We start from the raw sequence: 56,051 nt of genomic DNA on the forward strand, positions 1-56,051 counted from the left end.
AGGCGAACACCAATCCCGCCGAGGTGACCACCGAACCGGTTCCGCCCATGGATCGGATGATGCCGGTGTTCAGCCCGGCGTGGATCTCCTCCTTGAACCGCGCCACCAATAGCAGGTTGTAGTCGGCGCCCACGGCAAGCAGGATGATGACCGACATCGCGAGCACCATCCAGTGCAGCTCAATCCCGATCAGGTGCTGCCAGATCAGCACCGACAGCCCGAACGACGCGCCCAGTGAAAGCAGGACGGTGCCCACGATGACCGCCGACGCCACCACGCCTCGCGTGATGATGAGCATGATGATGAAAATCAGGCACAGCGAGGCGATTCCGGCGATCAACAGGTCGTAGGTGTTGCCGTCACTGAGGTCCTTGTACATCGAAGCCGTGCCGGCGAGGTAGATCTTCGAGCCCTCCAACGGGGTGCCCTTGAGCGCCTCGTAGGCGGCCTTCTTGATGGCACCGATGTGCGAAATGCCTTCCTGCGACATCGGATCGCCGTCATGGCTGATGATGAAACGCACGGCATGGCCGTCGGGGGAGAGGAAGTTCTTCATGCCCTTCTTGAACTCGGCGTTGTTGAACGTCTCCGGCGGCAGATAGAACGAGTCGTCATTCTTGGACGCGTCGAAAGCCTTGCCCATGGCGTTGGAGTTCTTCTGCGCCTCGTTCTGCTGGTCCTGCAGACCCTTCTGGGTCGAATACATGGTCAGCATCGTGGTTTTCATGGCCTTCATGTTGTCGATCATCGAGGGCATCAACGCCACCATCTGCGGCATCAGCGTGTCGAGGTGATCCATGACGGGCAGCAGGCTCTGGATGTCGTCGGTCATCGTGTCGATCCCGTCGAGGGCGTCGAAGACCGAACGCAGCGACCAGCACACCGGGATGTCGTAGCAATGCTTTTCCCAGTAGAAGTAGCTACGGATGGGCCGGAAGAAGTCCTCGAAATCGGCCATCTTGTTCCGTAGGTCTTCGATGTCGATGGTCATGTCGTGCATCTTTTGCACCATCACATGCATATCGTTGGACATCTGCACGGTGATGCTCTGCATCTTGACCATGCTGTCGATGGTCGACTGCATCATGTCGGCCTGGCGCAGCATGTCGGCCATCTGGTCCGCCTGATACTTCTGGTTCATCTGCTGGGTGACGGCCTGCATGCTGATCTGAAAGGGGATCGAGGTGTGCTCGATCGGCGTGCCCTGCGGCCGTGTAATGGCTTGCACGCGGCCGATTCCCGGCACCCGGAAGACCGACTTGGCAATCTTGTCGATGACCAGGAAGTCCGCCGAGTTACGCAGATCGTGATCGCTTTCGATCATCAGCACCTCGGGATTCATCCGCGCCTGCGAGAAGTGGCGATCCGCCGCCGCGTATCCCTCGTTGGCGGGTAGATCGGTGGGCAGGTAGGTGCGGTCGTTGTAGTTGGTGCGGTATCCCGGCAGGGTCAGCAGGCCGACGAGCGCCACTCCGATCGTCATCACCAGGATTGGTCCGGGCCAGCGGACGACGAGCGCGCCGACCTTGCGCCACCCGCGAATCCGTTGCGTTCTGCGGGGTTCCAGCGTCTTGCCGAACCGGGTTGCCACCGAGATGACCGCTGGGCCCAGCGTCAACGCCGCCGCCACCACGACCACCATGCCGATGGCCAACGGGATGCCCAGCGTCTGGAAATACGGCAGGTTCGTGAAGTGCAGGCAGAACGTCGCGCCGGCGATGGTCAATCCCGAGCCCAGCACGACATGTGCGGTACCGCCGAACATGTTGTAGTAGGCGTCTTCTCGCGACTCGCCGAGGGATCGGGCCTCCTGATATCGACCTATAAGAAAGATCGCGTAGTCGGTGGCCGCAGCGATGGCCAACGTGACCAACAGGTTGGTGGCGAACGTGGAGAGCCCGATGATCTTGAAGTAACCCAGGAAAGCGACCATTCCGCGCGCGGCCGAGAGCTCGAGCACCACCATCACCAGCGTGAGCAGCACCGTGACGATCGACCGATAGACCAACAGCAGCATCGCGATGATCACCGTGAACGTGGCAGCGGTGATGACTTGCAGGCTGCGGTCGCCGGCCACGTGCTGATCCGCCGACAGCGCCGCAGGCCCGGTGACGTAGGCCTTTACCCCGTGGGGCGGGGGGACGCTCTTGACGATGTCTTGCACGGCCTCGACCGATTCGTTGGCCAAGGCTTCGCCCTGGTTACCGGCGAGGTAGACCTGAACGTAGGCGGCCTTGCCGTCGTTGCTCTGGGCACCGGCGCCGGTCAGCGGATCGCTCCACATATCTTGAACGTGCTCAACGTGTTTCGTGTCGGCGTCGAGCTTTTTGACGATCTGGTCGTAATAAGTGTGGGCGTCGGCACCCAGTGGCTGTTGGCCCTCCAAGACGATCATCACCGAGCTGTTGGATTTGTACTCGTTGAACACCGCGCCCATACGCTTGGTCGCGACGACGGACTGGGCGTCGTCGGGAGCCATCGACACCGAGCGCATTTTGCCGACCTCGTCCAACTGGGGCACGGCTACGTTGAGCACACCGATGAGAGCGATCCAACCCAGGATGATGGGTATGCCGAACTTTCGGATGATCCGCGGGATCGACGGTCGCGCTTTGTGTTTCGCGACGGGGATGACATCGGTGCGGGCGTCGGCCGTGTCTTCAGTGGTTGTGCTCATGCGGATTTCACCAAGCAGAAGGTCAGGGCGTGAACGCCGTTAACTGTTTTCTCGTCCTTGACTTCGTCGTCGATGGTGATGCGGCACCCGAGGTAGTCGCCGTCGCTTTGGGCTGAGAGGTTCGGGAAGACCGAAGGGGCGGTAGTGCTCAGGACCAGCGTCCAGGGGAGCGGCGCGGCGTCGACCCGCGTCGGGTCGGCGTTGAGATCCAGGTAGTTCACGTTCGCGTGGCTTGCCGAACCGAAGACCTCGTACTTGACGACCTTGGGCTTGAACGGCTTGGAATCATCGAGCCGCGGGCTTGTCATCACGCCGGTGTCGTGGGCGCCGAAAAACGACTTGACCCGGACCACCGCAAAGCCGCCGACAACCACGACGGCCACAATCAACAGCGGCAACCACGCATTTCGCAGAGCCTTTGACGTCTGCACTTGGGTGATTCCCTTCCTTACCGCGCGACGGTGATGTGGTCGGCGAGAACGTTCCCCCCGGGCGGAATCGTGGCCGGGTGGGCGCGCGATTTACACCGCCCAGCAATGAAATTCGGCGATTGGCGTGATTCGTGCGCATCGACCCCCACCTCGCATTGCGGAGGCCTTCTCGAGTACCGCAACCAGAGCATAGTACATGATGTGCATATCTTGCACATCATGCAATATTCAGGTGCGGTGTTTCAGATCACTTCGTGAAGATGCTGTTGACCAGCGCCGCGGCCCGCTCCACATAGGGCATCGGCGTGTCGTCGGGGTCTTTCGGCTTCCCGCTTGCCCACTTCTCGATGCCCGAACGCACGGCCGTCAACGCCAGCGCGGAGATCAGGGCGGCCATCTCGTCGTCGGGACGCATCGCCTGGCGGCGGACGATGATGTCGGTCAATTGGTTCTGGAATCGCTCCAGCTCGGCCAGGAATGCCGCCAGCACCGCGGGGGAGGTCTTGGCGAGTTCGAGCATGCCGGTGGCCTGCTCGCGCCGTGGCGGCGTGTCACGGAGATGATGCGCGGCCAGGGCGATCAGCTCCGCCAACACCACCGAGTAGGGGGCGGGTCCGGCGGCGACGAAGTCCGCGGCCAGCTCGGGCGGGAGGTCCGAGGGCCCATAGGCGATCGCGGACTCCTTGTTCGGGAAGTAGTTGAAGAACGTGCGCGTCGACAGTCCGGCTTCGACGCAGATTTCCTCGATGGTCACCTTGTCGAAGCCGCGTTCTTGTGCCAGGCGCACCGCGGCGTCGCGGATGTCCGCGCTGGTCTGGCGGCGACGGCGCTCGCGCAGACCCACCTGATTGGTCATAACCCTATAGTTGCACGTTCTGCACACTTTGCAGTCAACTGGCGCCCAGTGAATTCGGCTGGACCGCTGACGGCCCTGCCGGCACCGCACGGGCTCCCGGCCGCCGGCATCACCGAAAACCATTCAACGGCAATGCGATTCGATGTCAGGGGGACAGGTTTCCGGTGGGCGCGGCGAGGGCGGCCCATAGGTGATCGCGTTGGCTGGCGAAGAAGTTCACCGATATCGGAGCCTTGTCCGCGATCTGGTCGAACGCATGAAATGCGCCCGGGACGATCTCCTCGTGGACGCTGACACCCGCCTCGCGTAAGCGTCGCGCGTACTCGAGACACTCCTGATAGAACAGGTCCAGCGTCCCGACACCGATCCACGCCGGCGGCAGGCCGGTCAAATCTTCCCGGCGCGCCGGCACCGCCTCCTTCGGGTCCGCGCCGTCGAGGTACCAGCGCCAGGCCAACTGGTTGTCGGATTCGGTCCACATGATCCGCTTCAGACCGTCGCGTGTGGTGCCCGTGCGATCGTCGAGCATCGGATAGACGAGCATCTGGTACGCGAGTTTGACGTCGCCGCGATCGTGCGCACGCTGTGCCACCGCGGCCGCGAAATGTCCACCGGCACTTGCCCCGCCGACGGCGACGCGATCGGGGTCCACCCATGGCTGGCGCGCCAGCCACCGCAGCGCCGCATAGCAGTCTTCCACCGGTGTGGGATACGGATGTTCGGGAGCGAGTCGATATTCGACCGCCGCCACCGCGACACCGGTGAGGCGGGACAGCTTGCGGCAGTACTTGTCGTCCTGCACGGCGGTCCCCATGATCGTGCCGCCGCCGTGGATCCACAGCAGCGCCGGCGCCCGATCGGGAAGGCCCGTCGGTCGATGGAGGCGGACCTTGACGTGTTCGTCGACCGCGACCACCGGTATGTTGCGGAGTCGGCCCGCGTTGCCCATCAGCAGCATCAGCGCCCGCTGGACTCTGTAGCCGCGGTGCAGGGCATACCCCCGGGGCAAGAAGGGGGCCACCTTGCGCAAGCCGGGATCCAACGCTCGCCGTGACGTGAAGGGTTTGTCGGACGATCTTCTTGCCATGGATGCCCTCTGCTCCGGTGCCAGGCCACGTTGACCATACACAGCGGAAACAGCCTCGATGCAGGAATTCGCCAGGGACGGCGCAGCCGTCAGGGCCGCTCGAGGTCGAGCAGAACGCGCTTGGCGTCGGGCCCACCGCGGTACGCACCGACGGCTCCGTCGGATCGGATCACCCGGTGGCACGGCACGACGATCGGGATCGGGTTCGTCGCGCACGCGGTGCCGACGGCGCGCACCGCCTTGGGAGAGCCGGACAGCCGGGCCAGCGTGGCATAGCTGGTGGTGGTGCCGTAGCCGATGTCGGCGTTGAGGCGTTCCAGCACCGTGCGCCGAAATCCCTGCGACAGCGACCAGTCCAGCGCGACGTCGAAGCTTCGGCGCCGGCCGGCGAAGAATTCCTCGAGTTGCCGCGCAACCGGATCCAGCCGCGCGGGCGCCTCGAGCACTCGCGGGCTGATGCGCGCGGAGAGGTTCTGCAGCACGGCGTCGGGACTTTCGTTGGCGAATGCGACCCGCAGCAAGCCGAGTGGGGTCGCCGCCAACAGCAGCGGGCCGAGCGCGGAATCCACTGTGCGATAGGCGATGTCGAGTAGATCGCCGTTCTGGGCGTCCCTTTCCAGGCGCGCGTGCAGCCGCTTGAGATGAGCCGGGTCAACGGGGAAGTGCCGGGACAGGCTTGGTGTGGTCATCGATTTTTCCTTGCTGTGTCGAGAAGCGGATAGGTGCGTCGCAGTGTGGCGATCCCGTCGGCGGCGGCGCGCCGAGCGGCGGCCTCGCTGGTGTCGAGGATCAGCGCGATCTCCGCATAAGGAAGGCCGGCCAGGTAGTGGTAGGCCACCGCCTGGCGTTGTTTGGGTGGTAGCGCGCCGACCGCGGCGTCCAGGTCGAGGTCGTGGCTATCTGCCCGCTCGGGGGCGGGGACATCGGGCGGGTCGGCGACCGGGACGGCCCGGCGTGATGCTGTGCGGGTGATGTCGATGGCCTTGCGATGCGCGATCGTCACCAGCCACGCCTCGATGTTGGCCTCGGGCGGCAGCCGCGGGTAGGCCTTCAAGGCGGCCAGGAAGGTGTCCGACCATGCGTCATCGGCGTCGCTGTGGCCGACCACCGCGCGAACCACGCGCAGCACCGTGGCGCCGTGCCGTGCCACAACGGCCTCGAACGGCGGCTTCGGATGCCGGCGGGACATCACCCCGACATCACCGGCGGGCTCGGGTATGCATTCGCGCTCCTCCGTACGGATTAAACAACTCAACTATGAAGACGTCGGCGTGCCACGGAATGTGAGAAACGATTGGATCCGCCGCGCCTGGGCACCCTGGTGTCCGTGCAGACGGTCGAGTACGCCCCGGAACGATTGGCCGATGTTTACGGCGACGCGACGCAACCCGCGGTCTTGCTGTGGCACGGCATGCAGTCCGATGCGCGCACTGTTGTACGGCCCCTTGCCGGTTTGCTCGCCGGCCACGGCGTTGCGGTGGTCGTCCCGGATTGGAACTCCCATGCGCACGACGGCGGCCGCGCGGACTTGTTGCGATCGGTGGACTTCGTCCGGCAGCGAGCCAGCGACACGGGCGGCATCGTGCTTGTCGGGTGGTCTTTAGGAGGCGCGGCCGCGGCGGCCCTGACGCTCGACGCCGAACGGTTCGAAATCGTTGTCGCCCATACGGTTTGCCTCGCAGGCGCTTTCATGGTCCCCGATCCCATTTCGGGCAAGACCCTCACCGATGCATTTCCTTCTGCTCCTTCTGCGCGTGTCGGCGCGCCGTTTACGTTGTTGCACGGCCTCGCCGACGACGCGGTGCCGGTGGCAGCGAGCAAGGCCTTCGCCGACGGCCTCGAACGGATCGGCTGGCTGGTGGATTTGGTGGAGCTGGAAGCCGATCATGGGTCGATCGCCGGCGCGGTGTACGACCCGCTCGCCGATCGCTACGAGCCGGCGGAGGGCGGAGTGGCTCACGATGTGGCCGGCGAGGTCGCCGCCCGGATCGCAGCGATACACGGTCGTTGATCGATCTCACGCTTTCGGCTCGGTCGTCGTTTACCCAGAAGGAGGGAAAATGATGACAACACGACACACGGTGATCGACAGTCCGCTGGGCGAGCTGACACTCGTCGCCGACCGCGACGCCCTGACCGGTGTGTATTTCCGGCAGCACTGGCACCCGCCCACGACAGACACGCTGGGCAGCTACGTCGAGGCAACCGCCGACGAGTTGTTCGACCGCACCAAAAACCAGCTCGACGAATACCTCGCCGGGAAGCGGATCGAGTTCGATCTTCCCGTCGTAGCGACAGGCGCCCCGAACGACCGGCGAATCTGGGACCTGCTGCCCGGCATCGCCTATGGCCAGACCGCCACCTACGGTGAGTTGGCTGCCAAATTGGCCGACGGCACCACCGCATACGACGTCGGCCAAGCCGTCGGGCGCAACCCGCTCAGCATCGTGGTGCCCTGCCACCGCGTCGTCGGAAAGAACGGCGCCCTAACCGGTTACGCTGGCGGCCTGAAGCGCAAGCGATTCCTGCTGGATCTCGAGGAGCCGACGCCCGCGGCGGCCGGCAGGTTGTTTTGATGCCGTCGACGTGGTGCCGGCGCGTCGACGGCGCCGACTGGGACGCGGTCGCCGCGGAGATGGACGATGTCGGCGGCGCACTGCTCCCACGGCTGCTGACCCCACGCGAGTGTGGCAAGGTCCGTGAGCTCTACCCCGACGACAGCCTCTTTCGCGCGACGATCGACATGGGTCGTCACCGCTATGGGCAAGGCGAATATCGCTACTTTCAACAGCCCTACCCACACCCGATCGAAGCGCTGAAGCAAGCTCTCTACCCCCGGCTGCTGCCCATCGCCCGCGACTGGTGGACCAAACTGCGTCGCGAAGCCCCGTGGCCCGACACCCTCGACGAATGGTTGGACATGTGCCATCGCGCCGGCCAAACCAAGCCCACTGCTCTGATGCTCAAGTACGGGCCCGGGGACTGGAATGCCCTGCACCGAGACCTCTACGGAGACCTGGTCTTTCCGCTGCAGGTCGTCATCAACCTCAGCGAGCCGGGCGCGACGCACACGGGTGGCGAATTCCTGCTCGTCGAGCAGCGGCCTCGGGCGCAGTCACGCGGCACGGCCACTACGCTGCCGCACGGCCACGGCTACATCTTCACCACTAGAGAACGACCGGTCCGCTCGACGCGCGGATGGTCGGCCGCCCCGGTCCGCCACGGAGTGTCGGCGGTCCGCTCCGGCGAGCGCTACACCCTCGGGTTGATCTTTCACGACGCCGCCTGAAAGGCGCTTCGTTTCGGGCACCATGATGCTCATGGAGCTTTACGACGTCATGCGCACGACGCCCGCGGTGCGCGAATTCACCGACGACCCGCTGCCCGACGACATTCTCGAACGGATACTCGACAGTGCCCGCTTCGCGCCGACGGGCGGCAATCGCCAGGGCGTACGCGTCATCGTGCTTCGCGATCGGTACACCCGGTCGGCATTGGCGGACCGGGGCTTACCGCCGCCCGCCGCTATACCGCCCAGCTCGCCAAGGGCGAATCACCGTGGAATCCGTTGCAGCCCAGCGCCATAGACCGATCAACGATCGAGGCGACCGAGCCGCCGCCGCAGATGTCGGCCCCGCTGCGCAAAGCGCCCGTGACGCTGGTGATCTGCCTGGATCTCGCCGTCGTCGCCGCAACCGATCAAGACCTCGATCGCATCGCCGTCGTACCCGGGGCGTCGGTGTACCCGTTCGTGTGGAACGTGTTGCTGGCCGCGCGCAACGAGGGTTACGGCGGTGTGCTCACGACGATGGCCGTGGCCGAGGAACCACGCGTCAAAGAGCTTCTCGGTGTGCCCGACACGTTCGCCATCGCTGCGATCCTGCCGCTGGGCAAGCCGGTGCGCGAAGTCACGAAGCTGCGGCGACGGCCCGTCGCCGAGTTCGCTACCCGCGAGCGCTTCGATGGCCCGCCGTTCGCTTGCTGAAACAAGGCGGCGTGCGCGCGCCGGAATGGCTCTCGGTACGCTTGAACGGATGTGTGGAGCCACCGGTGAGGTGCGACTCGACGGCCGCGTCCCAGATGTAGCGGCGGTAGCAGCGATGGCTGAGGTCATGGCGCCGCGAGGGCCGGACGGGGCGGGTGCCTGGTCACAAGGGCGGGTTGCCCTAGGTCATCGTCGCCTCAGAATCATCGATCTGACCGAGCACGGCGCCCAACCGATGGTCGATTCCGACCTGGGCCTGGCGCTGGCCTGGAACGGCTGCATCTACAACTACAAGGAGCTCCGTCGCGAACTCGAGGGTTACGGCTACCGCTTCTTTTCCCACAGCGACACCGAGGTGCTGATCAAGGCCTACCACCGCTGGGGCGACGACTTCGTGAGCCACCTGATGGGGATGTTCGCATTCGCCATCGTTGAACGAGACAGCGGCCGGGTGTTGTTAGGTCGCGACCGGCTCGGGATCAAGCCTCTATACCTGACCGAAGACGATCACCGGATCCGCTTCGCGTCGACTTTGCCGGCGTTGCTTGCCGGCGGCGGCGTGGACACCAGGATCGACCCCGTCGCGCTGCACCACTACATGACGTTTCATTCCGTCGTGCCGGCACCGCTGACCATCCTGCGTGGAGTTCGCAAGGTCCCGCCCGCGTCGCTCGTGGCCATCGAGCCCGACGGCAAACGCACTACCACCACGTACTGGACGCCGGACTTCACGAGGCGAGCCGACCGCGCGGACTGGTCCGAACGCGACTGGGAGGACGCCGTGCTGTCCTCACTGCGGGTCGCGGTCAAGCGCCGCCTCGTCGCTGACGTGCCGGTCGGCTGCCTGCTGTCCGGCGGTGTCGACTCCAGCCTGATCGTCGGGCTGCTCGCCGAAGCCGGGCAGCACGGCCTGTCCACCTTTTCCATCGGCTTCGAATCCGCCGGCGGCGTCCAGGGTGACGAGTTTCGCTGGTCGGACATCATCGCCGAACGTTTCGAAACCGACCATCATCAGATCCGCATCGGGACGGACCGCATGCTGCCCGCGCTCGACGGGGCGATCGCCGCGATGAGCGAGCCGATGGTCAGCCACGACTGCGTCGCCTTCTACCTGCTCAGCCAGGAAGTGTCCCGTCATGTCAAGGTCGTGCAGTCGGGTCAGGGCGCCGACGAGGTGTTCGCCGGCTATCACTGGTACCCGCCGATGCAGTCACCCGCCGCGGCCACCCTGGATGGCGCGGTCGCGCAATATCGCGGTGCCTTCTTCGATCGCGATGCGGAAGGCGTTGCGGCGCTTCTCGGGCCAGGCAACGCGGCCCCGGGTGATCCCAGCGTGCGTTTTGTCACCGAGCATTTCGCGCAGGCCAATGCCGATACCGGCGTCGACCGTGCGCTCCGGCTGGATACGACGGTGATGTTGGTGGACGACCCGGTCAAACGGGTGGACAACATGACGATGGCCTGGGGGTTGGAGGGCCGGGTTCCCTTCCTAGACCACGAGTTGGTCGAGCTCGCGGCGACCTGCCCGCCGGAGCTGAAGATCGCTCAAGGCGGCAAAGGAGTTCTCAAAGAGGCCGCGCGGCGGGTAATCCCGTCGGAAGTCATCGATCGGCCGAAGGGGTATTTCCCGGTGCCCGCCCTGACTCACTTGGAAGGCCCGTACCTCGACTTGGTTCGCAATGCACTGTATTCGCCTGAGGCCAAGGAACGCGGGCTATTCGACACAGACGCGGTCGATGCGCTCCTGGCCGACCCCAACGGCAAGCTGACCCCACTGCGCGGCAATGAGCTCTGGCAGATCGCGCTGCTCGAACTCTGGCTGCAGCGCCACGGTGTGACGGGATCTGCGGCGTGACCGCCATCGAACCGTCGGAGGAGAATCCCGAGGCGATCACGCTCAGCCTGCACGATGCGTCGCCGGACCACCTGGCGAAGGCGATGGCCGAGGACGTCGAGCTCGAATTGGGCTGGGGGCGGCTGATTTTCGGCCAGACTTTCGTCGATGCCGGTAAGCTGACCGAGACGTTGCGACGGGAAGCGCCGGGGCGGCGGGACATCTGCATCTACGCCCACGAGTCTCACGTCGTGGTCGCGGGATCCCCGAGCGAGCTCTTTATCGATCCCAGCCACACCTATCGGCTGCGCTTCGGCGAATCCGATCAGGAAGACTTGACACCCTCACCGCTCGGCGTCACCGTCCGTACGCTGAACGATCCGGACGATGCCGACGCGATGAACCGCGTATTCGTGCGCTGCGGAATGGTTCCCGCGCCCGTCGAAACGATTTGGGACAACCACCAACACGTGGAGGCGGTGACATATCTACTCGCGGTGCGCGACAACGACGGCGCGGTGGTGGGCACCGTCACCGGTGTCGATCATGAGTTGCTCTTCAAGGATCCGGAGCGCGGATCCAGCCTGTGGACACTGGCCGTCGACCCCGCCGCGGCGCTTCCCGGCATAGGCGAAGCCCTGACCCGGGCTTTGGCCGAGCACTTCCGCAGGAAGGGTCGCGCCTACATGGATCTGTCGGTGGCGCACGACAATGCCGGCGCCATAGCGCTTTACGAGAAGCTGGGCTTTCGACGAGTTCCGGTGCTGGCCATCAAGCGGAAGAACGCGATCAACGAACCGCTGTTCACGCCGCCGCCCGAGACGGTCGAGGACCTCAATCCCTACGCGCGGATCATCGCCGACGAGGCGCTGCGCCGCGGCATCTGGGTAGAGGTCCTAGATGCCGAAACGGGCGAGATGCGACTGGCGCACGGCGGCCGCACCGTGATCACCCGGGAATCGCTGTCGGAGTTCACGTCGGCGATCGCGATGGCCCGCTGCGACGACAAGCGTTTGACGCGACGCCTTGTCTCCGAAGTGGGCATCACGGTGCCTCGCGCTCGGCTAGCCACGTTCGACAAGAGCGACTTCGAATTTGTGACCGAGGTCGGGGAGGTTGTCGTCAAGCCGACGCGCGGCGAGCAAGGCAACGGCATCACCGTCGGCATCACCGCAGACGATGGTCCCGATGAGCTCACCGCCGCATTGAGACGGGCGCTAGCGGAATACCACGAGGTGCTGATCGAGGAGCGGGTGCGCGGCGACGATCTCCGGTTGGTGGTGATCGACGGCCGGGTGATCGCCGCCGCGCTGCGGATGCCGCCCGAAATCATCGGCACGGGTGACCACACCGTGCGGGACTTGATCGCTGCCGAGAGTCGGCGGCGGTCCGCGGCCACCGGCGGTGAGTCCCGGATCCCGCTCGACGAGGTCACCGAGGCGACGGTCGCCGAGGCGGGTTGGACGCTCGACGATGTGCTGCCGAAGGGGACTCGACTGCGCGTTCGCCACACCGCCAACCTGCATCAGGGCGGCACGATCCACGACGTCACCGCCCGGGTGAATCCGGAACTGTGTCATGTCGGGGTGGCGGCCGCCGCGGCGATCGGTATCCCGGTGACCGGCATTGACCTCATCGTGCCGGACGTCGCCGGCACCGAATACGCCTTCATCGAGGCCAACGAGCGACCGGGGCTGGCCAACCACGAACCGCAGCCCACGGCCGCGGCCTTCCTTGACTATCTCTTTCCCAGTCAGCCGGGCAATCCGCTGGCCTGGACTCCCGAAGAGGCCCAGCACCCGCGCGACTGACGTGATTTGTATTGCCGTGCGCACCAAGCGAATTCATCACTGTGACGATTCGGCGGGGTAGCGGGGCCTGCACGTCGAGTTAGCTTGTGCTAACTTGACCGCCTACGCGTTGGGGGTAGGGGGCTGGGCGTATGGCCGCGCCTATATGGATGGCCGCACCGCCGGAGGTGCATTCGGCACTGCTGAGCGCTGGGCCCGGTCCGGCATCATTGCTTGCGGCGGCGGACGCATGGAGCGCCTTGAGCACGGAATATGCCTCGGTGGCCGAGGAGGTCACCGCGGTGTTGGCCAGTGTGCTGGCGGGGGCATGGGAGGGGCCGACCGCGGAGTCATATGTGGCCGCCCACGTGCCGTATCTGGCGTGGTTGATGCAGGCCAGCGCCAACAGCGCTGCGGCTGCCGCTCAGCATGAGACGGCGGCGACGTCCTACACCGCCGCATTGGCGGCCATGCCGACGCTGGCCGAGCTGGCCACCAACCACATCGTCCACGCTGTGTTGGTGGCGACCAACTTCTTTGGGATCAACACCATCCCGATTGCCCTCAACGAGGCCGATTACGTGCGGATGTGGATCCAGGCCGCGACCACGATGAGCACTTATGAAGCGATGTCTAGCGCGGCGGTGTCGTCGACTCCACCGACCACGCAGCCGCCGGTGGTGGTGAACCCGGTGTCGACCTGGCTCAACTCCGTGACCAGTGCCGTCCAAACCGCTGAGCAACTCGCCCACGACGCATCCACACTGAACCTGTCCGACCTGGGGTCGGCGATCCTGAACTTGATCCAAAACTTCAGCATCGCGGCCTTCATGGCGGATCCGATCGGGTACTCGCAGCAGGTCGTCGAGTCCTTCGTGGGGCAGTTCCCTCTGCTGTCGGACCTGTATTTCGGGTTCGGCGGCGACCACGTCTTCGAATTCGCAGCCGATCCGGTGGGTTTCGTCGAGAACATCATCAATAAGTTCCTCGCGGATCCGGCGACGGCACTGAGCAATCCGTTTTTGTTGGTCCTGAGTCCCGACGATTTTGCATCGATCGGCTACAGCGCTTTTTCTCCGTTCATCCCCGCGGCGGTCGCTCCCGTCGGGGCGGTGGGCGGCATCGCCGGATTCGCGGAGCTGGCTCAGCCGACCGCCCTGACTGGCGCGCCGCCACCCGCAATCGCACCGGCGGTCCCGCCCGTGGCGGCCGCGCCCGCCGCGTTGCCGCTTGCCGGGATGGCTCCCACCGCAGGCGCACCGGCCGTTGCCCCTGGCGCGGCTCCGGCGCCCGCACCCGCGGTGAGTACGGTCGCCACGCCGGCGGCTCCAGCGCCGGTAAGCGCGGGCGGGACGGGTTTCATGCCCCCCTACGCCGTCGGGCCTCCCGGCATCGGCTTCGGCTCCGGGCAGGGCGCTAGCGCTAGCGCTAGCTCCAGCGCGAAAACGCAAGCGTCGCAGCCGGATAGCGCTGCGGCGGTCTCCGCGGCGGCCGCGCGAGAGCGGGTCCGGGCCCGGCGGCGCCAGGCCGCGAAGCAGCGCGGGCACCACGACGAGTTCATGGATATGGATGTCGAGGTTGATCCGGTCTGGGCTGCGCCGTCGGGCGAGCCACCGGTCGTCTCGACCGCGGCGTCGGAGCGCGATGCAGGGCCCTTGGGATTTGCGGGGACGCTATCGAAGGGCAGTAGCGAGCCGACGGGGTTGACCACGCTGTCCGGCGACGAGTTCGGCGGGGGACCGACGGCGCCCATGCTGCCAAATACGTGGGATCACGACGGTCCCGGGGAAAAGGACTGAACCACAACACAATTCGTCACACTGACGAATCGAGGTCGATGTCTCAGGCGGAAAAGGGCGCGTCGGGGGAGTCGTAGCGCGACGACTACGCTGTGGCCTCATGGTCGAGCATCTGCCCCCCGTCCGCACTCTGCTGTCCGGCCTAGTAATGGTCGAGTCAGCCCGGTGGCACGAGGGTCGATTGTGGTTCGCCCACTGGGGTGTGGGTGAGGTTGTCGCCGTCGACATGGACGGCAGTGCCGAGGTGATAGCCGAGGGGCCGCCCCAGATGGGTTGGTCGATCGACTGGCTGCCCGATGGGCGCCTGATCACGACCGGTCCGACTGTGACTCGGCACGAACCCGATGGGGAGACGGTGACGCACTGCGAGCGGGGCGGCAACGAGATTGTCATCGACCCGCATGGCCGCATGTATGTGGACGGCTTCGATTTCGACTTCCTGGGCGGCGGCACACCAGAGCCCGGCTGGATCAACCTCGTCGCGCCCGATGGCACCTATCGTCAGGTTGCGGGTGACATCGAGTTCCCCAACGGCATGGTCGTGACGCCCGACGGATCCACCTTGGTAGTCGCCGAGTCATTCGCCGGAAGGCTGAGCGCATTCGTCATTCAGGACGACGGTTCACTTTCGGACCGCCGGGTGTGGGCCGAGGGGCTGGGCCCGGACGGCATCTGTATCGACGCCGAGTCGGCGATCTGGTCCCAGACCGCTGACGTTTTTTCGCATACGGGCGATCCGGATGCTCCCGCTGGCGCGTGCGTGCGGGTGCTCGACGGCGGCGAGATCACCCACCGCGTCGAGACCGAGCTGCCCTGCTTCGCCTGCACCCTTGGCGGCCCCGACGGCCAGCACCTTTTCTTGCTCTGCAACGAATTCGAAGGTGTCGACCAGCTGGAGGCGGTGCAGGCCCGCCGGTCCGCCCGGATATTCGTCACCGAGGCGCCTGTCCCGAGGGCAGGCTGAGGTCACGGTATCCCTTGCGGCCCAGGGCATTTCGTCACAGTGACGTATTAATGGTGCCGCGGCCAGGCGCGGGGACGGGCGGTCGAATGGCGGCTTCACGGATTGCCGTCCACTTCCAAGGCAGTCACCTGACGTCCGAACCATCCACGCGCTCTGGGACTTTCTTCGGCACTGTGCATTCCGGGTGGGTCCGGGGCGGGATGGCACCGACACCAGCGGTATCCGATCACCGGGGATGCGAAGTTCTTTCAACCACATGCGACCTGGACATGCATTTACCGATAAGCGACATTATGTCAAGTCGGCCGAGGCTGGTGCCGCCGCGCCTGATCCCCACCCCGCTATCCCTCGACGGTCTTCTTTAGGCCCGACAGCATCGAATTCCAGTTCGCCTCGGCTCGGTTGGCTTCATCCGCGCTGGCGTTGTTGTCCTGGGACAGCTTCACCCGGGTGCCTGAATTCGTTGGAGTCAGTTCGTAGGTGAGTGTGTGGTAGTTCTCGGGCTTGTCGGGCAGGCCGGTCATCGGGCTGAAATGCGTGACCCGCAGCAGATGCGGCTCCTGCACGTCGATAACCGACCCCTTGTCCTGGTACGCGGTTCCGTCATATTCGCCGGACCATGTGATGGGGCTACCTGGTTTCCAGTCGGTTTCCACGTGGGTTCCGAAGAAGTACTTTTCCACGATCTCCGGATCAGTTAGCGCCTGCCACACCCGCTGAGCGGGTGCGTTGATGTCGACTTCAGCGGTGGCTGTGAACGTCATCGAGGGACCTCCTCTTCTAGATATATGACTGAGTCATATATCGACTACCCTGTAACGCGAAGAGAGAAACCAGGCGGCGGAGGCGATGGACAACCACGACGGCGAGCAGCTGATCAACTGGGTCGCGGTAGCGGCGCTCGCCATCAGCGACGCCATTTACGACTCGCTCGAAGCGTCGACCCGACAGGATCGCAGCGCCGCCGTAGCGCTGGTCGCGTTGGCGGATCTGGCGCACGCGGGATCCGTTCAGTCGTTGAGCTCGATGATGGGTGTCACTCACTCGGGTTGCGTCCGGATCGTGGATCGACTGGCTCGCGACGGGCTCGTTGACCGCGGGCCCGGTGCGGACGGCCGCACACGCTCCCTAGCGCTGACAGCCGAAGGACGACGACTTGCGCACCGGCTGCGACGCGCTCGCCACGACGCGGTCGTCGCCGCGCTCAGGCGGCTCAGTGGCGAGCAACGGAATCAGCTTCGCGGGATAAGTCGTGCGGTCGTTGCGACGTTGGCGCACGACCGACTCGAACATCGCCGAACTGGGCAGTCACCGGGCGGCGGTTGGCTGTGCCGGCTATGTGATGCGGCAGCCTGCGGGCGCGATGTCGGTCAGTGCCCAGCCGCGAACGTGGCCCACGGGCGTGATGCATGAACACAGCCGCAACCGATCAGTGCTTGCGCTCCCCTGTCAACTGCCGACCGTCCACCGATTTCGCTTGCCGCCCAAGGCGTTCCGCGTACTCCGGGTCGAGCAGGCGGTCTTCGTGTGTTGCGGTCTTCGAGGCCAGACGGGGCGAGCCTTCCGTGCCGTATCCGCTGCTAACCCATTGTCAAGATCGTGGCCGCGGCGACGCCAATCACCGTTACAAGAGCCACCAAAATCACCGCGATCGCCGCGCGCACGATCTCTTCTTCCGTGAGTCGCCAGCGCGGCTTCGATTCGACGAGAACGGTGTCCCCTCGACGGGCAATTGCGTTCACTTTTGCGACCGCCAAGAAGACATCGTCATGCCCGTCGGTCGCGTCTTTGTCGACTGGGTTGTGCGCGGCGATTGCGGTGGTCATATCAGCCCCCGGGCGTACGAACGCCGATCGGCGTTATTAGGTAGGGAGGTCGAAAGGTTCGGCCTTCTCGTATATCCGAAGATACGAGTGCGAGATCACGATTGCGGTAACGCTCCTTAACGGTCACAGCACACAACGCGGTGCAGTCCCCGCATGATCACCTCGACAAGACCATCGAATTGTTTCGACGTCGTCGCGTCGGCCTCGAGGTGGGCCAGCATGCGGTAGACCAGGGCGCGATTCAGTCCAATTGCTACGCCGAGCCGTTCGCGCGCCGTGTCCGCGGTCATAGCCGAACGGTCACCGTTTGGTATCCGTTTGGGAGCGCAACCGCGTTTCGGCTGGCGCAGCCCTATCGGTAACAACAGTCACATCGTTAACATCGCGCGATGCACAGTTTGCCCCCGCTGGCCAGCGACGTGCGACTGCGAGCGGCTTCTCGGCGCGACGCGCTGCGCTATGCAATAGCGTTGGCCGGTTTGGGTGTCGGATCATTAGCCTGCGGGATGCCGGCGGCGGCCGCCGCCGCTCCTCCCCAACTGATCGACTTCGCCGCGCGCCAAATTCCTGCGCAGCAGATTCGAGCTGCCGGCTATAGCGGTGTGGTCAACTACGTTTCGGAGTCGCGTCCTGGCTCATCGTTTGGTGCCAAGCCGATCACTCGGCCCTACGCCGACTCATTGAAAGCCGCAGGCCTGGTGATTGTCAGTAACTACCAATACGGCAAACCGGGTGGGTCGGCACCGTCGGACTTCACGCGCGGCTACGCCGGCGGCATCGCGGACGCGCGCACCGCCTGGCAGCTGCACACCGCCGCGGGCGGCAGCCAAGGTGCCCCGATTTTCTTCACCATCGATGAGGACATCAATCGCGACACCTGGAATCGCAGCGCGCTGCAGTGGTTTCGCGGAATCAACTCGGTTCTTGGGGTTCAACGCACGGGGGTCTACGGAAGCGTGAGGGTGTGTGAGTGGGCCGCGGCCGATGGCGTTGTCGGGTCTTCGAGCACACCTGGTCGCCGTTGGGTTTGGCAAACTCGCGCCTGGTCCGGCAATCAGGTCCACCCTGCCGCTGTTCTCTACCAGCGAGTCGTGAGCACCTCGTCCAATCCCGGGCCAAAGGTCGGCGGACTCGAAGTCGACGTCAACGATGTCCTGGCTTCCGATTGCGGCCAGTGGAACCTCCATGCGAACCATCCCAGTGGCGATGTGCGGTAGTGGCGAGATCGCTGAACGCCTGATTCGGGCTACAGCCCGGATGGTACGACCTTGCCGTTCACCGTCACCTCGACCTGGCCGGTCTTCGGGTTGTACTCGATCTTGCCATGCTCGAAGTTCGACACGACCAGATCGCCGACGGTGTTCGCGTCGCTGGTGGGCAAGCCCAGCGGACCTGCCGAGCCGTTGGTGCCGGTGACCGCGGGCGTGCCGTCCGGGTCGCGTGGGACATTCCACGCCTCCCGGATCTTGCCCACGGTGATGTATGCAGGCGTGCCGGCCGCGCCGTTCTTGGCGGTGATCACGCCGCCCTGGAACTGCTGGAACACCACGCCGCTCTCCCGTGTCCCCGCGTTGCGGTCACCCGTCAGCGGCTTGCCGAGGGCCTTCTTCTGATCCTCGGTTGCCGCCGAGTACTTGGCAGCGATCGGGCCGGTCAGAGTCACCTCGACGTCGCTCTCCCCGATCAGCTTCACCTCGGTGGGTGGCGCCGGGGTTTTAGACGTGGAGGTGCCGCTCGCCCCGACCTGAGACGGTGGCGACGCGTCGACGCTGTTGCCATTGCTGCAGCCGACAGTGATCAGCGCGACGGCGGCCAGACCGACGACTGCCGGGTGGCGGTATGCGATCGTTCTCATGAGCTTTCCTCCTAGCGTCTTGCTGTGGTGTGGGTCGAGTCGCCCCTTATCCCCCTGCCCGACCGGGACCACGACCGAACCACCTGAGTGGCGCAGGCGGCCGCGGTCGTCGTAGCTCCGAACGACCTTACGGCGCGGTCATAGCCGGCGAGGCAGAGCACCTGAGCAGGGATCACGGTGCTCGATGAAGTCCACCATGGGCTCGGCGGCCGCGTCCCGTGACCCTCGCATCGATGGTTTGAAATTCGGAGCTCTGGATAGACCTCACCTGTGAATCGGCTGCTGCCATTCGACAGGCGGCACACTCACGAAGGGAGCCCGACGTGGCGTTCTCACACATTGCATCGAAAACAATGACAGCAACGGCCGCACTGGCGGCGGCCGGAATCCTCGCGGCGACGCCGGCATTCGCCGATCCGCAAGTGCTGCAATTCGGCCAGATGGCAGAGCTGTCCAGCAATGGTGGCACTATTGACTACACCGTGAGCAACCTGCGGCCCAGCGGCCACAACGACGGCATCTGGTACTCCGACGTCACGGCCACAGGCGTAAGCGGTAACGCAACTCCGAACATCGCCGACTTCAACGCTCGGGCGGTCAACAGCTCAACGTTCGCGGTGATGAAGGGCAACCAGATCGACGGCCTTCCTGAGGGGCCACTCCCCCTAGGAAGCCCTGTTAAGGGGCGCATTTACTTCGACGTTCGCAACGGTACGAACCCTGACAGTGTCGTATACCGGGACGCCGGAGGCACTGACAAGGTCGTCTGGAAGGGCTAGCTAGCAACTCGATACGTGTCCCCGCCTTCGAGTGTGTCGGCCATCCCCTGGCAGCTGTTAGGCGGTGGCCGAATCGTCCCAGTCGTTCCGCTTCCACGCCTCCCCGCGCTACTCTTTGCCGATGATCGCGGGCGAGAAGGCGCCTGACTTCACTCTGCACGATCACACCGGTCAGCCTCGGACACTGGCGGCGCTCCTTTCCGACGGCCCGGTGGTGCTGTTCTTCTTCCCCTTAGCGTCTTCACCGATCTGTACAGCCCAGGCCTGTCACTTTCGGGACCTGAGCAACGAATTCGCCCGGGTGGGCGCCCAAAGGGTCGGCATCAGCACCGATACCGTCGACAAGCAGGCCCACTTCGCCCAGCAGCGGTCTTTCGACTATCCACTGCTGTCCGACGCGGACGGCGTGGTGTCCGAGCTGTTCGGGGTGCGCCGAGGCAGGCTCGCCAAGCTGCGTAGATCCGTCGTGGCGCGTGAGGCGACCCGGCGCGGCCGGCACAGCCGGCGCCGCGGCCTGCTGGCCCGGCTGCTGCCGGTCAGACGGACGACATTCGTCATCGACACCGACCGCACCGTACTCAAGGTCGTTTCCAACGAGCTGCGCGCATCGGTCCACGCCGACCAGGCCCTGTGGTTCTTGGAGCACCACAACGTGTCGCATGGTTCGCCGCATGTCCGGGAGAAGGACACCGACGCGCATCAGCAGTCGGAGGGCAACGGCGAACCGATCGGCGACTGGTTCATCGAACCGCAAACCGCGGATGAGCCGAGCCCGGTCCGGCCATACGCGCTGACGGCGGGTCGCACCGACTCTGGTGTCGAACTGCCACTCGAGGCGCGCATCGAAGCGCTCAACACCGCAGCGAAGCCGTCGCGCTGGCCGAGAAATGATGTGCGTGGCCAGATCCTGGCATGGTGCGCGGACAGCCCCTCGGTCGCGGAGATCGCTGCGCGTCTGGCCTTGCCGCTCGGTGCGACGCGGTTCCTGGTCGGCGACCTAGTGACGCAAGGCTATTTGCGGGTGCACGCCCCCCTCGGTGACTCGATGACAATCGACGAGCGACGTGAATTGATAAGAAGGACGCTGCGCGGCCTGCGAGCACGCCACTCGGCTTGACGAAGTGTCCTCGCCCCTCACCCGCGTTCGATCACCGACACCGAACCATGGTTCAGGTCGCTTGTGACGTAAGCGAAGTGTGTGTTCGGGTCGACGGCGATGGCGAGCGGATTGTTGCCGACGGGAAGGATTCCGGTGACGGTGCGTTTCGCGGTGTCGATCACCGACACCGACGCACCGCTGTAGTTGGCCACGTACGCGGTCTTCGTCGGTGGGTCCACCGCTACACCGGCGGGGCGCTGTCCCACGGGCACACTCGCCGTGACCGCGAGACTGTTGGTGTCGACGAAGGACACCGACGCGTCGTCGCCGCTGGCGATATACGCAGTGTGCGATTCAGTATCGATTGCGATGCCGGCCGGGCGGCCGCGAAGCGCGACGGAACCGATGACGGTTCGGTTCGTCGTATCGATAACCGTCACTGTCGGATCCGCGGTGGTGACAAACAAGCGGCGCGCGGTCCGATCGATGGCCACCCGGCTCGGACCTTTCCCGGTGGGCACCGTCGCCGTCACGGCATGCGTCGTCGCGTCGATGACCGACACCGATGCGCTATCACCATTGGTGGCATAGACGACTCGGGCATCCGGGTCGACCACTACCCCACCGGGATGGATACCGACACCAATGGAGGCGACGACCTTATTGCTCGCGATGTCGATCACCGACACGGAGGAGTCGTCGTAGTTGGTGACGTAGATGGTCTTGCTCGACGGATCCGCCGCCAGCCCCACGGGGTGGCGTCCTACCGCGATGGTGGCTGTGACTGTGCGGCTGGCGGTATCGACCGCCGAGACGGAGTTGGAACCGGTGTTCGCGACGTAGACGGTGTGTCCGCCGGAGTCGACCGCGACGCCGAAGGCGCCGTTGCCCACCCGGATTGAGCCAGCGAGGGTAGGTGGACCACTCGGGGGTGCCGTGACGGTCCCGCTAGGAGGTGACGAAGGTGGTACGGCGACCGCCGGGGATGCCGTCGTCCGCGTAGTTGCAGTCGTGGATGTGTGTGTGCGCAGAAGGTATACGCTCGCGCCCGCCAGGGCCACGATCACCGCGATCACCGCGGCGACTGCCCATGGCCGTCTGGCGCGTTTGAGGTTTCCCTCCACGAATTGGAATGTGTTGGGGGGCAACGGTTGCTGTATGTGCTCCGTTGGCTCACCGGCCGTGTGCGCCTGCACGGTCGAGTCCGGTACCCGCAGCGGCATGGTGATCGCGTCACGAGCGGCCCGTGCCATTTCCACCGGGGTGGCGTAGCGGCGGTCAGGGTCCTTGGCCATACCCGTGGCGATGACCGCATCGAACCCCGGCGGCGCGCCGCAGTCGGACGGTCGCGGCGGCGGGGCCGATAGATGCCCTGCCACTTGTTGCTCGATGCTGTCACCCGGAAATGGGGCGCCTCCCGTCAAGCACTCATAGAGCACGCAGGCCAGCGCGTAGATGTCCGAGCGTGCATCGGCCTGGCCGACACCGAAACGCTCGGGTGCCATGTAGCGCAGCGTGCCAACCACCACGTCCGTTCCCGTCAGACCGGTCTCGCCCACCGCGCGCGCGATCCCGAAATCGATCAGATACGCAAAATCGTTGTCGTCGAGCAAGATGTTGGAGGGCTTGATATCCCGATGCACCAATCCGATCTTGTGCGCGGCGTACACGGCGTGGGCCAGCTGCTCGACGATGTGGACCGCGCGTGCGGGTGGCATCGAACCCGAGGCCAGCACGGTTGCCAGGTCGCGGCCCTCGATCAGCCGCATGTCGACAAATAGCCGCCCGTCGATCTCGCCGTAGGTGTGAATCGGCACTATGTGAGGGTCGTTTAACCGTGCGGCTGCGTGGGCCTCGCGACGGAATCGCTGTTGAAACGTCCTGTCCGCAGCAAAATGCGCGGGAAGCACTTTCAGCGCGACGATCCGATCGGTGACGGTGTCATAGGCTCGCCAGACCTCGCCCATGCCACCTCGGCCAAGCAAGTTGATTAGCCGGTACTGGCCGAACGGGGTCCCTTCCACCGAAACCTCCCGACAGCAGCGAGCCAGCAACACCATAATCCACCGCTGACGCAGTTTGGGGAAACCCTCGCAAACGTGGTTCGGACGGCGCTGCTCACCTATCCCGGCGGACTCCCCTCCCGTTTACGAGCTCCAGCGCCGCCGCGACGAGGGGCTTGGCCCACTCCGGTGTCGAGGTCAAGTCGGGCGGCCCGACGATCCGGCCGCGCTGCATGTGCAGCACCAAGACCGGCCGCGGTGTCTGTCCCTTCGCCGGGTCGGCGGTCGCGGAGTTGTCATACACCCGCAGCTCGGTCAGCACAGGCAGCAATGTCACGAGATTGATCAGGCTGTGGCGGCAGCGGCGTCGGATGTCGGCTTCGGGAATGTCATGCCCGCCGCCGCGGACCCGTTGCCGGACTCGCGCGATGTGGGCGTCGTCGGTGTCGAGCCCGACGTAGAAGACGTGGATTTCGATGCCACGCTTGGCGGCATCGGCCAGCAGCCGCGGCATGGTGTTGCCGCCGAGTGTGGTCTCGAACGTGAAATCGAGGCCTTCATCAATCGCCCGCTCCAGCAGCTTTCGGCCCTGGTCCCAGGCCGCCGCGTTCGCCTCGGTCTGGCCCAACTCGGGGTTGGCTGCCATGATCTCGCGCGCCGCCTCGTCGGGGTTGTAGTACTCACCGCCCTTGTCGCGGATCGTCGCGCCGATGATGCTGCTCTTGCCGGCGCCGTTGACGCCGGCCAACACGTGGATCTGCGGCGGCGCCGTTGGTTTGCGAACCATGGCCCGCCTTGGATCACCGTCGCCGGGCCGCGCGCGCCGCCTTCACCGCCGCGGCTCCCAATTCCTCCGGCGTGGCGTCGAAGGCCGCGGCGACCCCGGCTTTTGCTTTCGGTGTCTGCATGGTGGCCAGCAGCTTGTCGAAGCGCTCGCTGAGGTCGTCGAGGGCAGGTGTGACCGGCGCGGTCAGCGCCTCGAATTCGGGATAGGACAGCAGCACCGCCCGAGGGGTGTCGTGCTTGGTGATCACCACTGCCCCGTTGAGTGCGGCCTCCTCAAAGACCGTGCCAAACTCGTTTTTGAGGCGGCTGGCGGTCACCCTGGGCACGTCGACCAGCTTGCCATCGCGATTGCGGAACGAGACGGTGGACGCGGCGCCCGCCTTGGTGGTTGTCTGCATACGAGCTATTTTAGCCGTTTTGTCTATTTTGTGCATAGGCCAAAACTGTGGCGGACGGCGTGCTACTTAGCCGAGATGGATTGCGGTGAACCGAGAAGTTGTTCGGTCTGGAACGGTCACATAAAGCGCTGGCGGTACGTCTCGTCGTTGATCCCGTTGCGCGCGAAAGGATTTGCCGCGACGGCGGGTGATTCGCCCTCTCCTGCCGGCCGGCGGTGTTCCCCTTCACGAGGTGCCAGATGGCGCGCGGTAAGGGCAATGAGCATGATGACGACGGTCGCCCAGCAGTACCAAGGCATCGACGCGGCCTCCCCCGATCGGATCCCGTCAGAGTAGGCAGCTGTTGTTGCGGCAACGCTGCCCGTGGTGATCTGCTTGCTACAACCTGCTCACCGGCAACTCTTGAGGGCGGTGAGGTCGTCAGCGATTCGAGGTTGCCCGGATGGACGCGCGCCAGGGCTTGCGCCGCTCGATGACGTACGTTTCACGATGCTGGCGCGCCCACCATAAGCGCAGGGTCTGCGTATCGATAGGTGCAGTTGGCTCGTCAAAAGGCGATGGTGCGCTGTACATGCGGCCGTTCCTGCTCAATTGTAGACGTATCCGTTCACTATGCGAAGGAGCATACTCGCGCCGCCGAAGGAACGCTAGCGGCTACTAAGGGAGCTTTGGAAGGCACGCGCGCCTAACCGGCGGGCGGTACCACTGGTGGACGGCAGATGTTGGCGGTCGGGTCCCACCACCAGCCGTTGTCACACGCCAACGGTTGCGGTCCCACCCCGAGCGGCCGGCACACGTTCGCCGTGGGGTCCCACCATTGGCCCGGGTCGCATGCCAAGGGTTGCGGCCCGACACCCAGTGGCCGGCATACGTCGCCCGTCGGGTCCCACCACTGGCCTGGGTCGCATTGCTGAGGTATCGGCCCTCCCGCGGGCCGGCACACCTCGGCCTTCGGGTCCCACACATCGCCGTTGCCGCAGTCGGCCCAGCTCACTGCCGGAGTTGCGATCGTTACGGTGGCCATCGTTGCCCACGCAACCATGGCGACGGAAACCAGATGGCGAATGAATGTCCTCATTGCGGGCCTCCCCCTAGCCGTATGCATTATCGAACCCGGCCCAGCCGGACAGGTCAAGCACCGGTTTGCTCCGGCTACCGTGAATTCTGTGACCACGCCTACCGAACAGCCGGCTGACGAAGCTGACATTCGACACCGGATCGACGCACTCGCCGGTGCCATTCGCGCCCGGGATCTCGAGGCCGTGATGTCGGCTTACACGACAGATGTTGTGTCGTTCGACATCGAGCCGCCCCTGCAACACGTGGGGACGGAAGCGAAACGGAAGAACTGGGAGCGCGTATTCGCTGCCTACGAGCAGCCGGATTACGAGATTCGCGACCTGACGATCACCGTGCGCGGCGACGTCGCATTCGCGCACAGCCTCAATCGGCTCAGCGGCACCCTGAAGGGGGGAAACACGACCGCCGGTTTCTGGGTTCGAGCGACGGTGTGTCTCAAGAAGGTCAACGGCCGCTGGCTCGTCGCGCATGACCACGCGTCGGCACCCCTGGATCCGGCAACCGGTGCGGCGCTGCTGAATCTCGAGCCCTGACCGGGCGTTGGCGCCGCGCCTTCGGGAGATTGGCAGTATTTGGCAGTTCGCGGGGTGGCCCCGGCAGCTGCTCTCGGGCTTCGATTGGGGGTGGGTCGGCACCGAAGCACGAGGAGGAACAACCGACATGGCAGAGCTGGCGCTCCCCCAGGGCACAATCGAATATCAGGAGTTCGGACCGCAGGATTCTCCGCATGCGCCGGTGCTGTTCGTCCACGGCATCCTGGTCGACGGGCGACTGTGGCGCGAGGTCGCTGAAGGCCTGGCGCGCCGCGGTTTCCGTTGCATCGTGCCGACGTTGCCGCTCGGCTCGCACACCATCCCGGTCAGAGATGCCACGGCGCTCTCACTGCGCGGTGTTGCGGAGATGATCAACGACGCGATCGTGGCCCTCGACCTTTCCGATGTGACCCTCGTCGGCAGCGACACCGGTGGCGGGATATGCCAACTGCTTGTCGACGCTCATCCGGACCGGATTGGACGGCTGGTGCTCACCAACTGCGACGCCTTCGACAAGTGCCCGCCCTTCCCGTTCGACCTCGTGTTCGCGTTGCTTCGCGGCCCCATCTCGATCAAGGCGCTGTTCGGACAGATGCGGTTGCGGGCGCTGCGCAACTCGCCACTCGGCTTCGGCCTGCTGATCAACCATCCCGATCCGGACGTCACCGCCGCGTGGCTGCAGCCCTGCCTCAAGGACGCACGCATCTGCCGCGACCTGGCGGCCCTGTTGCGTCAGGTCGCGGTCACCGATCTCACCGACGTGGCCACCCGACTTCCCCGGTTCACCAAGCCCGTCACGCTCGTATGGGGACAGCGGGACCGCTGCTTTACCCCGGGCTTGGGCCGGCGCCTGGCCAAGCAGTTCGTCGACGCCAAGCTGATCGAGGTTCCAGACGCGAAAACCTTTGTCTCACTTGATCAGCCGGACGCGGTCATCGACGCGATATCGGATATCGCCGCCCGCAGGCCCGGGGCTGGGCTGAGCTAGTCGGTCGACGGGGTGAGCTCCACGTGCACCGTGCGACCGAACTTGGACCGCATGAGACGGTGCGTCAGCGGCACCACGACGCCATGCAGGATGGGATATTTTTGCCGCAGCAGCCGCCCAACGTTGCGGTACTCAGCACCCTCCAGGATGCGGGCAGTGCCGGGCTGCACGGATCCCGTTGGCTTGCCCGATGCTGTCGCCGGGCCGAACTCGACGCTCGGGTTGCGCCGAATCCGGCGAACTTTGATCGCCCGCTCGAAGCTGCGGAAGTAGGCGCGGTCGCCGTCGACCACAATGCTGACCGGGCTCGAGCCGGGCGTGCCGTCCTTTCGAAACGTGATCAGCCGGATCGTCTTCTGCCGCACGAATCGCGCCAACGAGGGCGTGGTGGCCGTGCCGACGGCGCCAAGAACGTAGCCGAGCTGACGCAGCCGCAGCGCGAACGCCGCCACCAGCAACACCGACACCACGCCGAGCGCCCACGCCTGCGCCGCCGAACCGCCCAGGTCGAGGTCCATCACGTGGTTCACGGTGTGCAGGGTGTTGGCCACCAGAAAGCCCGCGAGCGTGGTGGCCAGGGCGTCCGCCCAGATCAGCGCGAGCAGGAGCCCCACTCCTAGGCCTATCTGGAACGCGCCGAGATCGTGCAGGAAGTGCCGGTGCACATCAAAGCCAACCGCATTCGCAAATGATGTCGGACCGATGAGGCACCAAATCCCGATCCCCGCGGTGATCGTGCCGACCAGTGCCGTCACCGCGACCAGGTATACCCGCGCCAGGCTGCTCAAGCGATTCATCACGCCCCCTCGTCCGCGTTGCTTGTTTGTCTTCAATCGCTAGACGTAGTAGCGCGCCGACATGTGACATCACGACCGAAGGTCAACCGACGATCCAGCGATGAATTCTTGGGCCGCCACCGGTCATACCTTTGAGACTGACAGATCGAGAGCAAAGGTTGATTCCATGCCTAACGCCCTACCGCCAATTGTTGATCACCAGACGTGGCGCGCCGCCCTCGACGAACTGCGCAAGCGCGAAAAGGCCGCCACCCGCGAACTGGACGCGATCGCCGCCCAGCGGCGCCGTCTGCCGATGGTCGAGTTGCCCGATTACACGCTCATCGGCGCCGACGGCCCGATCCGGCTGGTCGATGTGTTCGCTGGCCGCTCGCAGCTCATCACCTACCACCACATGTGGTCGGACGGCGCGGAGTGGCAGTGCAGCGGGTGCACGGGCTTCACGTCGCAGTTCACCCGGCTCGAGTTCCTCGACAGCTATGACGCCCGCTTCGTCATCGTCACCAACGGACCGATCGACGAGGCACTCGCGTACAAGCGGAAGGTCGGCAACCGGATGGAGTGGTACTCGTCGTCGGAGAGCTCGTTTGGCGCCGACATGGACGCGCCGCCGGGCGGCGGCTTCGCCGTCAACGTGTTCCTGCGCGACGGCGACACCGTGTATCGCACGTGGCATACGAACGGGCGGGGCACCGAGCAGCTCAGCCACAGCTTCGCGCTGATCGACATACTTCCGTGGGGCCGTCAGGAGGAATGGCTCGATTCGCCCGAAGGGTGGCCGTCGCGCCCGACATACTCGGGTTGGCTCGACTCTCCCGATATCGCCCGCGCCTACGGATCCAGCGACAAGTAAGGACAACGGATGACCATGACCGCCGAACGCTACGTCGTCACCCGCACGATCGGCGCGAGCCCGGCAGCGATTTTCGCGGTCCTCGCCGATCCGTCCCGGCACGCCGCCACCGAGCCCACCGATTGGGTCCGCGATGCCGTGGACACCACACCGATCACCGCCGCGGGCCAGATGTTCGCGATGAACATGTACTTGATCCGAGCCGGCGGCGACTACGTCACCTACAACCTGGTCAATGTGTTCGAGAAGGATCGCGCGATCGGGTGGATGCCGGGTGTGCTCGACGACGCCGGCAACCACAATCCCGGCGGCTGGTTCTGGCGCTACGACCTCGCGCCGAACGGGGACGGCACCGACGTCACGCTGACCTACGACTGGAGCGGCACGCCCCAGGAGTTCCGCGAGCGGGTCGGCGAGATGCCCATCTTCGGTGAGGACTATCTTGCCGATTCGTTGGCGTCCCTCGAGCGATCCGTCGCGGGCTAACCTCTGCTTTTTCAGCAAATCCAGCGTTAGGCTCCTCGGTGGCACGGTCACATCGCGCATCGGGAGCCCGCTATGAAGTCAGACGCGCACGAACCGGCGATAGACCCACGCCGGCTACGCGAATTCACCGCATTCGACAAGTTTTCGGATCACGAGCTGGAGCGGCTCGTGCAAGCGGCGCATCACACGTCGCGGTCGGTGCCATGGCCGCTGATTCGTGAGCAGACGCCGTCGGACGCGTGCTACATCCTGCTCAGCGGGGAGGCAGGGGTGTACGTCGGCGACGACCGCATCGCCGTCTTGGGGCCGGGTGAGGTGATCGGCGAATCCGCGCTGCGCCGTGGAAAATTGCGTTCCGCGACCGTGACGACGATGGGGCCGGCCGAAGTACTGCGCATCGAGCGCGACGATCTCGCCCGCTTGCTCGACCAGATACCCGCGCTCCGTGAAACCATGGACGCGACCGCCGCGCAACACGTCCCTGTCACGCCGCCACCGAAACCGAAACCGGCGCGCTCTAAGCTAAACGCCTCGCTCCCAACGGAATTGGTCGAGCGGTTCGAGCGGGCCGCAGACCATGCCGGTGTGGACGTCGCGGGCGCGCTGGAGGCGGCGGTCTCCGACTGGATCGAACGACACGGCACATAGGTGCCGGACTACTGCGGGTGGGATGCCAGGTAGTCCCCCACCGGGATCGGTGATGTCGCGGCATACCCGATGGGCAACAACACGTCGCCCGCGTTCGTGTAGCAATAGACATCCCACCGGTAATAGCCGGCAAACGCCGCGGGATCGGCGGCGATCAGCGTCGCGTATTGATCGACCGCGCGCACGTATTCGTTCGCGTGGTTGTACCGGTAGATGGCGCGATCACGGTCGCTGGCAAAGCCATTCGCGGCGAGGTAGCGGCCCGCCGCCATGATGCTGTCGTGGGGCGACCCGATGTCGCCGCCCGCCCCGTAGGTCGCGAACGTCGCGGGCAGGAATTGCATGGGCCCTTGCGCGCCGGCGGTGCTCGCGCCCACGATGCTGCCGAAGCGAGTCTCGATGAAGTTGATGGCGGCCAAATAGTTCCAGCCGACGCCGGTTTCCGACTCGGCCTGATGGTAGAAGCCCAGCAGCTGCTCGGCCGGAGCCGGCGACTCGACGCGCCACGCGGGAAGCGTGCTTCGCACCGGTGTCATCGCGGTGAGCTGTCGGCGGGCGTCGACATTGCGGTCGTAAACGTCGAGCAATGACGAAGGGATGCGCGGTCGGGTCGTCGCATCCCATTCGGGGTGCCGACCGATGGCCCGATAGGCGGCCTGCTGACGATGCGCCGCCGCTACCAGCGCCGCCTCCCCCGTCGCTGGGTCACGCAGCGCGTTTTCGTCGGCGACGAGGTCGTCGGCCAACTGCGCGGGGTCGGACGCCAGGTGTGGCTGCGCGCCGTCGGACGCGTACGGCGCGTCGGCCAGCATGGTGATCGAGGCGAGCTCGATGCCCACTGGTGCGGGATGCGTAGACCCTGCGAGTGCGACCACGATCGCACCCACGCCCACGACAGCGACTGCATGGTTACGGCTCACGTTGTTCACTCCCGTCGAGAAGTCGGGATAGGTCAACGGTAGCCGGTGTGTCGAGGTGCCGAGCGGCCGCAGCCTCAGCTCTGGGGCCCCGCGGGCGGCCAGGGCGAACCCGGTGACGGTTCGCCGGGCTCGCCGTGCTCGCCTCGGGACAGGGGCACCCACTGCTCGCTCGGCGCGGGCTGCTTCGAGGAGGGGAAGTCGCGTAGCTTGCCGGACGGCTTCGCGTCCCATTTGGCGAACGTCAGCGGTGTCTGCAGCCAGCTGTGCAGCAGGCTGTAGGTCGCCTCCAGCGAGTCCATGTGGGTGCGCTCCCAGCCGTGGCTGCCGTCAAGGCCGAAGCCGACTAGTGCGGCCCGGGTGCCTGCGCCGGCCTCGATCGCCGCGGCGGCGTCAGACCGGTAGAAGCGGAACACATCGCGCGCGTACGGGATGCCCCGCTCCTCGGCGAGCCGGCACAGCTTCCGGGTCAGGTGATAGTCGAACGGGCCGTGCATATCGGCCATCGGGATCGTCACCCCGTCCTCGATGGACTGCTGGCCGGGCGCACACACCGCGTTGTCGACCGAGATGAGTTCGGCGACGTCCGCGGGCAGGCCATGGCTGGCCCCGTGGCCGACCTCCTCGGTGATGGTCACCATGATCATGGTGCGGTGCGGCAGCATGACCCGTTTCTCGGAGAAGTTCTTGGCCAGCGTCAGCGCAATCGCGATGCCGGCCTTCCCGTCGAGGTGGCGGGACACGATGAAGCCGTCGGCGGTGAGCTCGGGGCTGGTGATCAACGCGACGAAGTCACCGACCTGCAGGCCGAGCCGAACCAAGTCCTCCCGGGACGACACCTTGCGGTCGACCCGCACCTCGACGTTCTCCCAGTCCGTGGGTTGGGTGTCGATCGCGTGGCCGAAGGCGTGCCCACTGGCCTTGAGCGGCAAAACGGTGCCGGTGATGAACTCGTCGGGGTCGTCGGGGAAGATCCGCACGCGGGCGCCCGCGGCGAAGCGGGCCGAGAACGTGCCGACCGGAATCACCTCGAGTCGGCCGTTGTCCTTGAGACTTCGCACCATGCACCCGATCGTGTCCGCGTGCACCACCAGCGCGCGGTCGATGGTCGGCGACTCACCCGTGAGTTCGGCGGTCAACGCTCCGCGGCGGGTCAGCGAGAATGGGACGCCGAAGTGATCGAAAGTGTCGCCGATCAGCTGCATCACGGCGTCCGTCCGCCCCGACGGGCTCGGGGTCTGCAGCAGCGCGAGCAGTGTGTCGACCATCCACGCGCGGTCGGCCTCAGTCATGGCCGCGGTGTGGCCCACGGTGCCTCCCTTCGGGATTCTGCGGAATCGCGTTCAACCTACCGCTTGTCGGCCCCCATTGGCCCCGCGGGCGCTAAGACGCGCGCAGAATGGGAACCCATGGTCAGAGCAGGGAGGAGCAGCTCGTGCAGCGACAGGAAATCCGGTCACTCGCAGACCTCGCGGGCGAAGGCACCCGCATTCTCACCACTTTCGTGCGGGACACGCACAGCGGCATCGCGGAGCGCGTTTTCGGCGCCATAGGGCCGGCGTCGAAACCCGTGGAGATCGTGCACAACACGATTGCCGCGGCGACGTACTACGCCGTGGACCGCGGGGTGCGAGCCTCGTTGCACGGCGCCGGTGAACTGGCCGCCGAAGTCCGCGGCAGCGACGAGGACGACACGGTCCAATCGCATCCCACGGTCGCCGGCGTCGTCGCCGCACTCAATGGAATCTACGGCGACGAGCTAACCAACCGCCGCAACGAATTCGCGCTGACGATGCAGATCCGCCAGCGCGGGAAGCCCGTCGCGCTGGATGCCGCCGCCGTCGCGGCCGCGTTTCCCGAAGCCACCGGCCGGATCGCGGTGTTCGTCCACGGCTGGTGCATGACCGAAATGTCGTGGCGGCGGCAGCCGCGCGACGGCGAGACCGCGCCCCCCTACGGCACCCGGCTGCGCAGTGATCTGGGCTTCACGCCGGTGTATCTGCGATACAACACGGGGCTGCACATCTCCGACAATGGCAAGGTGTTGGCCGCGCTGATCGACAAGCTGCGGGCGCTGTGGCCGGTGCCGGTCGAGGAGATCGCGTTGATCGGTCATTCGATGGGTGGCCTGGTGATCCGCAGCGCCTGCCACTACGGGGTCGAGCAATCGCAGCGCTGGCCCGACGACGTTCGCCACGTTGTCTGCTTGGGTTCGCCGCACTTGGGAGCCGACCTGGAAAAAGGAGTCAACGCCGCGTCCTGGGTGCTGGCCCGGCTGCCCGAAACACGGGCCGTCTCTTCATTTCTCAATGCGCGTAGCTCGGGCACGAAGGACCTGCGCTACGGCGCTTTGCTCGACGAGGACTGGAGCGAATGCGATCCCGACGAGTTCCTGCGGGACCGCTGCCATGAGGTGCCGTTCCTGCCCGGCGCCGTCTACCACTTCGTGGCAAGCAGCGCGGGTCCGCGGGCCGTCGGAGTTGTCCTCGGCGACCGCCTGGTACGCCCCGCCAGCGCGTCGGGTGTGGGTAAGTCCCGCACGGTTCCGTTCGACGCGGCGCATGGACTGACGCTAACGGGCCTACACCACTTCGATTTGCTCAATCACTCAACCATCTACGCGAAATTGCGTGAGTGGCTCGGTGAGTCGGCCAGGTCGACGGAGTTCACCGGCTAGGCGTCTTGGCCCCTGGACTCGCGCCATCCCCGCTCGAACGGCAACCGCCACGCATTGGGAGCGATCAATTGGTGAATGGCGTTAGGGCCCCAGGTGCCGGGCTGGTACATCTTGGCCGGCGGCGGGTCGTCGAGCAGTTCCTGCGAACGCTCCCACAACGATTCGATGCCCTCGGCGGTGTTGAACAGCGTGTGGTCGCCCCGCATGGCATCGAGAATGAGCCGTTCGTAGGCCTCCAGCACATCGACGACGGTGTCGATCTCCTGAGAGGAGAACTGCATGGACAACTTGTCCAGCTTCATCCCGGGGCCGGGTCGCTTGCCGTAGAAGGACAGTGAAACCTTCGAGTTGTCAGCGAGATCGAACGTGAGGTGGTCCGGACCTTGGGTCCCCACTCCCGATCCCGGCGGGAACATGCTCCGGGGAGCCTCTTTGAAGGCGATCGAGATGATGCGGATGCCCTCGGCCATCTTCTTGCCGGTGCGCAGATAGATCGGCACCCCGGCCCAGCGCCAATTGTCGATGCCGACCTTGAGCGCGATGAACGTCTCGGTGTCGGAATCCTTTGCCACGCCCTTTTCTTGGCGGTAGCCGTTGTACTGGCCGCGCACCACATTTGACGGCTTTACGGGGAGCATCGATCGGAACACCTTGTTCTTCTCTTCGCTGATGGCATACGGCTCGAGGGCCGTCGGCGGTTCCATCACGACGAAGGCCATCACCTGAAAAAGGTGCGTCACGACCATGTCCTTGTAGGCGCCGGTGCTTTCGTAGAAGTTGGCGCGCTGATCCAGACCCAGGGCTTCGGGAATGTCGATCTGGATGTGGTCGATGAAGTTGCGGTTCCAGATCGGCTCGAACAGACCGTTGGCGAAGCGGAACGCCAAGATGTTCTGGGCCGCCTCCTTGCCCAAGAAGTGGTCGATGCGGAAAATCTGGGATTCCTCGAATGTTTCGTGCAGAAAGTCGTTGAGTGACACCGCGCTGGGCAGGTCGGTGCCGAACGGCTTCTCCATCACGACGCGGGAGCGTTCGACGAGTTTGGCGTCGCGCAGCATGGTGATGACGTCGCGCGCCGCCTTCGGAGGGACCGACAGGTAATGCAGGCGGCGCACGTTGACGCCCAGGCTGGCCTCGGCGTCGGCGACCGCGTCCGCGAGCGCTTCGGGCCCGGCGCTTTGCGGGACGTACCTGACGATTTTCGCGAAGCTGGCCCACTCTTCGGGAGTGAGCTTGTGCATGCCGAACGAGTCGATCGCGGTCTTGGCGAGTTCGCGGAACTCGTCGTCGCTGAAGTCTTCCAGCGACGTCGCGACGATTTGGATATCGGGGGCAAGCTCCGACTGATCCAAGTAGGCCAGGCCGGGCAGCAGCTTGCGTTTGGCTAGGTCGCCCGTCGCGCCGAACAGGACGATGACGTGGGGGTCGAGCGGCTGCTCGCCGTGGCGGCGCGGCCGCGCGTCGGGTGCCGGGTAAGAGATCGTCTGCGGTTTCTTGGTGGCCACTCTGCGATACTTCCACCGCCGCGCCGCCCGCGCACGACTGATTGCGGCCGAACCGCCCGCGTCACGGTCCCGGGCCGTATGTCAGGATTCGGACATGACTGCACGCAGCTTGGCTCGCATCGGTGGTGTTTTGGTGGCAACGGCGTGGGCGCTGCTCAGCATGCCCCTCAGCAGTCCGGCCGCGGCCGCCGACCCATGCTCCGATGTCGCCGTCGTCTTCGCGCGCGGCACCCACCAGGAGCCCGGTCTCGGCAACATCGGACAGGCCTTCGTCGACTCGCTCACCTCGCAGGTCGGCGGGCGATCCGTCGGGGTCTATGCGGTCAACTACCCCGCCAACGACGACTACCACAACAGCGCGAACGCCGGCGCCGCCGACGCCGGCGCTCACATCCAGGACACGGTGGCCAGCTGTCCGAACTCGAAAATTGTGCTCGGTGGATACTCTCAGGGCTCCACGGTGATCGACCTGGCCACCAACGCGATGCCCGCGTCGGTCGCTGACCACGTCGCCGCCGTCGCGCTTTTCGGCGAGCCCTCGAGTGGCTTTTCCAGCATGCTGTGGGGCGGCCAGCCGCTGCCCACGATCAACCCGATGTATACCGGCAAGACCATCAGCTTGTGCGCCCCCGACGACCCGATCTGCTCTGGGGGCGGCAACATCATGGCGCACGTTTCCTACATCGATGCCGGGATGACTAACCAGGCCGCGACATTCGCGGCCAACCACCTCAATCAAGGGACGCCGCCGCGCACGTAGCGAGTGCTGACCCGTGAAATCCCTAGCTACCTCCTCACGCGACACCGTCGCGATTCGGATATTGATCGCCATGGTGCTGGGAGTCGCCGTCGCCGTCGCGGTGGGTAACACGGTCGGCTGGCGATTCGCGCTTGTCGGCTGGGTCGTGACCGCCGGGGTGTATGTCGTGTGGACGCGGCTCATCCTGGGCGGCATGGATGCCGAGGAAACCCGCAGATATGTGACACGCGAGGATCCGACCCGGTGGATTGCAGACGTGGTCGTCGTGTCCGCAAGCGTTGCGAGCCTGGCCGGGGTCGGCTACGTGGTGGCCGCGGGGACGCACGCGGGTGCCCCAGCCATAGCAGCCGCCATACTCGGCATCCTGGCCGTCGCCGCGTCCTGGTTTGCCGTGCACACGCTCTTCACGGTGCATTACGCGCGGCTCTACTACTCCGACGAACCCGGGGGCATCAACTTCCACGACCCCGAGCCGCCCCGTTTTCGCGACTTCGCGTATGTGGCTTTTACCGTCGGCATGACCTTCCAGGTGTCGGACACGGAAATCGGGCTGACATCCATCAGGGCGACCGTGTTGCGCCATGCGATGCTGTCCTACCTGCTCGGCGCCGTAGTTCTGGCCGTCACCGTCAACTTGATCGCGGGGCTGGGCGCCAAGCTCTGATCGGCCCGCTCACCTTGCGGCGGTTAATCTGGCGGCATGGCAATCGAGTCCACCATGCTCGCCCTCGGAACCCCCGCGCCACAGTTCGCGCTGCCCGAGCCGGCCACCGGCGCCACGGTCAGCCTCGATGAGCTCACCGGTCCCGCGCTCGTCGTGACCTTCATCTGCAACCACTGCCCGTACGTCCAGCACGTCGCCGCCGGCCTCGCCGCGCTCGGCCGCGACCTGGCCGATCAGGGGGTCGCGATGGTCGGCATCTCCAGCAACGACGTCGTCACCTACCCGCAGGACGGCCCCGACCAGATGGCCCAGGAGGCCCGCCGCCACGGCTGGACGTTCCCCTACCTTTATGACGAGACCCAAGACGTCGCCCGCGCGTTTTCCGCAGCGTGCACGCCGGACACTTTCGTCTTCGACGGCGAGCGCCGGCTGGTCTATCGCGGTCAGCTCGATGACTCCCGGCCAAAGAACGACCTGCCGGTGACGGCCGCCGACGTTCGGGCCGCCGTCGACGCCGTGCTCGCCGGTCGGCCGGTCGACCCGGACCAGCGACCGTCGATCGGGTGCGGCATCAAGTGGCGCTGAGCCACGCGCACGCCGGGCCGCGAGCCGCGCTGCGCCGATGAAAATCGTGCTCGCTGCCTACGGAAGTCGCGGCGATGTCGAGCCGTTCGCCGCCGTCGGGCGGGAGATGCTGCGGCGAGGTCACGACGTGTGCCTGGCGGTGCCGCCGACCATGGTTGGTTTCGTCGAGTCGGCGGGGCTGGCGGCGGTCGCGTACGGGCCGCAACCCGCTGCGTTCCAATCGGATTCGTTGAAGTGGTTCTTCGGCGGGTGCCCGCCGGGCCCGGGCGTCGGGAGTTTCGACGGCGACACGAACACCCAGAATCCGTTGGGCGCGATGGTCGAAGTGATGGAGCATGTCGCACGGGCCTGGGCGGATTGGGGCGCCGCGCTGACGACGCTGGCGGAGGGGGCCGACCTGATACTTACTGGCAAGGGCGCGCAGGGGCTGGCCGCCAACGTCGCGGAGTATTACGGCATTCCGATTGCCGTGCTGCATTTCTTCCCGGGTGGACGGTCGCGCTCGGGTGGCATGCTCGGGAGCGTCATCAAGGATGCCGAAGAAGCCCAACGCCGCGCGCTAGGCCTGCCGGAGGCGACAGGATCTTTCGATTCGCTGGAGATCCACGCATACGACGAGTTCTGCTTTCCCGAAATGGCGACGCAATCCACGGGTGGGCGATCGTTTGTCGGCGCACTGACCCTGGAGTTGCCCACCGAGGCCGACGACGATGTGCTGTCGTGGATCGCCGCGGGAACGCCACCGATCTACTTCGGCTTCGGCAACAATGTCCAGCTCCCGTCCCCCGCCGAGACGATCGCCGCAATCAGCAGGGCCTGCGCGGAATTGGGCGAGCGGGCCCTGATTTGTGCTGGGGCGAGCGACTTCTCGGGTATCACGCTTTTCGACAACATGAAGGCCGTGGGCGCGGTGAACCACGGCGCCATCTTTCCGGCGTGCCGCGCGGTCGTTCACCATGGCGGTGCCGGCACCACGGCGGCGGGCCTGCGCGCCGGAATCCCCACCTTGATCCTCTGGTTCTCGCTCGAAGATCAGCCGATGTGGGCAGCCGCAGTCGAACGACTCGAAGTGGGCGCCGGCCGGGCTTTTTCGGCCAGCACCGTGGCATCACTGGTCGCGGACCTGCGTTCCGTTCTCGTCCCGCAATGCGTCGCTCGCGCTCGCGAGGTCGCCGCCCGGATGACCAAGCCCGCGCAGAGCGCCGCCGCCACCGCAGATCTTCTGGAACAAGCGGTCGCGTAATGGGAGAACGGCTACCCCGGGTGGCGATACTCGACGACTACGCGGGCGTGGCCCTCGAGCTTGCCGACTGGTCGCCGGTGCTTAGCCGATCCGAAGTGACCGTCTTCGACCGCCACCTTTCCGAGGAGGAAGCCGCGGACGCGCTGTCGCCGTTCGACGTGGTATGCACGATGCGCGAGCGGATGGCCTTTCCGCGCGGCCTCATCGAGCGGCTGCCCACCCTCAAGCTGATCACCATCGTCGGCAAAAATCTGCCGAACTTGGACATGACCGCGGCCACCGAACACCGTGTCCTTGTTGCCCATTCGGATTTCGCCCATCCGCGATTCAGATCCGTCCCTGATGCCACTCCGGAATTGGCCTGGGGGTTGATGATCGCGACGGTGCGCAATCTGGCCGAAGAGCACCGTCACATGCGCGAGGGCGCGTGGCAGACGACCACCGGTCGGACGCTGTCCGGCAAGACGCTGGGACTTCTTGGTCTGGGCAGGATCGGTAAGCGGATGGCCGAATACGCGAAAGTGTTTGGCATGGAAGTCATTGCGTGGAGCCAAAATCTCACCGACGAGGCGGCCGCGGCGGCCGGCGCTCGCCGCGTCGAGAAGGCAACGCTCTTCGAACGATCCGACGTGATCTCCATCCACCTGGTTCTCTCGGAGCGCACGCGCGGACTGGTCGGCGCGCCCGAGCTGGCCATGATGAAGCCGCACGCCTACTTGATCAACACCTCCCGGGGGCCGATCGTGGACGACGAGGCCCTGATCGACGCGCTCGCGACCGAGCGCATTGCCGGGGCCGGCCTCGATGTCTATGACATCGAACCGCTTCCGGCGGATCATCCATTGCGTCGTCTACCGAACGTGACGCTGTCTCCCCACCTGGGCTACGCCACCCGCGAAATGCTGGGCGCCTTCTACGCAGACACCGTCGAAGCGGTCGCGGCGTGGCTGACCGGGACGCCCGTCAGGATCGCCAACCCCGAGGCATTGCAGCGGCGAAATTCGAACTAGCAAAACGCAACCCCGTGGCCGGCACACAAGCCGACCACGGGGTTGATCGCCGGAACTTGCTGGCTAACCCGGGCAATAAGTCGATTCCGCGGCGCTCACCATCGAGGTGACATCCGCGAACGAGATGCCTTTCGCGCCGAGCGTGGAGTGGATGTCCGCGGCAATCGCGTCCGGAGTTTTGCCTGCCGAGCGATCGGCGCATATTTGATGGCCCATCGCGACGATGTCGGAGTCGTCTCCGGACGGCCAGGTAAAGCCGAGAGTGTGCATTTTGCTGAGGAATGTGTCATCGGTGGCATCCGCGACCGCAATCGCAGTGCTCGTAAGAAGGGCGGCGCCGACCATCATGGGGACAGACAGTCTGGCCAGCCAGCGGGGTGAGGGCATTTGCGCGCTTCCTTTCATCGGGGCGTTAACGGAGTCCCAGTATGAGCGCTAAAAGAGGCGTAAATATGAAGAACCGTGAAATCTGTGAAACAGCTTGCGGAGATCTGAATAGGCAATTCTTTTGGCGTAATTTGCGTAAATGCGGGCCGCGCGTCGCGCCTAGCCCAGTGCGACGGGGTCGCCGACGGCGAGGACGCCCTCTTGGAGCACCTCGAGATACACGCCCGCGCAGGGCTGTGCCCCGGAACCGCCTGCGGGCAAACGATTTTCGGCCGCGGGCGTGCGAAGCGCTTCCGGGGCTCGCGCGAGCGTCCCGTGCTCGAGCGTCGGCACCACACACCGAGAGGTGGACGCAATGACACGCAGCCGTACCTCACCGGCCGTCAATTCCCGCCCGAGCCAGTTGTCTTCGTCATACGGCGGGTGACCCGCCGGGGTCGCGATCACCAGGTTGGGTCGGTAGCGCAGCGCGTCGACGCCGATGCGCTCCAGCGTCGCCGTGGTGATCGCGTGCAGCGGGGCATCATCGGTAAACGAGTCGCCCGGGGTTGCCTGGCCGATCGTCAGGATGCGGCCCGCGACTTCGGCGTCCACCCCCAGCTCGAGCAGCTTCTCCGGATCCGGGCGTTCGAGCGTTGCGCCGTCCGGCCGTTGGCTGATCAGCCGGACCGGGCGCCCCAACAGCCGCGACAGCAGCTCATCGACACCCGGGTCGTCGGCCGCGACGCTTGTCCCGTCGGGCAGCCCGATGTTCACGCGCCCGGTGCTTCCGTTCGCGGTGCACTTGAGCAGCCCACGCCACAGCCGGGCCTGCTTGGCGCTGGCCACATGCCCGGTCTGGGTGTCGACAAGTGCCAGCCGCCGGTCTCCTTCGGCGCCTCGTTCGTCGACGAACAGGCGGTTCACAACCTCGCCCAGCATCGATTTCACCGGGTAGCGGAGCAAACTCTCGACCCGCATCTGCTTTTCCACCACGCAGACCAGTATGCGGCGGCGACCTACGGCGTGCGCCGAGCGGTACGGTAGCGGCGATGAAATTTGTGCTGGCAGCCTACGGAGGACGGGGCGACGTCGAGCCCTGTGTCGCCGTGGGTCGGGAGCTGCTGCGCCGCGGTCACGAGGTGCGCCTGGCCGTCCCGCCCAACATGGTCGCCTTCGCCGCATCCGCGGGGCTCAGTGCGGTCGCATACGGGCCCGACACGCGGGAGCAGATGGACGGCGCCATGAATTTCATTGGCGGCGTAGGGAATCTGATCAGTGCGTTGCCCCAACTCGTAGAGCGAGTCAGCCGGGTCTGGCTGGACAAAAGCGCGACACTGACGTCGCTGTCAACGGGCGCCGACCTGCTGGTGGCGCACATGAACGATCAGATGCTCGCCGCCAATGTCGCTGAATACCATGCCATTCCGCTCGCTGCACTGCACGTCTTCCCGGCGCGGATCCTGGCGTCTGGGCCGCTGTATTCCGGCATAACGAAGGATGCTGAAGTCGCCCAACGCCATGCGCTCGGCTTACCGGCGGACGCCGGACCCTCAGCGCCACAACTGGCGGACGGCGGATTGCTGGAAATCCAGACCTACGACGAGCTCTGCTTGCCCGGGCAGTCGACCCAATGGGTGGAGCCCGGCCGACGCCCCTTCGTCGGCGCGCTGACCCTGGAGCTCCCGACCGACGCCGACGACGACGTCTTGGCCTGGATTGCCGCTGGAACGCCGCCGATCTACTTCGGCTTCGGCAGCACGCCGATCGACTCTCCCGCCGACACCGTCGCCATGATCGGCGCGGCCTGCGCGCAGCTGGGCGAGCGAGCGTTGATATGCAGCGGAGCAAGCGACTTCAGTCGCGGTCCGCATTTCGACCACGTCAAACTGGTGGGTGCGCTCAACTACGCGGAAATCTTTCCGGCCTGCCGCGCAGTGGTCCACCACGGCGGCTCGGGCACCACGGCCGCGGGCCTGCGCGCCGGAGTCCCGACGCTAATCCTTTGGGCTGTGTGGGACCAGCCCATGTGGGCGGCGGCCCTCGAGCAGCTGAAAATCGGTGCCGGGCGCCAATTCTCGGCCGCCACCCTTGAATCACTGGTCACCGACCTGCGCTCGATACTGGTTCCGGAGTGTGTCGCCCGCGCGCGTGAGGTCGCCACCCAAATGACGACACCGGCCGAAAGCGTCGCCAGGGCGGCCGATCTCCTCGAAGACGCCGCCCGCTTGGACCACTAGGCTCAGTCTCGTGGAGGATCGGGGCCCGAGATCTTTCGATCCGTCAGTGCTGCGCGAAGCGATGGCCCGGCGGTTGTATCGCCGCGCGGAGGCCGAGGGTCAAATCAGGCTGCCGGCCGTCCCGGGACTGCTCGACGAGTATGTCTCGATGTGTCAGAAGCTCTTTGCCAGCTTGGGAATACAACACACGTCCGACCAAGCCGCTCAGCTCAAGGCCGTGCTCCAGCACGAGTTGGAAAAGGCATTCAAGGCCTCGTCACGGTCGAACATCGTCATCTCGTTTGACACCCCCTTCGGGACCGGTCTGAACTATCGCGTCAAAGCCGAGGTGTCGACGATTGCGGTCGAATACGACCACTGGGTCGCCACTCGTAAGGGGCCGCTGTTTGGGACCGAAGCGGATGCGCGCGTGGTGGCATTGGCCGACGAGGCCGCCGATCCCCGGTCCACCCGGGTGCTCGACATCGGCGCCGGAACCGGGCGTAACGCCCTGGCGCTGGCCCGGCGGGGTCACCCGGTGGACGCGGTCGAGATGGCCCCGAAGTTCGCCGAGATCATTCGCTCGGAGGCAGAACGGGATTCGCTGCCGGTGCGTGTGATCGAGAGCGATGTCTTTACGGCCGTGGAGGGCGTCCACGACGAGTATCAGCTCATCGTTGCCTCCGAGTTGGTGCCCGACTTCCGGACGACGCGGGAGCTGCGCGGCATGTTCGAACTCGCCGCGGACTGCCTGGCTCCCGGAGGACGCCTGGTGTTCAACACCTTCGCGGCGCGCCAGGGCTACGCCCCCGACGACGCCGCGCGGGAATTCGGACAGCAATGCAACAGCACGATCTTCACCCGCGACGAGCTCGCGCAGGCCGCGGCCGAGCTCCCCCTTGCGCTCATTGCCGACGACTTCGCCTACGACTATGAGAAAACCCACTTGCCGCAAGGCGCTTGGCCGCCCACCGCCTGGTTTGAGGGATGGGCCCACGGCCTGGACGTGTTTGACGTGGAGCGTGACGAGTCGCCAATCGAGTTGCGCTGGCTCGTCTACCAGAAGGAAGGTTAAGTTCTTCGCGTTCGCCGGACCCGGCGGCTAGGCGGTCAAATCGCGAGTCGCGGGCCCTTCAAGCAGCGTGCCGTCCGGGGCGAATCGCGAACCGTGCAGCGGGCACTCCCACGCCTGGTCCGCGTCGTTCCAGTTCACGATTCCGCCGAGGTGCGGGCACACCGGCGAGACAGTGTGCTCGGTGCCGTCGACCCGGCACCTGGCCTCCAAATGCCAGGGGGGCCCGCTCACGACCCCGCCCTCGCCGTTCACGGGGGTGCGATGGCCGGTGCGAATGACAGGCGTGATCCAGCCCTTGGTCAGGTTGAAGCCGACCTCGAGGTTGGCCTGCACCGCGGTCAGCAGACCCGACAGCTCGTGGGGGCTCCAGCTCGCGAACGCGCCGGCCCAGTCCATCTGGCCGCCCAGGATGCGGCTCGACAACGCCAACGCCGCCGCGGGGCCGTTCGTCATGCCCCACTTGTTGAAACCCGTTGCGACGAAGATGCTTTCGCTGTTCGGAAGGATGGGGCCCACATACGGCAAATGGTCGATCGGTGTGTAGTCCTGCGCCGACCAAAAGTGAGTCTGCGCCGCACCGGGGTAATGCTTGCGCGCCCACGACGACAGCTCCCCCAGCGCCTCGGACGGGCTCTTTTCCCGGCCGACGGTATGGCCCGCCCCGCCCACGATCAGCCGCTCCCCGTCCGCGACCGGCGCGTAGCGCACCGACCGCGTCGGCGAGTCGGCGGAGATCATCATCGGCCGCGTGACGTTTCCGGGAACCTTGAAGGCCAAGCAGTAGGAACGGCTCGGTTTCACCCGCGCGAAGTAACCACCCCGATCCAAGATCGGGATCCCGGTGGCAAGCACCAGCTGCCCGGCGGCGAGTTCCACGTCCTGCTGGTCGGCGTCGTTGACGTGCACGTGCACCCCGGCGCCGCGTGTGGAGACCCGCCGGACACGGGTGTGCTCGACCAATCGTCCACCGCGGTTGAGTAACTCCGTGGCCAACGTGTCCAGGAACGGCATCGGGTCGAACTGCGCCTGGTTCGGCAGCCGCACGCCGCCGTGGTACGGGAATGGCACGTCGGCGTCGTCCTCCCATACGGCGGGCAGGTGGACGGCCTGGCAAGCCTCCAATTCCCGCCGCGCGGACGGCACGCCCTTGGCGGACTGCGCATAGGTGTAGGCGTCCTCGCGTTGGACCGCGATGCCGTGTGACTCGCAGTACTCGAGCACCCAGTCCTGGCCTTCCCGGTTGCCGTCGATGTAGGCCCGCGCCACCTTCTTGCCATGCCTCGGTAGGACCTTCGACAGATGGGTCCCCTGTAACAAGCTGATTTTGGCGGTGGTGTTGCCGGTCGCGCAGGAACCGACGGTATGCGCCTCCAAGACCAGCACGTCCTTGCCGGCACGGCTCAGCAGAACCGCCGTCATCAGCCCGGTGATACCGGCGCCCACGACGATGACATCGGCGGACGCCGGGCCGTCGCCAAGCCGGCTTGCTGTCCAAGGTTGTTCGGCTCGCTCGGCGAACCATAAAGAAGTCATGCCTGGGCTGGTACCCGGCGGCGGCGTCGGGAAACGGGGCCCTCGGCCGCGCACGCTCGCTTATGCGCGCTTCAGCTGCGCTTTCGCGTGCTTCAGCGAGTCCTCGGCGGCGCGGTTTTCCTGCTCCGCTTTGTCGTAGCGGTCGTCGGCTCTCTTCAAGTCGCGCTCGGCCTCACGCAGACTATCCGCCGCGTCGTCGCGACGCTGCCGCGCCGCGTCCCGCTCGGCGCGACGGCGCGACAGCACGCGCTCGGTTTCGTCTTTGGCACGCTCCGCGGCGGCAAGGGCCGCGTTCAACTTGTCTCGGCGGGCGTCCTGGTGGCGCTCCGGCTCCTTCGCCACCGGCGCCGCGCCGCCGAATTCGCCGAAACCCGACCATGTTTCGGCCCTGGTCAGCCGGCCGAGCCGCGTCCTGACGTCGGGGTCGGCGACCGCGGCTTGCAGTGTGCCGGTCAGGTCGTCACGCAGCGTTGCCGACGGCTTGTTCACCTCGGCGGCTTCGAAAGCGGCCCGCACGAGTTCGCCGATGAGCCGGTGCTGTTCGGCGGACAAATCGCGGATGCGGTCGCCATCCATTGCGGAGTGCGCGGCGCGCAGGCGATCACCCAGGTCGGCCAGGCGCTGTTTGGCGTCCTTGTGTTGGAGCACGAGCCGGTTCGCGATCCACGCCGCCGTCGTCGGTTTGCGCGCCGCGGAGATCCGTTTGGCGGCGGCTTCGTCACCGCGCCGCCTGGCGGCGGCGGTCAATTGGGCGCGCTCCGCGGTGAATGCGCCGGGCTGCACCCAGTACAGACGGTCAAGTTCCTCGTCGGCCATGACGCCATGATCCCCTCGGCGTGCGGTTTCAGGTGCCACGCACCGCGGGTACCTGATCAACAACAACGTGAGGATTCGGCCAACTCTTATGACATCCACCAACCGTGCGCGGCTCATCCATCGGTACCTGCTGGCCGTCTTCGTTGTCGTGGGGGTGGTCGGTGTCGGCTGCGCCCGTCCGACGCCGGAGGCGTCCGGGCCGGCGCGAGTGACGATCATGCCCGGGCCCGACACGCGTGACGTCGATCCACTCACGCCGGTCATGGTCAAAGCCGACACGGGGAAGCTGACCGGTGTACGCATGGTCAACGATGCCGGCAGACCGGTCGAGGGGATCATGACCCCGGACAACACCGTCTGGAAGCCCACCGCTCCCCTGGGTTACGGACGGACGTACACGCTGACGCTCACCAGCGTCGGGCCGAACGGCGTTGCGGCCACCCAAGTGTCGACGTTCTCGACCTTGCTGCCGCCCAATCAGACCAAGGTCTCACTGACCACGACATCTGAGGCGGCCCTGCAAGAAGGCGGCACCTACGGTGTGGGAACGGTTGTCGTCGCCCACTTCGACGAGCAAGTCGCCGACCGGGCCGCCGCCGAACGACAGCTCAAAGTGACCACCAACCCTCCCGTGCAGGGTTCGTGGTTCTGGGTCGACAGCCAAAACGCTCACTGGCGACCCGAGCACTACTACGCGCCGGGCAGCACCATCACCGCCGAAGCCAAGATCTATGGAATTGCGTTGGGCGACGGCCTATTCGGGCAAGAAGACACCAGAGTGTCATTCCGTATCGGTGACGCGCACGTATCGATCGCGGACGATGCCACGAAAATGGTCAGCGTCTTCAACAACGGTGCCCTGGTCCGGACCATGCCCACGTCGATGGGAATGGGCGGCACCGAAACCATCGGCTCGCAGACGATTTCGTTGTGGACTCCCCCGGGCGTCTACACCGTGCTCGACAAGGGCAACCCGGTCGTGATGGACTCCTCCACCTTCGGATTGCCCAAGAATTCCCGCCTCGGATATCGCGAGACAATCAATTACGCCACCAAAATCAGCAACGACGGTATCTATCTGCACCAGCTCGACGCGACGGTGTGGGCCCAGGGCCATACCGACACCTCGCACGGGTGCTTGAACCTCAACGGCGACAACGCGAAATGGTTCTACGACTTCTCGGTGCCCGGCGACGTCGTCGAGGTCCGCAACAGCGGCGGACCGCCGTTGAAGCTGTCGCAGAACGGCGACTGGACGCTCAGCTGGGACCAATGGCGCAAGGGCAGCGCGCTGGCGCCGCCGTCCTGAGGTGCTCGCCGCCGGCTCTGCGCCGACCGGCCTGACTCGTCCGGATCCCCGCCAGGAAACTCTTGACTGATTCCAGATAAGGGGCCATATTGGCAGGGTGTCCTCATCGGCGGACTACGCGGAACAGCTGCGGATGGCCGATCTGCGTGTGACACGGCCCAGAATCGCCGTGCTGGAGGCGGTACACGCCCATCCGCATGCCGACACCGAGACGATCTTCTCGGCGGTGCGGCTGGGGCTGCCCGATGTTTCCCGACAAGCGGTATACGACGTCCTCAACGCGCTGACCTCCGCGGGCCTGGTTCGGCGGATCCAGCCGTTGGGCTTGGTCGCCCGCTACGAGTCCCGGGTCGGCGACAACCATCACCACGTCGTGTGCCGATCCTGCGGCGTCATCGCCGACATCGACTGCGCCGTCGGTTCGGCGCCGTGCCTAACCCCGTCGGATGGCGACAACGTCCTGGATGGTTTCGTTCTCGACGAGGCCGAGGTCATCTATTGGGGCCTATGCCCCGACTGCTCGACGGCAGATTCTTGATCACTCCGGTGATCGTGACCCGATTTACCCACCACCCGAAAGGAATGTTGTGTCAGAGAGCGAAAACCCGACTATCGAGGCGCCGAAGCCGAAATCGCATGCGCCACTGACTAATCGGGACTGGTGGCCCGACCAGATCGATGTGTCGACGCTGCATCCGCACTCCCCCCAGTCCAATCCGCTCGGCGATGACTTCGACTACGCCGAGGAGTTCGCCAAGCTCGACGTCGACGCGCTCAAGGCCGACGTGATCTCGGTGATGACCACATCGCAGGATTGGTGGCCCGCCGACTACGGCCATTACGGCGGCCTGTTCATCCGGATGAGCTGGCACGCCGCCGGTACCTACCGCATCCATGACGGCCGCGGCGGCGGCGGACAGGGCATGCAGCGCTTTGCCCCGCTCAACAGCTGGCCGGACAACGTGAGCCTGGACAAGGCCCGCCGGCTGCTGTGGCCGGTGAAGAAGAAGTACGGCAACAAGATCTCCTGGGCGGATCTGATCATCTTCGCCGGCAACTGCGCCTTGGAGTCGATGGGCTTCAAAACCTTCGGCTTTGCGTTCGGCCGCGAAGACGTCTGGGAGCCAGAAGAAATCCTCTGGGGCGAAGAGGACGAATGGCTGGGCACCAACAAGCGCTACTCCGGCGAGCGGAACCTCGCGCAGCCCTACGGCGCGACCACCATGGGCCTGATCTATGTGAATCCGGAAGGCCCCGAGGGCAAGCCGGACCCGATCGCGGCGGCGATCGACATCCGCGAGACGTTCGGCCGGATGGCGATGAACGACGAGGAGACCGCCGCGCTGATCGTCGGGGGCCACAGCTTCGGCAAGACCCACGGCGCCGGCAGTGGCGACCTGGTCGGCCCCGAACCGGAGGCCGCCCCGATCGAACAACAGGGCCTGGGCTGGAAGAGCTCGTTCGGCAGTGGCGCCGGCGAGGACGCCATCACCAGCGGCCTGGAGGTGGTCTGGACACCCACCCCGACCAAGTGGGACAACACCTTCCTGGAGACCCTGTACGGCTACGAATGGGAGCTGACCAAGAGCCCCGGCGATGCCTGGCAGTTCGTCGCCAAGGACGGTGCGGGCGCGGGCACCATCCCCGACCCGTTCGGCGGGCCGGGTCGCGCCCCGACGATGTTGGTCACCGACATCTCGCTGCGGGAGTCCCCGATCTACCGCGACATCACGCGTCGCTGGCTCGACCATCCCGAGGAGCTGACCGAGGCGTTCGCCAAGGCCTGGTACAAGCTGCTGCATCGCGACATGGGACCCATCACCCGCTACCTCGGGCCGTGGGTCGCCGAGCCGCAGCTCTGGCAGGACCCGGTTCCGGCCGTCGATCACGAGCTGGTTGACGAGAAGGACATCGCGGCGCTGAAAAAGAAGGCGCTGGAATCCGGCCTGACGGTTCAGCAGCTGGTCAAGACCGCTTGGTCGGCCGCGTCCAGCTTCCGCCGCACGGACAAGCGCGGCGGCGCGAACGGCGGGCGGTTGCGCCTCGAGCCGCAGCGCAGCTGGGAGTGCAACGAGCCCTCGGAACTGGACAAGGTGTTGCCGGTGCTGGAGCGCATCCAGCAGGACTTCAACGCATCGGCGTCCGGCGGCAAGAAGATCTCGCTGGCCGACCTGATCGTGCTGGCCGGTTCCGCGGCGGTCGAGAAGGCGGCCAAGGACGCCGGGTACGAGATCGCGGTGCACTTCGCGCCGGGCCGCACCGACGCATCGCAGGAGAACACCGACGTCGACTCGTTCGCGGTGCTCGAGCCGCGCGCCGACGGATTCCGCAACTACATCCGTCCGGGCGAGAAGGCGCCGCTGGAGCAGCTGCTAGTCGAGCGGGCGTACCTGCTGGGCGTGACGGCTCCGGAATTGACGGTGCTGGTCGGTGGTCTGCGGGCCCTCGGTGCCAATCACGGCGGCAGCAAGCACGGCGTCTTCACCGACAGGCCCGGCACGTTGACGAATGACTTTTTCGTCAACCTGGTCGACATGGGCAACGAGTGGAGGGCATCGGAGTCGGCGGAGAACGTCTACGAGGTGCTGGACCGCTCAACGGGGCAGCTGAAATGGACGGCCACCGCGAACGACCTGGTGTTCGGCTCCAATTCGGTGCTGCGCGCGCTGGCCGAGGTCTACGCGCAGGACGACGCCCAAGGGAAGTTCGTGGAGGACTTCGTCGCGGCGTGGGTCAAGGTCATGAACGCCGACCGGTTCGATCTCAAGTAACGCCGATTCCGGTCAGCGAGACGACGCCCCTCGAGCATCGGCTCGGGGGGCATCGTCGTTTGGTTACGTCAGCGGTCCAGATCCCACTGGCCGTAGTCGGCCGCGAGGACCTCGTCGACGTCCACGTTGATGCCGCCCAGCAGCGGACCCGGGTTCGACGGGCTGTTGACCACGGCCTGATACAGCACGGCCATCGGTTCACGCGCGCCGTTCGACCACGACCTCGTCTGCCAGGCCCAGCGGTGACCCGGGGTGGTCGAGTTTCCGATGACCCCGTCGCGGATCGCCCAGCCGCACGCCCGGGCATGCCCATAGATGCCGGTGCGGCCCACGCCCAGCACCGAGTTGATCCCTCGAAACCATTGCACCGCAGGGCCATTCCAAGTGTTTTCGTCGATGTTGTCGTCGACACTGAAGAAGATCGGCGCGGAATTCGTACCCCCGGCCGCACCGTGCAGGCGCAAGGCGGTCTGGGCGTCCGCCACGCCGCCGTCGTACCCGCGGGTGTAGTCCGACGGCGTGGGCCAACCGGGCTTGCCGTACTGGAAGTTGCTGACGATGTGAAGACCCGCGGCGCGCAGCGCGTCCGCGTACTCACGGGTGATGGGTTTTGCCTCGAAGTGCGCGCCCGGCCGCTCCTCGGACACGTAGTTCACGACCCCGTCGTAGCCTGCCGATTTGATCTCGCCAGGCGCGATCCTGCGCTCCGCAAAGTCGATCAACGTAACGCCGGCGGCTCGCGCGTTCGGCTCGTCGACCGTCGCGCCGACCGACCCCAGGCCCAGCAGAACCGGTGCAGCGTACTTAAGGACATCGCGTCGCGAAACGGAACCGCGCACCGCGCGATGGTAGCAAACGGCTCGACCACGCTCGTTGCATCAATTAGCTGATCGAACTATAGTCTGGACACATGTCCAGTTTGCTGTCACCGCGTTCGGGAGCGCGTTGATGGCGGTGGATTCGGGGGGTGCCCGTCGGCGTGCGTCGGCCAGCGGATAAGAGTTGAGTATGCGAATTGCCCTGCTGTCCTACCGGAGTAAGACCCATTGCGGTGGACAGGGCGTCTACGTGCGCCATCTCAGCCACGGTTTGGTGGAACTCGGTCACGAGGTCGAGGTGTTTTCCGGCCAGCCCTATCCGGAGCTGCTCGACCCGCGGGTACGGCTGACCAAGGTGCCAAGCCTTGACCTGTACCGCGAGCCCGACCCGTTCCGGGTGCCACGGCCGAGCGAGATTCGCGACTCCATCGACCTGTTGGAACTCCTCACCGTGTGGACCGCGGGTTTTCCCGAACCACGGACCTTCACGTTGCGTGTCGCGCGGCTGTTGGCCGAGCGGGCGGGAGATTTCGACGTCGTCCACGACAACCAGAGCCTGGGCACCGGACTGCTGAGCATCGCCCGCGCGGGGCTGCCCGTGGTGGCTACCGTGCACCACCCCATCACGCGGGATCGGGTGCTGGATCTCGCCGCCGCGCGGTGGTGGCGAAAACCCTTGGTGCACAGGTGGTATGGATTCTCCACCATGCAAGAGCAGGTGGCGCGCCAGATCCCGGACCTGTTGACGGTGTCGTCGTCCTCGGCGGCGGACATCGTCGCCGACTTCGGTGTCACGCCGGACCAACTACACGTCGTGCCGTTGGGCGTGAACACCGACCTGTTCACGCCGGGACCGACGCCACGGATTCGAAACCGCGTCATCGCGATCGCCAGCGCCGATACCCCGCTCAAGGGTGTCCGCACCCTGCTGCACGCGGTTGCCAGACTACGCACCAGCCGAGACCTGGAATTGCGGCTCGTCGCCAAGGTGGAACCCAATGGCCCCACCCACAAACTCATTGCCGAACTCGGCATCTCCGACATCGTCCACATCACCAGTGGCCTCTCCGACGGCGAGCTGGCCGCACTGTTCGCGTCGGCCGAGGTCGCGTGCATTCCCTCTCTCTACGAGGGGTTTTCGTTGCCCGCGGTCGAAGCCATGGCGAGTGGCACCCCGATCGTCGCGAGCCGGGTGGGCGCACTGCCCGAGGTCCTGGGCACCGATGGTGCCTGCGCCGAGTTGGTGCCACCGGCCGACGTGGATGCGCTCACCCGCGCCCTCGGCGAGCTGCTCGACTCCCCCGAAAAGCGCCGCAATCTGGGGAAGGCGGGACGGGCGCGCGCCGTCGACGTCTTCAGCTGGGAGGCGGTGGCCGCGCAGACCGTGCGGGTCTACGAACGAGCGATCGCGCGATGCTGACCGTCGATTTCGACCGGCTGGGCATCGGCCCCTCGACCAAGGTCATCGACGTGGGCTGCGGGGCGGGCCGGCATGCGTTCGAAGCGTATCGGCGCGGCGCCGACGTCGTCGCCTTCGATCGCGCCGAGTCCGAGCTGCGTTCGGTGGACACCATCCTTCGGGCGATGGCCGAGGGCGGTGAGGTGCCGGCGACTGCGTCGGCGAAAGTGGTCGTCGGTGACGCGCTGAGCCTGCCGTATCCCGACGGAACATTCGACTGCGTGATCGCGTCCGAAATCCTCGAGCACATACCGGAAGACGACGGCGCCATCGCCGAATTGATCCGGGTGCTCAAGGTGGGTGGCACATTGGCGGTCAGCGTTCCGAGGTGGCTTCCCGAGCGGGTGTGCTGGCTGCTGTCCGACGAATATCACAGCAACGAGGGCGGCCACGTGCGTATCTACCGGGCCAGCCGACTGCGCGACAAGATCACCGGCGGCGGAATGGAATTGACCCACGCCCATCATGCACACGCGCTGCACTCCCCCTTCTGGTGGCTGAAATGCGCTGTGGGCGTGTCGAATACCGATCATCCGGCAGTGGCCGCCTACCACAAACTCCTGGTGTGGGATTTGATGCGTCGCCCCAAGGTAACGCAGCTGGCCGAGTCACTGCTCAACCCGATCGTGGGCAAGAGCGTCGCGATGTATTTCGTCAAGCAGCAGGTGGCCGAAAGCCAGGAAGCCGCGGGGTATTCAGTTGCATCGGTTTAGCCCGCCGGCGGTTCCGGGCGTCCTTACACCCGAGCAGTGTCGGCAGACCGCGCTTTCGATCGCCGCGGCGCAGGAAACCTCGGGCGCGATTCCGTGGTTCGAAGGTGGTCACACCGATCCGTGGGACCACGTGGAGTGCGCGATGGCGCTCACGGCGGCGGGACTGCTGGAGCCGGCGCGGGCCGCCTTTGAATGGAGCCGTCGCACCCAGCGGCCGGACGGCTCGTGGCCCATCCAATTCCGTTCGGGGACGGTCGAAGACGCCAACAGCGATAGCAACTTCTGCGCGTATATCGCCACCGGTGTCTGGCATCACGTGCTGGCGACGGACGACGAGTCGTTCGCTGCGGCGATGTGGCCGGTGGTGCACAAGGCGATCGACTTTGTCATCGACTTACAGGTCGGATATGGCGAGATCTGCTGGGCGCGAAGCGAAGCCGGACCTCTCCCGGAAGCGTTGATGACCGGGTGCGCCAGCGTGTTCCACAGCATTCGCTGCGCGTTGGCGCTCGCCGCCCTGATCGGGGACCCTCAGCCGGAGTGGGAGCTGGCGCTCGGCCGGCTGGGACACGCGATCGTCGCACATCCGGAGGCGTTCACCGAAAAGGACCGCTATTCGATGGACTGGTACTACCCCATCCTCGGCGGTGCGCTGCGGGGCCCCGCGGCGGCGGCGCGAATCCGGCAGCGGTGGGACGACTTTGTGGTCCGCGGCCTGGGCATCCGCTGCGTTGACGACCGGCCCTGGGTTACCGGTGCAGAGACATGCGAACTGGTGATGGCCCTCGAGGCCATCGGCCATCGGTCCGCCGCACATCAGCAATTCGCCGCGATGCACCATCTGCGCGAAGAAGACGGATCGTACTGGACGGGTTTGGTGTTCGCGGACGGGAAGCGCTGGCCCGAGGAGCGCACCACCTGGACCGGGGCGGCGATGATCCTTGCCGCCGACGCGCTCTCGGACACCACGCCGGGCGCGGGCATCTTCCGCGGCGACGAGCTGCCGATGGGCCTGCAGACCGACTTCGATTGCGAATGCGTGGTCGCCGGGCCCGGCCGGTGACCGAAACGGGTTAGACCTGGTGGCCCGCTCGCCCGCCGGTGCGTTCGAGCACCCGCAGCGACCCCGTCACCGAAACCTCCCGGAACTGACCGGAATCGATGGCGCGGCAATAGATGTAGTACGGCGGGCGCCCGCCGTCCTTGGGGTCCGGGAACACATCGTGGATCACTAACGCGCCGCCGGCGGCCACCCACTTCGCCCACCCGTCGAAGTCCTGTGTCGCAGCGGCCTCAGAGTGGCCGCCGTCGATGAACAAGAACTGCAGCGGTGAGCGCCAGGCACGCGCCACGACCGGTGACTTGCCCACGACGGCGACGACGTGGTCGTCCAGACCCGCGGCGTCGAGGGTGCGGCGGAAACTCGGCAACGTGTCGAACAGCCCGGTGACCTCGTCGACCAGCGAGGCGTCGTGGAACTCCCAGCCGGGCTGGTGCTCTTCGGAGCCGTGGTGATGGTCGACGGTGTAAAGCACGCCACCGGTTTGCGCTGCGGCCGCGCCGAGCAACAGGGTGGATTTGCCGCAGTAGGTGCCGATCTCGACACCGACGCCGCCGCCGAGGTACCCCAATGCGGCGTCGTACAGCGCGCGGCCCTCGTCCGCCGGCATGAAACCCGGCACCCGTTCGGCCAGCGCGAACAGCCGCTCGGGCGCGCCGGCGTCTACGTGACTCATCAGCTGATCGTAGAAGAGCCTTGGGCTGCCCAGCGGCCGGCCCGCGTTCGCTTTACCATCATGCTGTGCATCTCTTTCCCCTCCGTAAATTGGTCGACGTCGGCCTGGCCGCAGCCACGGTCACGGCCGCGCTGACGATCGCCGCCGTTGTGCTACCGCCCGGAACACCGGGCGCCGCGGGGCTGGCCGCCGCGGCAAACTGCCCCCAGGTGCAAATCGTGTTCGCCCGCGGCCGTAACGAGTCACCGGGGCCCGGCGCCCTCGGCAACGCGTTCATCAACGCCGTCGAATCCAAAGCCGGCAACCGAACCATCGGCACCTACGCCGTGAAGTATCCCGCCGACACCGAGGTCGACGTCGGCGCCAACGACATGAGCCACCACATCCAGGACGTGGTCAACAACTGCCCGAACACCCGGCTGGTGCTGGGTGGCTACTCGCTCGGGGCGGCGGTCACCGACGTCGTGCTCGCGGCGCCGATCTCGGCCTTCGGTTTCGACAGCCCCCTGCCGCCGGGCACCGACCAGCACATCGCCGCCGTCGCACTGTTCGGCAACGGGAGCCAATGGGTCGGCCCGATCACGAACTTCAACCCGACCTACAACGACAGGACCATCGAGTTGTGCCACGGTGCCGATCCGGTCTGCAACCCCGCGGACCCGAACACCTGGAAACAGAACTGGCCGGCACACCTCGCGAGTGCCTACATCGATGCGGGAATGGCAAACCAGGCCGCTGATTTCGTCGTCAGCAAGCTTTAGACGGTCGCCACGTTCCTGCTGCCGAGATTGACGGGCAGCCGGGCAAATCCGCGGAGGTTGACCAGTCCACGCCGTGGTGTGGGGCCGCTCAGCTGTAGGTCGGGGTATGTCTCGAACAATGCGCGAAGCGCCGTAGTCCCTTCGACGCGTGCCAGGGCGGCGCCCAGGCAGGCGTGGATCCCCGACGCGAATGCCAGGTGGTCGCGGGCATTGGGCCGGGCGATATCGAATCTCGCGGGCTCGGCGAACACGCGCGGGTCGCGGTTGGCGCCGCCGAGGAGCAGCGCCACCATGTCCCCCGCGGCGACGCGGTGACCGGCCAAGTCGAGGTCACAAAGCGCGGTGCGCGACGTCATCTGCACCGGGCTGTCCATTCGAAGGATCTCCTCGACGGCCGACGGCCACAGCTCGGGGTCCGCGCGCAGGCGCGCGAGTTGATCGGGGTTTTGCAGGAGCAGAATGATGCCGTTGCCGATCAGGTTGACGGTGGTCTCGAAGCCCGCGCCGATGAGTAAGGCGGCGTTGGCGGTGAATTCGTGGTCGGTGAGCGTGCCGTGGGCGGCCAGCCGGCTGAAGGGATTGTCGTCGCCCGCCTCACCCGCGCGGAGTTGATGGAAGCGTTCACGCAGTTCGTGATCGGCGCCGCGCAGGGTGTCGATGGCCCGCCGGTAGGTCCGCCATCCGATCCCGATGTCCAGCAGCGGGGCGCCGCTGTGTCCCCACTCCAACATCCACCGGTGGGTGTCCGGGGGCAGGCCGAGAATCTCGGCGATGATGGCCACCGGCAGCTGGGACGCGAAGTCGGCGATCAGATCCGGATGTGGCGTTCCCGCAAGGCGATCGATGAGCTCGTCCGTCACCTCGACGACGCGGGCGCCGAGCCGGTCGATCGCACGCGGGGTGAAGCTTTGCGCCACCGCCTGCCGGTACCGGGTGTGCTCGGGAGGGTCGACGACGACCATGGCGGGCGGTTCGACCGGATTTGCCGCCACGGCGTCGTCCGTCCTTGATATCACCGTCCGAAGTGGGCGGGGCAGGTCCATTGCGGACGGCCCCGTCACGCCGAAACGTTTGTCGCGCAACACTTCGCGGCACACACCGTGGTCGACGCTGATCCAGGTGAACGGTGTGCGCACCAGCGCTCCCCCCGCCCGGATCTCCTCCATCAGCGGGTAGGGATCGCCGGCCCGGCCGTGACCGGCGATCAGGCGGGCCAAGGGGTCGCCGCCCAGCGCCCGAACCTTCATGAACGTTCCGGGCACGCCGTGCATGGCCGCCCACCGAACCCACATACGAACGCCCATAAGAGCCCCCTAGCAGCGAAGAGTCGCTATACTCACCATCGTTAGATACAAATAGACGGGTTTTGTCTCAGACGTATCAATCGCTACGATACGACGACCCGCACGGGTGAGCAAGGAGCAATCAAGTGACCACGAGCCGAACGGCGGAGTTTGTGCGGCGCCTCGCCGCGCCCGAGCCTGCGGTGCTCGCGCAACTGCACCGCCCCGACGACATCACCACCCGCATCCTGGCCGCCACCCTCGAGCAGGCCGAACT

56 protein-coding genes and 3 pseudogenes (2 of these 59 running past the window's edge) are annotated in these 56,051 nt (G+C 65.9%); 33 read left to right on the top strand and 26 right to left on the bottom strand.

The genetic code is table 11. The annotated features are described in order from the left end of the window. The 6 genes from A5744_RS04075 to A5744_RS04100 all read right to left on the bottom strand — a co-directional run. Nucleotides 1-2,677, bottom strand: the 5' portion of a protein-coding gene (locus A5744_RS04075) for an MMPL family transporter (protein WP_076058624.1). The gene continues 233 nt to the left of window position 1, outside the view; the window shows 2,677 of its 2,910 coding nt (coding positions 1-2,677); the start codon lies at nucleotides 2,675-2,677; the stop codon falls past the left edge of the window. Beyond that, entirely contained in the window at nucleotides 2,674-3,108 is a 435-nt protein-coding gene (locus tag A5744_RS04080; protein ID WP_170874418.1) for an MmpS family transport accessory protein, read from the bottom strand. Before A5744_RS04080 ends, A5744_RS04075 begins: the two co-directional genes overlap by 4 nt. 247 nt (nucleotides 3,109-3,355) lie before the next feature. After that, nucleotides 3,356-3,964 (bottom strand): TetR family transcriptional regulator, encoded by a 609-nt coding sequence (locus A5744_RS04085; protein WP_076058626.1) that lies wholly within the window; start codon nucleotides 3,962-3,964, stop codon nucleotides 3,356-3,358. A 145-nt stretch (nucleotides 3,965-4,109) separates the two neighbouring features. Beyond that, complete coding sequence (locus tag A5744_RS04090) at nucleotides 4,110-5,051, bottom strand: alpha/beta hydrolase (protein ID WP_076058628.1); 942 nt, start codon at nucleotides 5,049-5,051, stop codon at nucleotides 4,110-4,112. A gap of 89 nt (nucleotides 5,052-5,140) precedes the next feature. Further along, the gene (locus tag A5744_RS04095; protein WP_076058629.1) at nucleotides 5,141-5,740 is read right to left on the bottom strand and encodes a methylated-DNA--[protein]-cysteine S-methyltransferase; all 600 of its coding nucleotides are present in this window, start codon (nucleotides 5,738-5,740) and stop codon (nucleotides 5,141-5,143) included. After that, nucleotides 5,737-6,240, bottom strand: coding sequence for an RNA polymerase sigma factor (locus A5744_RS04100; RefSeq protein WP_076058631.1), 504 nt, complete (start codon nucleotides 6,238-6,240; stop codon nucleotides 5,737-5,739). The genes A5744_RS04095 and A5744_RS04100 overlap by 4 nt, the downstream gene beginning before the upstream one ends. Nucleotides 6,241-6,378: 138 nt before the next feature. Between A5744_RS04100 and A5744_RS04105 the strand changes: the two genes are divergently transcribed. From A5744_RS04105 to A5744_RS04140, 8 genes and pseudogenes are all read left to right on the top strand, one after another. Beyond that, nucleotides 6,379-7,062 (top strand): alpha/beta fold hydrolase, encoded by a 684-nt coding sequence (locus tag A5744_RS04105; protein WP_076058740.1) that lies wholly within the window; start codon nucleotides 6,379-6,381, stop codon nucleotides 7,060-7,062. A gap of 49 nt (nucleotides 7,063-7,111) precedes the next feature. Beyond that, nucleotides 7,112-7,627 carry a methylated-DNA--[protein]-cysteine S-methyltransferase gene (locus A5744_RS04110; RefSeq protein WP_346425759.1) on the top strand — a complete coding sequence of 172 codons (516 nt, stop codon included), beginning with the start codon at nucleotides 7,112-7,114 and terminating at the stop codon, nucleotides 7,625-7,627. After that, nucleotides 7,627-8,340 carry a 2OG-Fe(II) oxygenase gene (locus A5744_RS04115; protein WP_076058633.1) on the top strand — a complete coding sequence of 238 codons (714 nt, stop codon included), beginning with the start codon at nucleotides 7,627-7,629 and terminating at the stop codon, nucleotides 8,338-8,340. Before A5744_RS04110 ends, A5744_RS04115 begins: the two co-directional genes overlap by 1 nt. Nucleotides 8,341-8,371: 31 nt before the next feature. Then, nucleotides 8,372-9,036: pseudogene (locus tag A5744_RS04120) on the top strand (nitroreductase family protein). A gap of 49 nt (nucleotides 9,037-9,085) precedes the next feature. Beyond that, nucleotides 9,086-10,891 carry an N-acetylglutaminylglutamine amidotransferase gene (locus A5744_RS04125; RefSeq protein ID WP_076058744.1) on the top strand — a complete coding sequence of 602 codons (1,806 nt, stop codon included), beginning with the start codon at nucleotides 9,086-9,088 and terminating at the stop codon, nucleotides 10,889-10,891. Then, nucleotides 10,888-12,681 (top strand): N-acetylglutaminylglutamine synthetase, encoded by a 1,794-nt coding sequence (ngg, locus tag A5744_RS04130; RefSeq protein WP_076058634.1) that lies wholly within the window; start codon nucleotides 10,888-10,890, stop codon nucleotides 12,679-12,681. Before A5744_RS04125 ends, ngg begins: the two co-directional genes overlap by 4 nt. A gap of 131 nt (nucleotides 12,682-12,812) precedes the next feature. Next, on the top strand, nucleotides 12,813-14,459 hold the full coding sequence (locus tag A5744_RS04135; protein WP_076058637.1) for a PPE family protein: 1,647 nt from the start codon (nucleotides 12,813-12,815) through the stop codon (nucleotides 14,457-14,459). Between the two features lie 100 nt (nucleotides 14,460-14,559). Continuing rightward, on the top strand, nucleotides 14,560-15,423 hold the full coding sequence (locus tag A5744_RS04140; RefSeq protein ID WP_076058639.1) for an SMP-30/gluconolactonase/LRE family protein: 864 nt from the start codon (nucleotides 14,560-14,562) through the stop codon (nucleotides 15,421-15,423). Between the two features lie 341 nt (nucleotides 15,424-15,764). Here the strand turns inward: A5744_RS04140 and A5744_RS04145 are convergent, their stop codons facing one another. The 4 genes from A5744_RS04145 to A5744_RS24575 all read right to left on the bottom strand — a co-directional run bounded on the left by A5744_RS04145 (nucleotide 15,765) and on the right by A5744_RS24575 (nucleotide 17,539). Next, entirely contained in the window at nucleotides 15,765-16,187 is a 423-nt protein-coding gene (locus tag A5744_RS04145) for an SRPBCC family protein (protein ID WP_076058641.1), read from the bottom strand. 364 nt (nucleotides 16,188-16,551) lie between these two features. Further along, a complete protein-coding gene (locus A5744_RS24570) occupies nucleotides 16,552-16,716 on the bottom strand; it encodes a hypothetical protein (protein ID WP_170874419.1) in 165 nt (54 codons plus the stop codon). A 287-nt stretch (nucleotides 16,717-17,003) separates the two neighbouring features. Continuing rightward, entirely contained in the window at nucleotides 17,004-17,249 is a 246-nt protein-coding gene (locus A5744_RS04150) for a hypothetical protein (RefSeq protein ID WP_076058643.1), read from the bottom strand. Nucleotides 17,250-17,365: 116 nt separating this feature from the next. Continuing rightward, entirely contained in the window at nucleotides 17,366-17,539 is a 174-nt protein-coding gene (locus A5744_RS24575) for a hypothetical protein (RefSeq protein ID WP_170874420.1), read from the bottom strand. Between the two features lie 99 nt (nucleotides 17,540-17,638). Here A5744_RS24575 and A5744_RS04155 point away from each other — a divergent pair, with 99 nt between their 5' ends. After that, nucleotides 17,639-18,466 (top strand): DUF1906 domain-containing protein, encoded by an 828-nt coding sequence (locus A5744_RS04155; RefSeq protein ID WP_076058645.1) that lies wholly within the window; start codon nucleotides 17,639-17,641, stop codon nucleotides 18,464-18,466. A gap of 29 nt (nucleotides 18,467-18,495) precedes the next feature. Here the strand turns inward: A5744_RS04155 and A5744_RS04160 are convergent, their stop codons facing one another. After that, nucleotides 18,496-19,104, bottom strand: a complete 609-nt coding sequence (locus A5744_RS04160; protein WP_076058646.1) for a hypothetical protein — start codon at nucleotides 19,102-19,104, stop codon at nucleotides 18,496-18,498. Nucleotides 19,105-19,457: 353 nt separating this feature from the next. Between A5744_RS04160 and A5744_RS04165 the strand changes: the two genes are divergently transcribed. From A5744_RS04165 to A5744_RS25280, 3 genes and pseudogenes are all read left to right on the top strand, one after another. Then, nucleotides 19,458-19,883: a DUF1942 domain-containing protein gene (locus A5744_RS04165; protein WP_139329444.1), complete on the top strand. Its 426-nt coding sequence runs from the start codon at nucleotides 19,458-19,460 to the stop codon at nucleotides 19,881-19,883. Between the two features lie 121 nt (nucleotides 19,884-20,004). Then, a pseudogene (locus A5744_RS25275) lies at nucleotides 20,005-20,523 on the top strand (peroxiredoxin); the annotation flags it as partial. A gap of 135 nt (nucleotides 20,524-20,658) precedes the next feature. Next, nucleotides 20,659-21,000 (top strand): annotated as a pseudogene (locus A5744_RS25280) (DUF742 domain-containing protein); the annotation flags it as partial. Between the two features lie 17 nt (nucleotides 21,001-21,017). Here the strand turns inward: A5744_RS25280 and A5744_RS24060 are convergent. From A5744_RS24060 to A5744_RS25285, 4 genes are all read right to left on the bottom strand, one after another. Then, nucleotides 21,018-23,006, bottom strand: a complete 1,989-nt coding sequence (locus A5744_RS24060; RefSeq protein WP_139331229.1) for a serine/threonine-protein kinase — start codon at nucleotides 23,004-23,006, stop codon at nucleotides 21,018-21,020. Nucleotides 23,007-23,100: 94 nt separating this feature from the next. Beyond that, the gene (locus A5744_RS04205; protein ID WP_076058649.1) at nucleotides 23,101-23,772 is read right to left on the bottom strand and encodes a zeta toxin family protein; all 672 of its coding nucleotides are present in this window, start codon (nucleotides 23,770-23,772) and stop codon (nucleotides 23,101-23,103) included. A 13-nt stretch (nucleotides 23,773-23,785) separates the two neighbouring features. Beyond that, complete coding sequence (locus A5744_RS04210; protein ID WP_076058651.1) at nucleotides 23,786-24,169, bottom strand: type II toxin-antitoxin system Phd/YefM family antitoxin; 384 nt, start codon at nucleotides 24,167-24,169, stop codon at nucleotides 23,786-23,788. A gap of 685 nt (nucleotides 24,170-24,854) precedes the next feature. Next, on the bottom strand, nucleotides 24,855-25,247 hold the full coding sequence (locus A5744_RS25285) for a hypothetical protein (RefSeq protein ID WP_076058652.1): 393 nt from the start codon (nucleotides 25,245-25,247) through the stop codon (nucleotides 24,855-24,857). Between A5744_RS25285 and A5744_RS04220 the strand changes: the two genes are divergently transcribed. Together A5744_RS04220 and A5744_RS04225 are read left to right on the top strand one after the other, a co-directional pair. Then, complete coding sequence (locus tag A5744_RS04220) at nucleotides 25,186-25,782, top strand: nuclear transport factor 2 family protein (protein WP_240562955.1); 597 nt, start codon at nucleotides 25,186-25,188, stop codon at nucleotides 25,780-25,782. The genes A5744_RS25285 and A5744_RS04220 overlap by 62 nt on opposite strands. A 127-nt stretch (nucleotides 25,783-25,909) precedes the next feature. Further along, nucleotides 25,910-26,770 (top strand): alpha/beta hydrolase, encoded by an 861-nt coding sequence (locus A5744_RS04225; protein WP_076058655.1) that lies wholly within the window; start codon nucleotides 25,910-25,912, stop codon nucleotides 26,768-26,770. Here A5744_RS04225 and A5744_RS04230 read toward each other — a convergent pair. After that, nucleotides 26,767-27,570 (bottom strand): PPOX class F420-dependent oxidoreductase, encoded by an 804-nt coding sequence (locus A5744_RS04230; protein WP_076058657.1) that lies wholly within the window; start codon nucleotides 27,568-27,570, stop codon nucleotides 26,767-26,769. The genes A5744_RS04225 and A5744_RS04230 overlap by 4 nt on opposite strands. 163 nt (nucleotides 27,571-27,733) lie before the next feature. Between A5744_RS04230 and A5744_RS04235 the strand changes: the two genes are divergently transcribed. The 3 genes from A5744_RS04235 (at nucleotide 27,734) to A5744_RS04245 (ending at nucleotide 29,554) form a co-directional block, all read left to right on the top strand. Further along, nucleotides 27,734-28,420, top strand: coding sequence for a DUF899 family protein (locus tag A5744_RS04235; protein ID WP_076058659.1), 687 nt, complete (start codon nucleotides 27,734-27,736; stop codon nucleotides 28,418-28,420). 9 nt (nucleotides 28,421-28,429) lie between these two features. Further along, on the top strand, nucleotides 28,430-28,906 hold the full coding sequence (locus A5744_RS04240) for an SRPBCC family protein (RefSeq protein ID WP_076058661.1): 477 nt from the start codon (nucleotides 28,430-28,432) through the stop codon (nucleotides 28,904-28,906). Between the two features lie 72 nt (nucleotides 28,907-28,978). Continuing rightward, entirely contained in the window at nucleotides 28,979-29,554 is a 576-nt protein-coding gene (locus A5744_RS04245; RefSeq protein WP_076058663.1) for a cyclic nucleotide-binding domain-containing protein, read from the top strand. Between the two features lie 8 nt (nucleotides 29,555-29,562). Here the strand turns inward: A5744_RS04245 and A5744_RS04250 are convergent, their stop codons facing one another. Together A5744_RS04250 and A5744_RS04255 are read right to left on the bottom strand one after the other, a co-directional pair. Further along, on the bottom strand, nucleotides 29,563-30,483 hold the full coding sequence (locus A5744_RS04250; protein WP_139331233.1) for a lytic transglycosylase domain-containing protein: 921 nt from the start codon (nucleotides 30,481-30,483) through the stop codon (nucleotides 29,563-29,565). Between the two features lie 65 nt (nucleotides 30,484-30,548). Continuing rightward, the gene (locus A5744_RS04255) at nucleotides 30,549-31,781 is read right to left on the bottom strand and encodes an osmoprotectant NAGGN system M42 family peptidase (RefSeq protein ID WP_076058664.1); all 1,233 of its coding nucleotides are present in this window, start codon (nucleotides 31,779-31,781) and stop codon (nucleotides 30,549-30,551) included. A gap of 125 nt (nucleotides 31,782-31,906) precedes the next feature. On the opposite strand from A5744_RS04255, the gene A5744_RS04260 reads away from it, so the two are divergent. Continuing rightward, nucleotides 31,907-33,148 carry an alpha/beta fold hydrolase gene (locus tag A5744_RS04260; RefSeq protein WP_076058749.1) on the top strand — a complete coding sequence of 414 codons (1,242 nt, stop codon included), beginning with the start codon at nucleotides 31,907-31,909 and terminating at the stop codon, nucleotides 33,146-33,148. Here the strand turns inward: A5744_RS04260 and zwf are convergent. Further along, complete coding sequence (zwf, locus tag A5744_RS04265) at nucleotides 33,145-34,653, bottom strand: glucose-6-phosphate dehydrogenase (RefSeq protein ID WP_076058666.1); 1,509 nt, start codon at nucleotides 34,651-34,653, stop codon at nucleotides 33,145-33,147. The two genes, A5744_RS04260 and zwf, sit on opposite strands and share 4 nt — an antisense overlap. Nucleotides 34,654-34,747: 94 nt before the next feature. Here zwf and A5744_RS04270 point away from each other — a divergent pair, with 94 nt between their 5' ends. The 5 genes from A5744_RS04270 (at nucleotide 34,748) to A5744_RS04290 (ending at nucleotide 38,915) form a co-directional block, all read left to right on the top strand. Next, on the top strand, nucleotides 34,748-35,413 hold the full coding sequence (locus A5744_RS04270) for a cutinase family protein (protein ID WP_076058667.1): 666 nt from the start codon (nucleotides 34,748-34,750) through the stop codon (nucleotides 35,411-35,413). A 70-nt stretch (nucleotides 35,414-35,483) separates the two neighbouring features. After that, on the top strand, nucleotides 35,484-36,077 hold the full coding sequence (locus A5744_RS04275; protein WP_170874423.1) for a DUF1345 domain-containing protein: 594 nt from the start codon (nucleotides 35,484-35,486) through the stop codon (nucleotides 36,075-36,077). Between the two features lie 36 nt (nucleotides 36,078-36,113). After that, nucleotides 36,114-36,662: a thioredoxin family protein gene (locus A5744_RS04280; RefSeq protein ID WP_076058671.1), complete on the top strand. Its 549-nt coding sequence runs from the start codon at nucleotides 36,114-36,116 to the stop codon at nucleotides 36,660-36,662. A gap of 37 nt (nucleotides 36,663-36,699) precedes the next feature. After that, on the top strand, nucleotides 36,700-37,905 hold the full coding sequence (locus tag A5744_RS04285; protein ID WP_076058674.1) for a glycosyltransferase: 1,206 nt from the start codon (nucleotides 36,700-36,702) through the stop codon (nucleotides 37,903-37,905). Further along, a complete protein-coding gene (locus A5744_RS04290) occupies nucleotides 37,905-38,915 on the top strand; it encodes a D-2-hydroxyacid dehydrogenase family protein (protein ID WP_076058676.1) in 1,011 nt (336 codons plus the stop codon). Before A5744_RS04285 ends, A5744_RS04290 begins: the two co-directional genes overlap by 1 nt. 63 nt (nucleotides 38,916-38,978) lie before the next feature. Here the strand turns inward: A5744_RS04290 and A5744_RS04295 are convergent, their stop codons facing one another. Both A5744_RS04295 and A5744_RS04300 read right to left on the bottom strand, forming a co-directional pair. Further along, nucleotides 38,979-39,263 (bottom strand): DUF732 domain-containing protein, encoded by a 285-nt coding sequence (locus tag A5744_RS04295; protein ID WP_240562957.1) that lies wholly within the window; start codon nucleotides 39,261-39,263, stop codon nucleotides 38,979-38,981. A 198-nt stretch (nucleotides 39,264-39,461) separates the two neighbouring features. After that, nucleotides 39,462-40,262, bottom strand: coding sequence for an MOSC N-terminal beta barrel domain-containing protein (locus A5744_RS04300; RefSeq protein WP_076058751.1), 801 nt, complete (start codon nucleotides 40,260-40,262; stop codon nucleotides 39,462-39,464). A gap of 71 nt (nucleotides 40,263-40,333) precedes the next feature. On the opposite strand from A5744_RS04300, the gene A5744_RS04305 reads away from it, so the two are divergent. Together A5744_RS04305 and A5744_RS04310 are read left to right on the top strand one after the other, a co-directional pair. Then, complete coding sequence (locus A5744_RS04305; protein ID WP_076058679.1) at nucleotides 40,334-41,521, top strand: glycosyltransferase; 1,188 nt, start codon at nucleotides 40,334-40,336, stop codon at nucleotides 41,519-41,521. Between the two features lie 61 nt (nucleotides 41,522-41,582). Then, on the top strand, nucleotides 41,583-42,575 hold the full coding sequence (locus A5744_RS04310; RefSeq protein ID WP_076058753.1) for a class I SAM-dependent methyltransferase: 993 nt from the start codon (nucleotides 41,583-41,585) through the stop codon (nucleotides 42,573-42,575). 27 nt (nucleotides 42,576-42,602) lie between these two features. On the opposite strand, the gene A5744_RS04315 is transcribed toward A5744_RS04310, so the two are convergent. Then, the gene (locus tag A5744_RS04315; RefSeq protein WP_076058681.1) at nucleotides 42,603-44,108 is read right to left on the bottom strand and encodes an FAD-dependent oxidoreductase; all 1,506 of its coding nucleotides are present in this window, start codon (nucleotides 44,106-44,108) and stop codon (nucleotides 42,603-42,605) included. Nucleotides 44,109-44,168: 60 nt separating this feature from the next. Beyond that, the gene (locus A5744_RS04320; protein WP_076058683.1) at nucleotides 44,169-44,924 is read right to left on the bottom strand and encodes a hypothetical protein; all 756 of its coding nucleotides are present in this window, start codon (nucleotides 44,922-44,924) and stop codon (nucleotides 44,169-44,171) included. Nucleotides 44,925-45,012: 88 nt separating this feature from the next. Between A5744_RS04320 and A5744_RS04325 the strand changes: the two genes are divergently transcribed. The 3 genes from A5744_RS04325 (at nucleotide 45,013) to katG (ending at nucleotide 49,004) form a co-directional block, all read left to right on the top strand. Continuing rightward, nucleotides 45,013-46,233 carry an Ig-like domain-containing protein gene (locus tag A5744_RS04325; protein WP_076058685.1) on the top strand — a complete coding sequence of 407 codons (1,221 nt, stop codon included), beginning with the start codon at nucleotides 45,013-45,015 and terminating at the stop codon, nucleotides 46,231-46,233. 97 nt (nucleotides 46,234-46,330) lie between these two features. Then, complete coding sequence (locus A5744_RS04330; protein WP_076058687.1) at nucleotides 46,331-46,771, top strand: Fur family transcriptional regulator; 441 nt, start codon at nucleotides 46,331-46,333, stop codon at nucleotides 46,769-46,771. After that, a complete protein-coding gene (gene katG, locus A5744_RS04335; protein WP_139331234.1) occupies nucleotides 46,764-49,004 on the top strand; it encodes a catalase/peroxidase HPI in 2,241 nt (746 codons plus the stop codon). The genes A5744_RS04330 and katG overlap by 8 nt, the downstream gene beginning before the upstream one ends. A gap of 68 nt (nucleotides 49,005-49,072) precedes the next feature. Here katG and A5744_RS04340 read toward each other — a convergent pair whose 3' ends face one another. Continuing rightward, nucleotides 49,073-49,843, bottom strand: coding sequence for a DUF1906 domain-containing protein (locus A5744_RS04340; protein WP_076058691.1), 771 nt, complete (start codon nucleotides 49,841-49,843; stop codon nucleotides 49,073-49,075). A gap of 169 nt (nucleotides 49,844-50,012) precedes the next feature. Here A5744_RS04340 and A5744_RS04345 point away from each other — a divergent pair, with 169 nt between their 5' ends. Genes A5744_RS04345 through A5744_RS04355 form a run of 3 tightly spaced genes read left to right on the top strand, consistent with a single transcriptional unit; the run spans nucleotide 50,013 to nucleotide 53,057 of the window. Further along, on the top strand, nucleotides 50,013-51,242 hold the full coding sequence (locus A5744_RS04345) for a glycosyltransferase family 4 protein (protein WP_076058693.1): 1,230 nt from the start codon (nucleotides 50,013-50,015) through the stop codon (nucleotides 51,240-51,242). Next, nucleotides 51,236-51,994 carry a class I SAM-dependent methyltransferase gene (locus A5744_RS04350; RefSeq protein ID WP_076058695.1) on the top strand — a complete coding sequence of 253 codons (759 nt, stop codon included), beginning with the start codon at nucleotides 51,236-51,238 and terminating at the stop codon, nucleotides 51,992-51,994. Before A5744_RS04345 ends, A5744_RS04350 begins: the two co-directional genes overlap by 7 nt. After that, a complete protein-coding gene (locus A5744_RS04355; RefSeq protein WP_076058697.1) occupies nucleotides 51,981-53,057 on the top strand; it encodes a prenyltransferase in 1,077 nt (358 codons plus the stop codon). Before A5744_RS04350 ends, A5744_RS04355 begins: the two co-directional genes overlap by 14 nt. 10 nt (nucleotides 53,058-53,067) lie before the next feature. On the opposite strand, the gene A5744_RS04360 is transcribed toward A5744_RS04355, so the two are convergent. Further along, nucleotides 53,068-53,730, bottom strand: a complete 663-nt coding sequence (locus A5744_RS04360; RefSeq protein WP_076058699.1) for a class I SAM-dependent methyltransferase — start codon at nucleotides 53,728-53,730, stop codon at nucleotides 53,068-53,070. Nucleotides 53,731-53,834: 104 nt separating this feature from the next. Between A5744_RS04360 and A5744_RS04365 the strand changes: the two genes are divergently transcribed. Continuing rightward, the gene (locus A5744_RS04365; RefSeq protein ID WP_240562963.1) at nucleotides 53,835-54,491 is read left to right on the top strand and encodes a cutinase family protein; all 657 of its coding nucleotides are present in this window, start codon (nucleotides 53,835-53,837) and stop codon (nucleotides 54,489-54,491) included. Here the strand turns inward: A5744_RS04365 and A5744_RS04370 are convergent. Further along, the gene (locus tag A5744_RS04370; protein WP_076058702.1) at nucleotides 54,488-55,795 is read right to left on the bottom strand and encodes a cytochrome P450; all 1,308 of its coding nucleotides are present in this window, start codon (nucleotides 55,793-55,795) and stop codon (nucleotides 54,488-54,490) included. The genes A5744_RS04365 and A5744_RS04370 overlap by 4 nt on opposite strands. A gap of 125 nt (nucleotides 55,796-55,920) precedes the next feature. On the opposite strand from A5744_RS04370, the gene A5744_RS04375 reads away from it, so the two are divergent. Continuing rightward, nucleotides 55,921-56,051, top strand: partial view of a TetR/AcrR family transcriptional regulator gene (locus tag A5744_RS04375; protein ID WP_076058704.1) — the beginning only. Its footprint extends 535 nt past the window's final position; only the first 131 of its 666 coding nucleotides appear in the window; the start codon lies at nucleotides 55,921-55,923; the stop codon falls past the right edge of the window.

The sequence above is a fragment of the Mycobacterium sp. IS-1264 genome, from assembly GCF_001954195.1.
In the GTDB taxonomy this organism is placed as follows: Bacteria; Actinomycetota; Actinomycetes; order Mycobacteriales; family Mycobacteriaceae; genus Mycobacterium.

Coding starts and splice junctions, on each gene's coding strand:
- A5744_RS04085 (WP_076058626.1), bottom strand. CDS start 3,964: ATGACCAATCAGGTGGGTCTGCGCGAGCGCCGTCGCCGCCAGACCAGC.
- A5744_RS04090 (WP_076058628.1), bottom strand. CDS start 5,051: ATGGCAAGAAGATCGTCCGACAAACCCTTCACGTCACGGCGAGCGTTG.
- A5744_RS04095 (WP_076058629.1), bottom strand. CDS start 5,740: ATGACCACACCAAGCCTGTCCCGGCACTTCCCCGTTGACCCGGCTCAT.
- A5744_RS04100 (WP_076058631.1), bottom strand. CDS start 6,240: ATGTCCCGCCGGCATCCGAAGCCGCCGTTCGAGGCCGTTGTGGCACGG.
- A5744_RS04110 (WP_346425759.1), top strand. CDS start 7,112: ATGATGACAACACGACACACGGTGATCGACAGTCCGCTGGGCGAGCTG.
- A5744_RS04115 (WP_076058633.1), top strand. CDS start 7,627: ATGCCGTCGACGTGGTGCCGGCGCGTCGACGGCGCCGACTGGGACGCG.
- A5744_RS04125 (WP_076058744.1), top strand. CDS start 9,086: ATGTGTGGAGCCACCGGTGAGGTGCGACTCGACGGCCGCGTCCCAGAT.
- A5744_RS04135 (WP_076058637.1), top strand. CDS start 12,813: ATGGCCGCGCCTATATGGATGGCCGCACCGCCGGAGGTGCATTCGGCA.
- A5744_RS04140 (WP_076058639.1), top strand. CDS start 14,560: ATGGTCGAGCATCTGCCCCCCGTCCGCACTCTGCTGTCCGGCCTAGTA.
- A5744_RS04145 (WP_076058641.1), bottom strand. CDS start 16,187: ATGACGTTCACAGCCACCGCTGAAGTCGACATCAACGCACCCGCTCAG.
- A5744_RS24570 (WP_170874419.1), bottom strand. CDS start 16,716: ATGTTCGAGTCGGTCGTGCGCCAACGTCGCAACGACCGCACGACTTAT.
- A5744_RS04150 (WP_076058643.1), bottom strand. CDS start 17,249: ATGACCACCGCAATCGCCGCGCACAACCCAGTCGACAAAGACGCGACC.
- A5744_RS24575 (WP_170874420.1), bottom strand. CDS start 17,539: ATGACCGCGGACACGGCGCGCGAACGGCTCGGCGTAGCAATTGGACTG.
- A5744_RS04155 (WP_076058645.1), top strand. CDS start 17,639: ATGCACAGTTTGCCCCCGCTGGCCAGCGACGTGCGACTGCGAGCGGCT.
- A5744_RS04160 (WP_076058646.1), bottom strand. CDS start 19,104: ATGAGAACGATCGCATACCGCCACCCGGCAGTCGTCGGTCTGGCCGCC.
- A5744_RS04165 (WP_139329444.1), top strand. CDS start 19,458: ATGACAGCAACGGCCGCACTGGCGGCGGCCGGAATCCTCGCGGCGACG.
- A5744_RS04205 (WP_076058649.1), bottom strand. CDS start 23,772: ATGGTTCGCAAACCAACGGCGCCGCCGCAGATCCACGTGTTGGCCGGC.
- A5744_RS04210 (WP_076058651.1), bottom strand. CDS start 24,169: ATGCAGACAACCACCAAGGCGGGCGCCGCGTCCACCGTCTCGTTCCGC.
- A5744_RS25285 (WP_076058652.1), bottom strand. CDS start 25,247: ATGAGGACATTCATTCGCCATCTGGTTTCCGTCGCCATGGTTGCGTGG.
- A5744_RS04225 (WP_076058655.1), top strand. CDS start 25,910: ATGGCAGAGCTGGCGCTCCCCCAGGGCACAATCGAATATCAGGAGTTC.
- A5744_RS04235 (WP_076058659.1), top strand. CDS start 27,734: ATGCCTAACGCCCTACCGCCAATTGTTGATCACCAGACGTGGCGCGCC.
- A5744_RS04240 (WP_076058661.1), top strand. CDS start 28,430: ATGACCATGACCGCCGAACGCTACGTCGTCACCCGCACGATCGGCGCG.
- A5744_RS04245 (WP_076058663.1), top strand. CDS start 28,979: ATGAAGTCAGACGCGCACGAACCGGCGATAGACCCACGCCGGCTACGC.
- A5744_RS04270 (WP_076058667.1), top strand. CDS start 34,748: ATGACTGCACGCAGCTTGGCTCGCATCGGTGGTGTTTTGGTGGCAACG.
- A5744_RS04275 (WP_170874423.1), top strand. CDS start 35,484: ATGGTGCTGGGAGTCGCCGTCGCCGTCGCGGTGGGTAACACGGTCGGC.
- A5744_RS04280 (WP_076058671.1), top strand. CDS start 36,114: ATGGCAATCGAGTCCACCATGCTCGCCCTCGGAACCCCCGCGCCACAG.
- A5744_RS04285 (WP_076058674.1), top strand. CDS start 36,700: ATGAAAATCGTGCTCGCTGCCTACGGAAGTCGCGGCGATGTCGAGCCG.
- A5744_RS04290 (WP_076058676.1), top strand. CDS start 37,905: ATGGGAGAACGGCTACCCCGGGTGGCGATACTCGACGACTACGCGGGC.
- A5744_RS04295 (WP_240562957.1), bottom strand. CDS start 39,263: ATGATGGTCGGCGCCGCCCTTCTTACGAGCACTGCGATTGCGGTCGCG.
- A5744_RS04300 (WP_076058751.1), bottom strand. CDS start 40,262: ATGCGGGTCGAGAGTTTGCTCCGCTACCCGGTGAAATCGATGCTGGGC.
- A5744_RS04305 (WP_076058679.1), top strand. CDS start 40,334: ATGAAATTTGTGCTGGCAGCCTACGGAGGACGGGGCGACGTCGAGCCC.
- A5744_RS04310 (WP_076058753.1), top strand. CDS start 41,583: ATGGCCCGGCGGTTGTATCGCCGCGCGGAGGCCGAGGGTCAAATCAGG.
- A5744_RS04315 (WP_076058681.1), bottom strand. CDS start 44,108: ATGACTTCTTTATGGTTCGCCGAGCGAGCCGAACAACCTTGGACAGCA.
- A5744_RS04320 (WP_076058683.1), bottom strand. CDS start 44,924: ATGGCCGACGAGGAACTTGACCGTCTGTACTGGGTGCAGCCCGGCGCA.
- A5744_RS04325 (WP_076058685.1), top strand. CDS start 45,013: ATGACATCCACCAACCGTGCGCGGCTCATCCATCGGTACCTGCTGGCC.
- A5744_RS04345 (WP_076058693.1), top strand. CDS start 50,013: ATGCGAATTGCCCTGCTGTCCTACCGGAGTAAGACCCATTGCGGTGGA.
- A5744_RS04350 (WP_076058695.1), top strand. CDS start 51,236: ATGCTGACCGTCGATTTCGACCGGCTGGGCATCGGCCCCTCGACCAAG.
- A5744_RS04360 (WP_076058699.1), bottom strand. CDS start 53,730: ATGAGTCACGTAGACGCCGGCGCGCCCGAGCGGCTGTTCGCGCTGGCC.
- A5744_RS04370 (WP_076058702.1), bottom strand. CDS start 55,795: ATGGGCGTTCGTATGTGGGTTCGGTGGGCGGCCATGCACGGCGTGCCC.